The organism is Campylobacter massiliensis (assembly GCF_014253065.1).
In the GTDB taxonomy this organism is placed as follows: domain Bacteria; phylum Campylobacterota; class Campylobacteria; order Campylobacterales; family Campylobacteraceae; genus Campylobacter_A; species Campylobacter_A massiliensis.
Genome location: NZ_JACLZK010000001.1, coordinates 1262803 through 1320473, shown reverse-complemented (window position 1 = coordinate 1320473; position 57671 = coordinate 1262803). Strand labels below are relative to the sequence as shown.

Annotated in this window: 51 protein-coding genes (1 of these 51 running past the window's edge); 30 read left to right on the top strand and 21 right to left on the bottom strand. The window is 48.1% G+C overall.

Features of this window, described 5'->3' with window-relative positions; all coding sequences use genetic code 11:
• Window positions 1-1198, bottom strand: the beginning of a protein-coding gene (locus H7R39_RS06320) for a S8 family serine peptidase (RefSeq protein WP_185898425.1). 2111 nt of this gene lie to the left of the window's left edge; 1198 of the gene's 3309 nt are visible here — the first part of the coding sequence; it begins with the start codon at window positions 1196-1198; the stop codon falls past the left edge of the window.
• A gap of 193 nt (window positions 1199-1391) precedes the next feature.
• On the opposite strand from H7R39_RS06320, the gene dcd reads away from it, so the two are divergent.
• The 9 genes from dcd to H7R39_RS06275 all read left to right on the top strand — a co-directional run bounded on the left by dcd (window position 1392) and on the right by H7R39_RS06275 (window position 9838).
• Window positions 1392-1952: a dCTP deaminase gene (gene dcd / locus H7R39_RS06315; RefSeq protein ID WP_185898424.1), complete on the top strand. Its 561-nt coding sequence runs from the start codon at window positions 1392-1394 to the stop codon at window positions 1950-1952.
• A gap of 223 nt (window positions 1953-2175) precedes the next feature.
• Window positions 2176-3174 carry a UDP-N-acetylglucosamine 4,6-dehydratase (inverting) gene (gene pseB, locus H7R39_RS06310; protein WP_185898423.1) on the top strand — a complete coding sequence of 333 codons (999 nt, stop codon included), beginning with the start codon at window positions 2176-2178 and terminating at the stop codon, window positions 3172-3174.
• 182 nt (window positions 3175-3356) lie between these two features.
• Entirely contained in the window at window positions 3357-4487 is a 1131-nt protein-coding gene (gene pseC, locus H7R39_RS06305) for a UDP-4-amino-4,6-dideoxy-N-acetyl-beta-L-altrosamine transaminase (protein ID WP_185898422.1), read from the top strand.
• Window positions 4488-4500: 13 nt separating this feature from the next.
• Window positions 4501-5196, top strand: coding sequence for a pseudaminic acid cytidylyltransferase (gene pseF, locus H7R39_RS06300; protein ID WP_185898421.1), 696 nt, complete (start codon window positions 4501-4503; stop codon window positions 5194-5196).
• 6 nt (window positions 5197-5202) lie between these two features.
• Window positions 5203-5427 (top strand): hypothetical protein, encoded by a 225-nt coding sequence (locus tag H7R39_RS06295; protein WP_122870887.1) that lies wholly within the window; start codon window positions 5203-5205, stop codon window positions 5425-5427.
• Window positions 5417-6277, top strand: a complete 861-nt coding sequence (gene pseG, locus H7R39_RS06290) for a UDP-2,4-diacetamido-2,4,6-trideoxy-beta-L-altropyranose hydrolase (RefSeq protein ID WP_185898420.1) — start codon at window positions 5417-5419, stop codon at window positions 6275-6277. Before H7R39_RS06295 ends, pseG begins: the two co-directional genes overlap by 11 nt.
• Complete coding sequence (pseH, locus tag H7R39_RS06285) at window positions 6262-6738, top strand: UDP-4-amino-4,6-dideoxy-N-acetyl-beta-L-altrosamine N-acetyltransferase (protein ID WP_185898419.1); 477 nt, start codon at window positions 6262-6264, stop codon at window positions 6736-6738. Before pseG ends, pseH begins: the two co-directional genes overlap by 16 nt.
• Before the next feature lie 8 nt (window positions 6739-6746).
• The gene (gene pseI / locus H7R39_RS06280) at window positions 6747-7814 is read left to right on the top strand and encodes a pseudaminic acid synthase (protein ID WP_185898418.1); all 1068 of its coding nucleotides are present in this window, start codon (window positions 6747-6749) and stop codon (window positions 7812-7814) included.
• A complete protein-coding gene (locus H7R39_RS06275; RefSeq protein WP_185898417.1) occupies window positions 7787-9838 on the top strand; it encodes a motility associated factor glycosyltransferase family protein in 2052 nt (683 codons plus the stop codon). Before pseI ends, H7R39_RS06275 begins: the two co-directional genes overlap by 28 nt.
• Window positions 9839-10286: 448 nt before the next feature.
• On the opposite strand, the gene H7R39_RS06270 is transcribed toward H7R39_RS06275, so the two are convergent.
• Window positions 10287-11783, bottom strand: a complete 1497-nt coding sequence (locus H7R39_RS06270; protein ID WP_185898416.1) for a flagellin B — start codon at window positions 11781-11783, stop codon at window positions 10287-10289.
• Window positions 11784-11942: 159 nt separating this feature from the next.
• On the opposite strand from H7R39_RS06270, the gene topA reads away from it, so the two are divergent.
• The 7 genes from topA to H7R39_RS06235 all read left to right on the top strand — a co-directional run bounded on the left by topA (window position 11943) and on the right by H7R39_RS06235 (window position 20559).
• Window positions 11943-14051 (top strand): type I DNA topoisomerase, encoded by a 2109-nt coding sequence (gene topA, locus H7R39_RS06265; protein WP_185898415.1) that lies wholly within the window; start codon window positions 11943-11945, stop codon window positions 14049-14051.
• Window positions 14052-14358: 307 nt separating this feature from the next.
• Complete coding sequence (locus H7R39_RS06260; protein ID WP_185898414.1) at window positions 14359-15198, top strand: biotin synthase; 840 nt, start codon at window positions 14359-14361, stop codon at window positions 15196-15198.
• Window positions 15198-15545: a fluoride efflux transporter CrcB gene (gene crcB / locus H7R39_RS06255; RefSeq protein ID WP_185898413.1), complete on the top strand. Its 348-nt coding sequence runs from the start codon at window positions 15198-15200 to the stop codon at window positions 15543-15545. The genes H7R39_RS06260 and crcB overlap by 1 nt, the downstream gene beginning before the upstream one ends.
• Before the next feature lie 622 nt (window positions 15546-16167).
• Window positions 16168-17331, top strand: coding sequence for a cation:proton antiporter (locus H7R39_RS06250; protein ID WP_185898412.1), 1164 nt, complete (start codon window positions 16168-16170; stop codon window positions 17329-17331).
• Window position 17332: 1 nt separating this feature from the next.
• Complete coding sequence (locus H7R39_RS06245; RefSeq protein ID WP_185898411.1) at window positions 17333-18607, top strand: citrate synthase; 1275 nt, start codon at window positions 17333-17335, stop codon at window positions 18605-18607.
• Window positions 18608-18984: 377 nt separating this feature from the next.
• A complete protein-coding gene (locus H7R39_RS06240) occupies window positions 18985-19857 on the top strand; it encodes a 3'(2'),5'-bisphosphate nucleotidase CysQ family protein (protein ID WP_185898410.1) in 873 nt (290 codons plus the stop codon).
• A 171-nt stretch (window positions 19858-20028) separates the two neighbouring features.
• Window positions 20029-20559 carry a hypothetical protein gene (locus tag H7R39_RS06235; protein ID WP_185898409.1) on the top strand — a complete coding sequence of 177 codons (531 nt, stop codon included), beginning with the start codon at window positions 20029-20031 and terminating at the stop codon, window positions 20557-20559.
• Window positions 20560-20726: 167 nt separating this feature from the next.
• Here H7R39_RS06235 and tsaD read toward each other — a convergent pair whose 3' ends face one another.
• From tsaD to H7R39_RS06190, 9 genes are all read right to left on the bottom strand, one after another.
• Window positions 20727-21725: a tRNA (adenosine(37)-N6)-threonylcarbamoyltransferase complex transferase subunit TsaD gene (tsaD, locus tag H7R39_RS06230; RefSeq protein WP_185898499.1), complete on the bottom strand. Its 999-nt coding sequence runs from the start codon at window positions 21723-21725 to the stop codon at window positions 20727-20729.
• A gap of 368 nt (window positions 21726-22093) precedes the next feature.
• On the bottom strand, window positions 22094-22897 hold the full coding sequence (locus tag H7R39_RS06225; protein WP_228724734.1) for a toxin-antitoxin system YwqK family antitoxin: 804 nt from the start codon (window positions 22895-22897) through the stop codon (window positions 22094-22096).
• Between the two features lie 556 nt (window positions 22898-23453).
• Window positions 23454-24782, bottom strand: a complete 1329-nt coding sequence (creD, locus tag H7R39_RS06220; RefSeq protein WP_185898408.1) for a cell envelope integrity protein CreD — start codon at window positions 24780-24782, stop codon at window positions 23454-23456.
• Between the two features lie 97 nt (window positions 24783-24879).
• Window positions 24880-26328, bottom strand: coding sequence for a DKNYY domain-containing protein (locus H7R39_RS06215; protein ID WP_185898407.1), 1449 nt, complete (start codon window positions 26326-26328; stop codon window positions 24880-24882).
• Between the two features lie 183 nt (window positions 26329-26511).
• Entirely contained in the window at window positions 26512-27753 is a 1242-nt protein-coding gene (locus H7R39_RS06210; RefSeq protein WP_185898406.1) for a uracil-xanthine permease family protein, read from the bottom strand.
• A gap of 793 nt (window positions 27754-28546) precedes the next feature.
• Complete coding sequence (gene dxr, locus H7R39_RS06205) at window positions 28547-29659, bottom strand: 1-deoxy-D-xylulose-5-phosphate reductoisomerase (RefSeq protein ID WP_185898405.1); 1113 nt, start codon at window positions 29657-29659, stop codon at window positions 28547-28549.
• Entirely contained in the window at window positions 29653-30384 is a 732-nt protein-coding gene (locus H7R39_RS06200; protein WP_185898404.1) for a phosphatidate cytidylyltransferase, read from the bottom strand. The genes dxr and H7R39_RS06200 overlap by 7 nt, the downstream gene beginning before the upstream one ends.
• Window positions 30385-30721: 337 nt before the next feature.
• A complete protein-coding gene (locus H7R39_RS06195) occupies window positions 30722-31072 on the bottom strand; it encodes a hypothetical protein (protein WP_185898403.1) in 351 nt (116 codons plus the stop codon).
• A gap of 12 nt (window positions 31073-31084) precedes the next feature.
• Complete coding sequence (locus H7R39_RS06190; RefSeq protein WP_185898402.1) at window positions 31085-32404, bottom strand: NFACT RNA binding domain-containing protein; 1320 nt, start codon at window positions 32402-32404, stop codon at window positions 31085-31087.
• Window positions 32405-32490: 86 nt separating this feature from the next.
• On the opposite strand from H7R39_RS06190, the gene H7R39_RS06185 reads away from it, so the two are divergent.
• From H7R39_RS06185 to H7R39_RS06175, 3 genes are all read left to right on the top strand, one after another.
• Window positions 32491-34626, top strand: a complete 2136-nt coding sequence (locus tag H7R39_RS06185) for a TonB-dependent siderophore receptor (protein ID WP_185898401.1) — start codon at window positions 32491-32493, stop codon at window positions 34624-34626.
• 410 nt (window positions 34627-35036) lie between these two features.
• Window positions 35037-36311 carry a 3-isopropylmalate dehydratase large subunit gene (gene leuC, locus H7R39_RS06180; protein WP_185898400.1) on the top strand — a complete coding sequence of 425 codons (1275 nt, stop codon included), beginning with the start codon at window positions 35037-35039 and terminating at the stop codon, window positions 36309-36311.
• Window positions 36312-36331: 20 nt separating this feature from the next.
• Window positions 36332-36799: a hypothetical protein gene (locus H7R39_RS06175; protein ID WP_185898399.1), complete on the top strand. Its 468-nt coding sequence runs from the start codon at window positions 36332-36334 to the stop codon at window positions 36797-36799.
• 45 nt (window positions 36800-36844) lie between these two features.
• On the opposite strand, the gene H7R39_RS06170 is transcribed toward H7R39_RS06175, so the two are convergent.
• Window positions 36845-37102 (bottom strand): SemiSWEET family transporter, encoded by a 258-nt coding sequence (locus H7R39_RS06170; RefSeq protein ID WP_122862418.1) that lies wholly within the window; start codon window positions 37100-37102, stop codon window positions 36845-36847.
• 115 nt (window positions 37103-37217) lie between these two features.
• On the opposite strand from H7R39_RS06170, the gene mobA reads away from it, so the two are divergent.
• The 6 genes from mobA to H7R39_RS06140 all read left to right on the top strand — a co-directional run bounded on the left by mobA (window position 37218) and on the right by H7R39_RS06140 (window position 42423).
• Window positions 37218-37883, top strand: coding sequence for a molybdenum cofactor guanylyltransferase (mobA, locus tag H7R39_RS06165; RefSeq protein ID WP_185898398.1), 666 nt, complete (start codon window positions 37218-37220; stop codon window positions 37881-37883).
• Window positions 37880-38974 (top strand): phospholipase A, encoded by a 1095-nt coding sequence (locus H7R39_RS06160; RefSeq protein WP_185898397.1) that lies wholly within the window; start codon window positions 37880-37882, stop codon window positions 38972-38974. Before mobA ends, H7R39_RS06160 begins: the two co-directional genes overlap by 4 nt.
• Before the next feature lie 472 nt (window positions 38975-39446).
• Entirely contained in the window at window positions 39447-39995 is a 549-nt protein-coding gene (locus H7R39_RS06155; RefSeq protein WP_185898396.1) for a hypothetical protein, read from the top strand.
• 19 nt (window positions 39996-40014) lie between these two features.
• Window positions 40015-40602 (top strand): SMI1/KNR4 family protein, encoded by a 588-nt coding sequence (locus H7R39_RS06150; RefSeq protein WP_323874595.1) that lies wholly within the window; start codon window positions 40015-40017, stop codon window positions 40600-40602.
• A gap of 213 nt (window positions 40603-40815) precedes the next feature.
• Entirely contained in the window at window positions 40816-41718 is a 903-nt protein-coding gene (gene menA, locus H7R39_RS06145; RefSeq protein WP_185898395.1) for a 1,4-dihydroxy-2-naphthoate octaprenyltransferase, read from the top strand.
• 135 nt (window positions 41719-41853) lie between these two features.
• A complete protein-coding gene (locus H7R39_RS06140) occupies window positions 41854-42423 on the top strand; it encodes a YceI family protein (protein WP_185898394.1) in 570 nt (189 codons plus the stop codon).
• Window positions 42424-42785: 362 nt separating this feature from the next.
• On the opposite strand, the gene H7R39_RS06135 is transcribed toward H7R39_RS06140, so the two are convergent.
• Together H7R39_RS06135 and H7R39_RS06130 are read right to left on the bottom strand one after the other, a co-directional pair.
• Complete coding sequence (locus H7R39_RS06135) at window positions 42786-43928, bottom strand: glycerate kinase family protein (RefSeq protein WP_185898393.1); 1143 nt, start codon at window positions 43926-43928, stop codon at window positions 42786-42788.
• Between the two features lie 530 nt (window positions 43929-44458).
• Entirely contained in the window at window positions 44459-45829 is a 1371-nt protein-coding gene (locus H7R39_RS06130; RefSeq protein WP_185898392.1) for a GntP family permease, read from the bottom strand.
• A gap of 460 nt (window positions 45830-46289) precedes the next feature.
• On the opposite strand from H7R39_RS06130, the gene H7R39_RS06125 reads away from it, so the two are divergent.
• Window positions 46290-47060 (top strand): hypothetical protein, encoded by a 771-nt coding sequence (locus tag H7R39_RS06125; RefSeq protein WP_185898391.1) that lies wholly within the window; start codon window positions 46290-46292, stop codon window positions 47058-47060.
• Window positions 47061-47493: 433 nt separating this feature from the next.
• Here H7R39_RS06125 and H7R39_RS06120 read toward each other — a convergent pair whose 3' ends face one another.
• The 5 genes from H7R39_RS06120 to H7R39_RS06100 form a co-directional block, all read right to left on the bottom strand.
• On the bottom strand, window positions 47494-48237 hold the full coding sequence (locus H7R39_RS06120; RefSeq protein WP_185898390.1) for an AMIN domain-containing protein: 744 nt from the start codon (window positions 48235-48237) through the stop codon (window positions 47494-47496).
• 31 nt (window positions 48238-48268) lie between these two features.
• Window positions 48269-48535 carry an FtsB family cell division protein gene (locus H7R39_RS06115; RefSeq protein ID WP_185898389.1) on the bottom strand — a complete coding sequence of 89 codons (267 nt, stop codon included), beginning with the start codon at window positions 48533-48535 and terminating at the stop codon, window positions 48269-48271.
• Window positions 48532-49782 carry a phosphopyruvate hydratase gene (gene eno / locus H7R39_RS06110; RefSeq protein WP_185898388.1) on the bottom strand — a complete coding sequence of 417 codons (1251 nt, stop codon included), beginning with the start codon at window positions 49780-49782 and terminating at the stop codon, window positions 48532-48534. Before eno ends, H7R39_RS06115 begins: the two co-directional genes overlap by 4 nt.
• A 4-nt stretch (window positions 49783-49786) precedes the next feature.
• Complete coding sequence (recA, locus tag H7R39_RS06105; RefSeq protein WP_185898387.1) at window positions 49787-50893, bottom strand: recombinase RecA; 1107 nt, start codon at window positions 50891-50893, stop codon at window positions 49787-49789.
• A 111-nt stretch (window positions 50894-51004) separates the two neighbouring features.
• On the bottom strand, window positions 51005-52099 hold the full coding sequence (locus H7R39_RS06100) for a DNA adenine methylase (RefSeq protein ID WP_185898386.1): 1095 nt from the start codon (window positions 52097-52099) through the stop codon (window positions 51005-51007).
• Between the two features lie 114 nt (window positions 52100-52213).
• Between H7R39_RS06100 and H7R39_RS06095 the strand changes: the two genes are divergently transcribed.
• The 4 genes from H7R39_RS06095 to H7R39_RS06080 are packed head-to-tail and all read left to right on the top strand — an operon-like array spanning window position 52214 to window position 55249.
• Entirely contained in the window at window positions 52214-53080 is an 867-nt protein-coding gene (locus H7R39_RS06095; protein ID WP_185898496.1) for a menaquinone biosynthesis family protein, read from the top strand.
• Complete coding sequence (gene fliQ / locus H7R39_RS06090; protein ID WP_002953589.1) at window positions 53080-53346, top strand: flagellar biosynthesis protein FliQ; 267 nt, start codon at window positions 53080-53082, stop codon at window positions 53344-53346. Before H7R39_RS06095 ends, fliQ begins: the two co-directional genes overlap by 1 nt.
• A complete protein-coding gene (locus tag H7R39_RS06085) occupies window positions 53343-54128 on the top strand; it encodes a UDP-N-acetylmuramate dehydrogenase (RefSeq protein WP_185898385.1) in 786 nt (261 codons plus the stop codon). The genes fliQ and H7R39_RS06085 overlap by 4 nt, the downstream gene beginning before the upstream one ends.
• Before the next feature lie 56 nt (window positions 54129-54184).
• Window positions 54185-55249 carry a tetratricopeptide repeat protein gene (locus H7R39_RS06080; RefSeq protein ID WP_185898384.1) on the top strand — a complete coding sequence of 355 codons (1065 nt, stop codon included), beginning with the start codon at window positions 54185-54187 and terminating at the stop codon, window positions 55247-55249.
• A 141-nt stretch (window positions 55250-55390) separates the two neighbouring features.
• Here the strand turns inward: H7R39_RS06080 and H7R39_RS06075 are convergent, their stop codons facing one another.
• Entirely contained in the window at window positions 55391-55843 is a 453-nt protein-coding gene (locus H7R39_RS06075) for a hypothetical protein (RefSeq protein ID WP_185898383.1), read from the bottom strand.
• Window positions 55844-56007: 164 nt separating this feature from the next.
• Window positions 56008-57540, bottom strand: coding sequence for a phosphatase PAP2/dual specificity phosphatase family protein (locus tag H7R39_RS06070; RefSeq protein ID WP_185898382.1), 1533 nt, complete (start codon window positions 57538-57540; stop codon window positions 56008-56010).
• Between the last annotated feature and the right edge of the window lie 131 nt (window positions 57541-57671).

Sequence of the window (57671 nt, the reverse complement as noted above, 5' to 3'; positions counted from 1 at the left end):
TCTCTTCGGCCGGAGCTGCGATCGTCCACCACTTCGAGTGTCCGGCAAGGTTAAATTCCTGAATATCCGAGGACGCCTTATGTCCTCTTATGTATTCATTAGAATCATTAGGATAGCCATCCGCGCCGGTTTGACCCGTGACGTTGATCCAGTACTCCTCGGCGTCCGGTCTAAAATAAGGCAGAGCCGCACGCGTGAAAGACTCGGCCATTAGGCTCCTATTTCCAGCCGTAAATACCTGGATAACGCCTCTTTTTACCGCTACTTCGTAAGCCGCATCCAAGAAGCTTTTTTCGCCGCTAGTTACGAACTGATAATAAGCCTTTTTGGCCTCGTTCATATCTTTTAAATTTATATGGTCTTTTGCTGCGGTAGTTTGATTGGCTACCGTCACGTCGTAAAATTCCACGTCGTATTCAGGCACAGCCCTCCAGCCATAAGTAGGCTTATATCCCAGCGCGCCCGCAAAGGACGAATTTACGCGCCTATTCGACCCCCAGCTATTGTTTATCACCTTTGCGCCCGCGTCGGCCAAGGCAGTGTAGCCTTTTAAAAAATAGTTGTAGTCTTGGTTTGGTCCATACGTCATGTTGTCGTTGCCGCCGGTATTTGCGGAGTATAGTTGTGCGCCAAACGCCACGCCGTGCATGCCGCTACCGTCTCTGCTAGCCGCCATCGTACCGCCCACGTGGGTGCCGTGGGCATCGTTTACGCCCCTTACCCAACTACCGTCGTCGTTAAAAGCTTCGCCTTTTTTAAACACGCCGTTGTCGTTTTTATTAAAATTTCGCTTACCGTCTTTTACTGGCTGATTTTTATCTATCGGGCCGTTTCCTAGCGCGGCATCAGGGTATCTCATGCCGTTTTTAGCATAGTTACCGATAGTTTTTACTGTATGAATCCTACCGTCTTGAAACTCGGGATGGCTCAAAAGTACGCCAGAGTCCATGACGCCGATCTTCGTTCCGCTACCGTTAAAGCCTAACGCGTAAGCCGTGGAGGCGTTCATAGAGACTAGTCCCCAGTCTTTTTTATACTCCGCACTCTCCCAGCTAGAAGTGTTTCCGGATACGCCGGCCTCGGTGTAAGCATAAGCTCCGCTTGCGGCTAGTAGCAAGCAGGTGAGCGCCGAAAGAGGCAAATTTGAGCCCTTGTTACTGCGTAAATTTTCAAATTTACGCGACGTGTTTGAATGCATTATTTTCCTTTCGTTTAAGAGAATTTAAAATATGTTATTATACTAAGCTTTAATTTAAAAATTAATTATAAAAAATAAGAAAATTTACTAGCAAAATATTCAAATTTGATAAAATTTAGCGTAGAACTTCGCTCAAATTTTACGTAAATTTAAATTATGTTATAATCGCGTAAATTTAAAATAAAGGTAAAAAATGGGGCTAAAATCTGACGCCTGGATACGCAAAATGTCGCACGAAAAGGCGATGATAGTGCCGTTTGCCGAGGAGCAAGTCGGACGCGGCGTGGTGAGCTACGGAGTGTCTAGCTACGGGTATGATATACGAGTCGGAAATGAGTTTAAAATCTTTACGAACATCGGCGGCACCGTCGTGGACCCGAAAAATTTCGACGAGAAAAACGTGGTAGATTTTAAAGGCGACGTGTGCATCGTACCGCCAAATTCATTCGCTCTAGCGCGCACTATCGAGTACTTTAACATGCCCGATAACGTGCTAGCTATCTGCCTAGGCAAAAGCACCTACGCAAGATGTGGCATCATCGTAAACGTCACGCCTTTTGAGCCGGGATTTAAGGGGCACATCACGATCGAGATATCAAATACGACGCCGCTACCGGCTAAAATTTACGCGAACGAAGGCATCGCGCAGGTGCTATTTATCGAGGGGGACGAGCCGTGCGAAGTGACATATGCGGACAAAAAAGGGAAGTATCAGGCGCAGGAGGGTATTACTCTGCCTAGGATTTTGAAGTAAAAGCAAAAATACCGCACCTAAACAAATTTAATGAGCTAAATTTTGAATCAAATTTAAGGCACAGTTTTTGCTCCGACTGCATAAAATTTAAATAAACGGCGAATCGTTTTAGCTAGGCGAGACAAATTTAAAAATTTGCGAAGGAGCGTATGCAAAATACGCGGCCAAGCGAATTTAAATTTAAGACGTACGGCAAAAAACGAGCCGCGAAAGGCAAAAATAAATGTTTAACGGAAAATCCATTCTCATCACCGGCGGCACCGGGTCATTCGGCAAAAAATACACCGAAATTTTACTCTCCAAATTTAAACCCAAAAGGCTAGTCATCTACTCTCGCGACGAGCTAAAACAATACGAGATGGCGCAGGTTTTTAAAGACCCGGCGATGCGATTTTTCATCGGCGACGTGCGCGACGAAAAGCGCCTGATGACCGCGATGAACGGCATCGACTACGTCATCCACGCAGCAGCTATGAAGCACGTGCCAATCGCAGAATACAACCCGATGGAGTGCATAAAAACCAACATCAATGGCGCGCAAAACGTCATCGACGCGGCGCTAGAGTGCGGCGTGAGCAAGGTCATCGCACTCTCAACCGATAAGGCGTGCAACCCCGTAAATTTATACGGCGCGACCAAGCTTGCCAGCGATAAACTTTTTGTCGCGGCAAACAACATAGCGGGTAGCAAAAAAACACGCTTTAGCGTCGTTCGCTACGGCAACGTCGTGGGATCGCGCGGCTCGGTCGTACCGCTGTTTAAGAAGCTGATCGCAGAAGGCGTAAAAGAGCTACCTATCACGCACGCGGATATGACGCGGTTTTGGATCACGCTTGAACAAGGCGTAAATTTCGTACTTAAAAACTTTGAGCGCATGAAAGGCGGCGAAATTTTCATCCCAAAAATCCCGTCGATGACGATGATAGAGCTTGCTCGCTCCATGGCGCCACGTCTTGGCGTAAAAATAATCGGCATCCGCCCTGGCGAAAAGATGCACGAGGTCATGGTCGGCAAGGACGACGCGCACCTAACGTACGAGTTTGAGGACCACTACGTGATCAGTCCGTCGATCAAATTTACAAGCAAAGACGATGATTTTAGCATAAACGCGCTGGGCGAAAAAGGGCATCTCGTGGAGGAAAATTTCGAGTACAGCTCGGATAAAAATAAAATTTGGCTAGGTAAAGACGGGCTTTTAGAGATGATCGAGGCTAGTAAATAAATTTGACTGAAATGTGAGTTAAGCGTATAAAATTTATAAAAAACGAGGCGAAGTATTTTTTCGTTAGATGAGGCAAATTTAAAATTTGCGAGGGAGCGTATATAAAATACGTGACCGAGAAAATTTTAAATTTAACGACGTATAGCGGAAAAAGACAAGCCGAAAGCGCAAAAAGGATAAAAATGATACCCTACAGCAGACAACAAATCACCGACTCCGACATCGCTGCCGTCGTGAGCGCCCTAAAAGACGATATCCTAACCGGCGGCGACAAGGTCGGCGAATTTGAACAGGCGATCGCAAAATACGTCAACGTAAAGCACGTCGTAGCGATGAACTCGGCGACGAGCGCACTTCACGTCGCATATCTGGCGCTAGGCGTGAGAGAGGGCGACGAGGTCGTAACGACGCCCATCACGTTTGCGGCGACGGCAAATGCGGCGCTAATGGCGGGAGCGGAGGTTAAATTCGCGCCAGTCAAATTTGATGGAAATATCGACGAAAACGCGCTAGCAAGCCTCATCACGCCTAAAACGAAAGTCATAACCGCGGTTGATTTCGGCGGCAATCCCGTAAATTTAGACGCCATCCTAAAACTAGCCAAAGAGCGCGGCATAAAGGTGCTTGACGACGCTTCGCACGCGCTGGGCAGCAGGCTAAGCGGCGTAAAAGTCGGCGCAAAAGCGGACGTTAGCATTTTTAGCTTTCACCCAGTTAAGCCGCTAACGACCTTTGAGGGCGGCGCGCTAGCAACCAACGACGACGAGATCGCGAGACTGACACGTCTTTACCGCTCGCACGGCATAACTAAAAAACGCCTATGGGATAGCGACCAGAGCGTGCTTGGCTACAACTACCGCCTGCCAGACGTCGCCTGCGCGCTAGGGCTAAATCAGCTAAAAAGGCTAGACGAAACCATTGCGGCGCGCGAGAAAATCGCCAAATTTTACGACGAAAAATTTGATAAAAACCCGTATTTTAGCACCGTGAAGTTACCTGGCGACGTCGTTAGCTCGCGCCACCTCTACCCTGTCTTGCTCTTTCGCCAGTTTTGGTGCGCCAAAGAGGACATTTTCGCCGCCCTTCACGCGCGCGGCATCGGCGTGCAGGTACACTATAAGCCGACTTATAAATTTAGCTTTTACCGCGAGCGCTACGGCGATATCTCGGTGCCTAGCGCCGATGATTTTTACGCGGCCGAGCTTAGTATCCCGTGCCATCAGTGCATGAGCCCAGAGGACGCAAATTTCGTCGCAGACGCGCTTTTTGAGGTTTTAAAGGGTTTTGACGCGCCGCAAGGCTGCAGGGTTTAGGGCGGTAAATTTGATGAGATATAACCAAAACTGCGCCCTTTGCGTCATCCCGGCTCGCGGCGGCAGCAAGCGCATACCGCGCAAAAACGTTAAAGATTTTTTAGGCAAGCCGCTGATAGCTTACAGCATCGAGGCGGCGCTAAATTCGGGCGTTTTTGAGCGCGTTATAGTGAGCACCGACGATGCCCTGATAGCAGACGTCGCAGTAAAATTCGGCGCGCAGGTCCCGTTTATGAGAGATGCCTCGCTAAGCGACGACTACGCCACCAGTAGCGATGCCGTAGCGGACGCGGCGAGAAGGCTAGGCGGCGAATACTCGCACGTTTGCTGCCTATACGCGACCGCGCCGCTTATCACGGGAGAAATTTTACGCGAGGCATACGGCAAATTTAAGAAAGCGGAGTGCGAGTTTTTATTTTCCACGACCGAGTTTAGCTTCCCCATCCAGCGTGCGATTAGGCTTAGCAAGGACGGCGCCGCAAGTATGTTTTACCCGCAGTTTGCGCTAACTCGCTCGCAAGATCTAGAGCGAGCTTATCACGACGCAGGCGCGTTTTATTTCGGTAGGCGCGAGGCGTGGCTGGAGAAAAAACCGATCTTTGCGCCGCACTCAAGGGCGTTTTTGCTTCCGCGAAATTTAGTCTGCGATATCGATACGCCTGAGGATTTTGAGTTTGCGCAGAAGCTTTACCGGATAAATTACGACTGAGGACAAATGCAAAAAGATTACCTAAAAGCCAAAATATCGGTAGCAAGAACGCTCATGCAAATCTTTGCGGTTGCGGGGATCTTGCACATTTTCTATCTAGCGGCCAGCTACCGCGGGCTAAATGAGATTCAGATCCTGTTTTTCGCCTCCGCCGGCGCAGTTTACCTCATCGCCGCCGTGTGCTTGACGCTTAGGATTTTAAATTTGGCGGAAAAACTTGATGAATTTTAGCGAAATTTCAAACCTAAAAACCCTCATTCGCGCAGATAGCGGCTCGAAAATCGGACACGGGCACGTTAGGCGCGATCTCATTTTGGCGCAAAATTTTAAAGACGCTAGCTTTGCTTGCATCGACATGCAGGGCAGCCTAGCAGACGAGATACCCTACCCCGTTTTTACGCTAAAAAGCGCCGATATAGGTGAACTAGTAAATTTGATAAAACAGCATAAATTTGAGCTTCTAGTGATCGATCATTACGGCATCAGCGCGGCGGACGAAAAGCTAATCAAAGAACAAACGAACATCAAAATTTTAAGCTTTGACGACAACTACAAAGAGCATTTTTGCGACTACTTGCTAAACGTAAATATCTACGCCCAGCCCCAAAAATACGTAAATCTAGTGCCCGCAAACTGCGAGCTGGTTTTTTCGCCGCTAGTTAGGAGCGAGTTTTACGACGAAGCAAAAATCAAACGCGAGAAAAAATTCGACTATTTCATCGCGCTAGGCGGCACGGACGCGCTAAATTTGACCGCCAAAATCGCCTCAAATTTGCTCGCCAAAAACAAAAAAGTAGCCACTATCACGACGAGCGCGAACGTAAATTTGGCAAATTTGCAAAATTTGGCGGATAGCGAGCCGAATTTTAGCCTTTTTATAAACTCAAACGAGGTTGCGCGACTGATGAACGAAAGCGAAATTTTAGTGATTTCGGCTAGCTCGCTCGTAAACGAAGCGCTGGTTTTGGGCGCGAAATTTAAAGCCGTGCGCGTCGCGGATAATCAAAACGAGATGGCGCAGTGGCTAGCGGCAAACGGGCGCGAGATCTACGAGGTGGACGAAATATGCTTGAACTTATAAATTTCACCGATCTAACGGACGAGCAAATTTTGATGATTTTACGTTGGCGAAACGACGAGCGAGTCGCAAAATACATGAAAAACAAAAGCGTGAGCGAGCAAGAGCACAGAAACTTTATCTCAAATTTAAAAAACGACGAAACAAAAAGATATTTTTTAGTAAAAGAGGATAGCGACTATATCGGCGTGATCGATTTCGTGGATATCGCGGCGGACTCGTGCGAATTTGGCATTTACGCAAATCCCCAGCTAAAAGGCAAAGGCAAAATCCTAATGCAAACAATCGTAGAATACGCCGCCAAAACGCTTAAAGTCGGCGAGCTAAAATCGTGCGCCTACAACGAAAACGAAAAAGCGATCGCGCTATACCGTAAATTCGGCTTTGAAATTTACGGGCGCGACGAGCAAATGAGCTATATGTCGCTATCTTTACGCAAACTTGATATAATGGCTAAAAGTTAGGAAAATTTATGAAAATAGCAAATTTCGACACGGACAAAAAGGTTTTTATCATCGCCGAACTCTCGGCAAATCACTCGGGCAGCCTGCAAACGGCGCTTGACACGATAAAAGCAGCCAAACGCGCGGGAGCCGACGCCATAAAGCTACAAACATACACGCCAGATAGCCTCACGCTAGATTCGCGCGGCGAGGATTTCATGATAAAAGGCGGGCTGTGGGACGGAGCGAATTTATATGAGCTCTACAAGCAAGCTCTGACGCCGCGCGAGTGGCACGAGCGGCTTTTTGCCGCGGCGCGGGACGAAGGGCTCATCTGCTTTTCAAGCCCGTTTTGCAGAGACGACGCGGACTTTTTAGAGAAATTTAACCCGCCCGCTTACAAGATAGCAAGTTTTGAGGTGACGGACTATGATTTTGTGCGGTACGTCGCGCTCAAAGGCAAACCGATCATAATCTCCACGGGCATCGCGACCGAGCAAGAAATCGCCGACGTCGTGCAAATTTGCAAAGATGCGGGAAACGAGCGGATCGCGCTTTTAAAATGTACGTCTAGTTACCCCGCTCCGCTTGACGGGATGAATCTACGCACGATAGCAGATATGAAGCGTAAATTTGGCGTAGAGGTCGGCTTTTCAGACCATACGCTAGGCATCGTGGCGCCCGTAGTCGCCATGAGCCTGGGCGCTCGTATCGTAGAAAAGCACTTTATCTTAGATAAAAGCGTTCGCAGCGTCGATGAGGCCTTTAGCTTGGACGAGCGGGAGTTTAGCCAAATGGTAAAAGCCGTGCGAGACGCCGAAGCGCTGCTTGGTAAAGTAAACTACGAGCTAGACGAAAAAGCCGTGCAAAATCGCCGCTTTTCCCGCTCGCTTTACGCTTGCACGGATATCAAAAAGGGCGAAATTTTTAGTGAAAAAAACGTAAAAAGCGTACGCCCGGGGTACGGCTTACACCCTAAATTTTTACCCGAATTACTAGGCAAAAAAGCAAAAAGAGAGATAAAATTTAGCGAGAGAATAGAAAAAAAGATCTATAAAAAGGAGAGAAAATGGCAAAAGAAGCGGATAAAAAGTTAAATTTAAACCATCAAAGCACAAAAAAAACTAAACAAGATGTAAAAAAACAAGAGATGACAAACACGGAGGGACCGCAAAATCCAGTCTTTAAACGCAACCTTAATGCCCTCTTTCAGCAGGATGAAATTTTAGCCGCACGCCTTTGGGGAATGGAAGAAATGAAGGATTATGACATCTTTATCGGCAAAGACCCCATCGATATAAATATCATAAATAACAAAACCCTAAAATACGTCTATGAAAATCCAGTTAAAGACGTACAAGAAACACTGGACTCCGTCGAAAAAGAGTATAAACGCTATCCAATTATGTATTTTTACGGACTAGGCAACGGGGTACTATATAAAGCGCTCTTAAAAAACGAAACCCATCAAAAAATCGTCGTCGTCGAACCTGAAATAGAAATCATTTACGCAACGCTAAATTTAGTCGATTTATCGCAAGAACTCGCGAGCGAGCGATTAACGCTATTTTTCTCTGAATTTGCCACATATACGCAGTTTTATTATCTGATCTGCAATCACAAATTTGCGTCATACGCCAAAATTTATGACCTCCATATACACTCGCATTTTTACGACGATTTTAGCGAAGATTGCATGAAAATAAATCAAGAATTTACCAAGGCTATATCTCAAATGGTTGCAGGTCACGGCAATAGTATCGACGATAATCTAATAGGCGTTAGACAGCATATAGAAAATTTGCCGACGATGATCACAAACTACTCCTATGTAGATCTTGTAAAAAAACGCTACAAATCAATGGATACGGCAGTAATCGTCTCAACAGGCCCTAGTCTAGATAAGCAACTTGATACGCTCAAAAAATTTGCTCCTTACGTTACCGTTATCAGTCTTGATGCCTCTTACCCAATATTACTAAAGCATAAAATTAAACCAGACTATGTGACTTCTATCGAACGCGTAGAGGCGACGTCTAGCTTTTTTAAACATAAAAACAAAAAATTTGACGAAGATATTTATTTTATAGTCGCTTCATTAACCCACAAACAGACTATAAAAAATATCCTACCGCGCCGTCTAGTTCTCACCATGAGGCCTCAACAAAACGAAACGGCGTTTAAGCTAAGAAAATACGGCTACTTAGGGCTTGGGCATTCTACAGCAAACCAAGCCTATCAGCTGGCTTACGTATTAGGGCATAAAAACATTATTTTGATCGGACAAGACTTAGCCTTTGCCCCAGACGGCAAGTCTCACGCAACAGGACACGCATTTGCTCAAGCAGACGAATACCTCTATATCAAAGCCTATGGCGGAGAGGGCGAAGTGCGAACAACATATATTTGGGATAAATTTAGAAATCAATTTGAAGCCGACATCGAACAATCAAATAAAAAGGACATAACGACATACAACTGCACCGAGGGCGGCGCAAGAATAGAAGGCAGCATAGAAAAGCCATTTTTAGAAACGCTAAAGAAGCTTTGTGAAAACAAAAAACCAAAAAAACTACCACATATCAAACCCGTAAAAGATGATGATGTTAATAAGAATCTAGTAAAAGCATATAAATTTATAGTAAAAAAGCTCAGTATCGAGAGCGAGGCTAAGCGAATAATAGAAACAGTATTCTTAGATATCGTGCCTAAAATAGACGAGATTATAAAGCTAAGAGACGAAAATAAAATAACCAAGGAACTTTTCCCACAATTAGTTGAAATTTCTAACAAGATAGATAAAGCAAAAGAAACTATCTCCAGAGCCAAATTTAAACCTTTCATTGAAAATATCGTGTCCATATCTATTTATCACCAAGAACTAGAACTTGCTAAAATTTCTGTAGCTCCAAGCGATACGGTAATGCAAAAAGTAAATAAATTGATCGAGTGGATAGAAATGCATAAATACTGGCTATTTTCAGCTGCAGGCGGACTAAATGCCGAAATAGAAGTTACAAAAAAAGCATCTAAAAATTTGGTTAGGGAATTAAAAAAACGAAATCTCATAACTAAAAATGAGATAGGGGAAGCTAAAGAAGATTTTAAATTGTCTTTTTAGGCTCTAAAAAGGCAAACCTTTGTAACTAAATTTTTTAGTAGCGACTTTTCTTGGTAAACTACATTTAAGATTTTCTAGACACGGCAACCTGCGTGTCGCACTTGTTTGTTTTATTGTATTTCCAGAGAGGCAAGAAAATCTTATAGCCAAATTTGACCATCTCTTTGTTTAATTACTTGCCTTAAAACGCTTAAAATATTGAGCTAGTTAATTTGTTTTTAAATAAAAATTTTTTGAAATAATAAAACGAATATAGTAAAAGTAGAATAAGTCCTAGATTAATAAACAATCTAGGACTTTTGTTTGCGTATTATAAGCACACTCAACAAAAAACAACTATATGAGATAGATTTATCTCATATAGAAAACTTTCGACTACTGTAGTAATCTCAAGATATATGGTTTAGTAAAGCCTAAAACGACCTTACTTTACTAGAAATGTTTCATACTACTGAAGTAGTCTTAGAACGTTTTGCTGAACAGAGTTAGCTTGGCTCATAGCATAACTTCCTGACTGAGCAAGGATGTTAAACTTAGAGAAGTTTGCCGACTCGGCAGCAAAATCAACGTCTCTGATTTGAGATTCGGCTGATTTTACGTTTACTTGAGTAACCGTGATGTTGTTTACGGTTGCAACAAGCTGATTTTGAACAGAACCTAGGTCTGAGCGGATCTGATCAAGAGTTTTTTGAGCTGACTCAGCGATATCCATAACAGCCATCGCGCCACGTAGAGTCATAACGCCTGCTGATTGGTTAGAGCTTATATTTTTACTCATTCTTTGGAAGCCCATAGCGGTAGCCAAGTTTTTATCTATTTGACCTCTTACATCTCTCAATGATACAGATTGTTGCGCACCGCCTTTATCACTAAATGCCTTAGAAAGTAGTGCACCGCTCATCTTAATATCGCGTCCGTCTAGACGAACCAAATTTAATCTACCAACGAAGCCAGCAGTTAAAGAAGAACCGTTCGCCTTAACACCTTTTCCGCCAAGACCAGCACTAATATCTTTACCTTTGATCTCAATAGCACGACCTTGTCTGCTTGTTAAAACCATTTTACCTTCGGTATTTACTGACGCTTCAACTCCAGTTTGATCTTTCACGGCATTGATAGCGTTTACCAAAGCACCGTTTGAATCATTTGCTTTTACTTCAAGGTCGCCTATCTTAACGCCGTTGATAGTAAGAGATTTAACTAGACCGCCGCTTATTGCTTTAGATGCTACCCAAGTAACATCAAACGTAGCCCTAACGCCGGTCTTATCTGAAACCTTGTTGATATTTTCTGCCAAAGCTCCTAGTCCGTTACCAAGACCAGATGAAACAGTCGCTTGCGCTACTTTAACATCGTTTACTCCGTCAACATTTAAGAACTTAAGATCAACTTTAGCAAATCCAGTTAAAAGTTTTGAGCTCTCAAATCTTGTTAGACCGATCTTATCTGACGTTGTAGCGCCGATAGAAGCCTTAACTGTTTGGTTTGAATAAGCGCCGATTTGGAACTCTTTATTAGAGAACGTTCCGTTTAGTAACTGCTGACCGTTGAAAGACGTCGTATTGCCGATGTTGTCTAGCTCTTCCATTAGACGAACGATGTCTGCTTGAAGCGCTTGACGAGACTGAGTAGTTTGACCATCTTGAGCTGATTGAGTAGCTTTTACCTTGATAGTATCAAGAATTTTTAGCTGCTCATCCATAGCTTTGTCGGCTACTTGGATGATACCGATAGCGTCGTTACCGTTAGCGATAGCTTGACCAAGGGCAGAAGCTTGAGAGCGAAGGCTATCAGCGATAGATAGACCGGAAGCGTCGTCCGCTGCTGTTTGAATTCTCAAACCTGAGCTAAGTTTACCCAAAGAAAGAGAAAGGTTGCGGTTATTACCGACTGCGTTTGCGTGTGTGTTGAGTGCGTTTACGTTAGTGTTAATACGAAAACTCATTGTAAATCCTTTTAAAGTTTAGTTACGACTTCTTGTCGCACGAAAACTATATCGGACGAAATCAAAAAAACTTTAGGGGTAAATGAAAAAATTTTCAAATTTCTTTTTAGGCCAAAATTTTTGCTACAATTACCGCAAAAAAATAAAAAGGCTATATTAATGAAAAGCTTAATCATCGTGGAATCTCCCGCGAAAGCCAAAACGATAAAAAATTTCCTCGGAAGCGACTACGACGTCATCGCATCAAAAGGCCATATCAGGGATCTGCCAAAGACGGCATTTGGCATCAAGATCGAGGGCGAAAAATTTACTCCCGAGTACAAAATAAGCGCCGATCACTCCGCAATAGTAAAAGAGATCAAAGAACTAGCCAAAAGCGCCGATCAAATCTACCTCGCGACCGATGAGGACCGCGAAGGAGAGGCCATCGCCTACCACATCGCCGCAGCTATCGGCAAAAAGCCCGAGAGCCTGCCTCGCATCGTGTTTCACGAGATAACCAAAAGCGCCATTGAAGCCGCTTTAAAAAACCCGCGCACAATAAATATGGATAGCGTAAACGCTCAGCAAGCACGCCGCCTGCTGGACCGAATCGTGGGCTACAAGCTTTCGCCGCTATTAAATTTAAAAATCCAAAAAGGGCTAAGCGCAGGACGCGTACAAAGCGCCGCGCTAAAAATCATCGTAGATAGAGAGCGCGAGATACGCGACTTTAAACCGATCGAATACCACAGTATCGACGCTGTTTTCAAAAAAGACCTTGACGCCGAGCTAGTTAAATTTGAAGCGCAAAAGATAGAAAAGCTAACGATAACAAACGGCGATAGAGCCAAATTTATCGTGGAAAATCTAAAAAGCGATAAATTTAGCGTCCGCGAGATCGAAGCCAAAGAGCGCAAAACCGAGCCCGCGCCGCCTTTTATGACCTCGACGCTACAACAAAGCGCGAGCAACCGCCTAGGCTTTAGCCCGAAAAAAACGATGATGATCGCGCAAAATTTATACGAAGGCGTGCAGACGCATCAGGGCTTCATGGGCGCGATAACGTACATGAGAACGGACAGCCTAAATCTCGCCAAAGAAGCCGTCGCAGCCGCGCGAGAGATGATCGAAAAAGAGTACGGTGAACGCTACCTGCCTGCCAAGGCTAAAATTTACGCAACCAAGAGCAAAGGTGCGCAAGAAGCCCACGAGGCGATCCGCCCGACGAACCTCAGCTTCACGCCCGCTATCGCCGCGCAATATCTCGAAAAAGACGCGCTACGCCTCTACACGCTCATCTACAACCGCTTTTTGGCCTGCCAGATGAGCGCTAGCATTAGCCAAACGCAAAACGTATTCGTCGCGGGCGAAAAGGGCGAGTTTAAGATAAGCGGCCGTAAGGTGCTATTTGACGGCTTTTACCGCGTTTACGGCGATATGGATAAGGATAAAATTTTACCCGATCTAAAAATCGGCGACGAGACGAGTCTGCAAAGCATCAAAAGCTCGCAGCACTTCACTGAGCCGCCGTCTCGCTACTCGGAGGCCGGACTCGTTAAAAAGCTAGAAAGCCTAGGCATCGGGCGCCCTAGCACCTACGCGCCGACCATCTCGCTGCTGACCTCTCGCGACTACGTCAAAGTCGAGAAAAAACAGCTCGTGCCAAACGAGATCGCCTTTACGATGATGGGCGTTTTGGAGGAGCATTTTAGCGACATCGTAGATAGCGAATTTACCTCAAATATGGAAGAAAAGCTCGATCACGTCGCAGAAGACAAAGCCGACTGGCAAAAGCTTTTGAGCGATTTTTATCATCCGTTTATGGATAAAATTTCGGCCGGCAAAACGGGCATAAAAAGCCAAAAGGTCGCCACTCCGATCGGAGAAAAATGCCCCGAGTGCGGCGGCGAACTACTGCTGCGAAAGGGACGCTACGGCGAGTTTATCGCGTGCGGAAACTTCCCGAAATGCAAATACTCGCGCAATATCGCAAAAGCTGAGCAAGGCGCGCAGGAAGGCGAAACTGCGGCAAAACCGAAAAAAGAGCTCAAAAAGATCGACGTACCGTGTCCAAAATGCGGCGGCGATATCGTCGAGCGCATCAGCCGCAGGGGTAAATTTTACGGCTGCGCAAACTATCCAAAATGCGACTTCGTCTCAAACTACGAGCCAGTCGCCAAAAAATGCGACGAATGCGGCGGCGATATGATCAAAAAAGAGCTCAAAAAGGGGACGTTTCACGAGTGCGTGAAGTGTAAGAAAAAGGTACAAATCGCGGAGCAATAGCGGCGGCTTGTCTTTTTGGTTTATACTTCGTTGCTTTAAAATTCGGCTCGGTCATTACCCGCACGGTAACTCCCGTCGCCAAATTTTAAAGCGCCTCGTCTAAACGCAAAAAATACGCCGCCTTATCGATTGCAACTCAGAAATTTTAAATTTAACATAAAAACGACAAGGCGAAGTATCGCGAGATGATTTTTCGAGTTTTGAAGCAAAATTGAGCGTGCGCTAGGCATATAGCCTGCGGAGCGAAAATTTTGCAAAATCTCGGAAAAGCGCTCGCGAGACAAGCCGCTAAAAAAGGAATAATCTAATGAAAACTATTATGTTGTGTGCTATTTGTTCGGTCAGTTCGGGCAACTGCTCCGAAGACTGCGGCTACTGCATGCAAAGCGCGGGCATAAATGCCGGCATCGAAAAATACAAAATGAAAAGCGTCGAGCAAGTAGTCACCGAGGCCAAGATCGCGGCGGCGAACCACGCGCTGGGCTTTTGCCTAGTCACCAGCGGCGCAAGACTCACGGACAAAAAGACCGAGGAGATCGCCCGCCTCGCGCGCGCCGTAAATAAAGAAGTCCCAAACCTCATGCTGATCGCTTGCAACGGCATGGCAACGCTACCGCAGCTAAAAGAGCTAAAAAGCGCGGGCGTGTTTAGCTACAACCACAACCTCGAGACATCGCGCGAGTTTTTCCCGCAAATTTGCTCGACGCATAGCTGGGACGAGCGCTGGCAGACCAACATCGACGCCAAAGAAGCAGGTCTAATGCTCTGCACCGGCGGCATTTACGGGCTTGGCGAGAGCGAGGCTGACCGCGCGAGCCTGCAAGCTAGCCTAAAAGAGCTTGATCCGTTTTCTAGCCCGATAAATTTCTTTATCCCAAATGACGCGCTACGCGTCAAACGGCCGCCTATGACAGCGGACGAGGCGCTAAAAATCATCGACGACACCGTTGCCGCGCTGCCTAACGCTCGCGTGATGATCGCAGGCGGTCGCGAGAAAATTTTAGGCGAACGCCAATACGAAATTTTTGATCACGGTGTCTCTGCCGTCGTTATCGGCGACTACCTCACGACCAAGGGCGAGGTCGCCAGCCGCGATATCGCCGAGTTTAAGGCGCGCGGATTTAGCTTTGCGACGCTTTGCCACTAATGCAAAATTTGCTCTTAATCGGGTGCGGCGGATTTTTGGGGGCGGTTTGTAGAGCCGTTTTGAGCGGCGCGGTCGCTAAATTTTGCCCCGATTCTCCGCTTGCTACTCTTTGCGTCAATGCTCTTGGTAGCTTTTTGATCGGCGTACTACTCTCGTTAAATTTGAGCGAAAATTTAAGGCTCTTTCTAGTCGTCGGCGCGCTCGGCGGTTTTACGACGTTTTCGACGTTTAGCTATGAGACGGTGCGCCTTTTGAGCTCGGGACAAAATTTAGCCGCATTTTTAAACGTGTTTTTTAGCGTTTTTGTTTGCCTCGGGTTTTGTTATCTAGGCACCACTATTCGCTGAAATTCTAAATTTTACGCACCTAGACTCGCACCTTTAAGGTGCTAAATTTGGTTTTGTTAAATTTGATGTTGTGCATTAAATTTAATCTTTCTTGTTAAGGGGGAAGGGGCTTGAATTACGAGGTCGCTCCCTTCCCCCTTAACAATCCCCTATCCCCTACGACGTGAGAAGTTGCTGCGCTATGCGCAGATTTAGATTTGACGCTATCGCGTCGCGTGTTTTAAATTTGCATTTTTAGGATGCGGGTCTCAGTGGGTAAAATTTGTAAATTTGACTTCAAATTTGAACGTAAAACAATAAGGCGAAGTATCGTGAGATGATTTTAAATGTTTTGAAGTAAATTTCGTCCCAAGACTAGACATATAGTCTGTCGCAGGGCGAAATTTACGAAATCATTTAAAAGCGCTCGCGAGACGAGCCGTTTAAAGAAAAATCAAGGCAAAGTATTTTTGCTCTAGACAAGGCGCTTTTCAAATTTGGCGACGGGAGTTACCTCGTCGGTAATGACCGAGCCAAATTTAAAAGTAACGAAGTATAGGGCAAAAAGACAAGCCGCAGAGGGTCAAATTTATCAAAGAATAAAAAACCTTAGGCTATAATCCCCCATTTACAAAGGACTTTCTTGCAGGCAAACGGACTAGGTATCCTCATCGCGCTAGCTTTTATCATCTTTACGTCGCCGTATTTTTCTAAAATTTTACGCATCCCTATCGCGCCCGTGGAGATTATTTTGGGTTCGATGGCGGGGTATTTCGGCTTTATCGGGCACAACGAGATGTTTAAAATCGTGAGCGAAGTAGGCTTTTTCTATCTCATGTTTTTAGCGGGCACGGAGGTCGATCTCAAGCTATTTTTCACGATAGATAAAAAGATCCTAAAAACGGGCGTCATCTATCTGGCGATACTCTACCTGCTCTCGGCGCTACTGACGTTTTCGTTTGATCTAAACCGCCTTTTTATCCTCATCGTGCCGCTGATGGCCGTGGGCATGATATTTACGCTGTTTAAGGAGTACGGCAAAAACGAGGAGTGGCTAAATATCGGCATGCTCATCGGCTCGATCGGCGAAGTCGTGAGTATCACGCTGTTAACCTTCGTCGGCGCGTATATGAAATTTGGCGCGGGTAGCGAGCTAGCATTTTCGGTCATATATCTGAGCGGATTTTTAGCCGCGGCGGTGATCGGGTACAAGACGCTAAACGTGCTGTTTTGGTGGTATCCGCAGCTGCGCGTCATCCTGATGCCGCACTACGACAACTCGGAAAAAGACATCCGCCTGTGTATGGCGCTGTTTTTCGGCATCATCGCGCTTATGCTTTATTTAAATTTAGAGATAGCTTTCGGCGCGTTTGTGGCGGGGACTTTTATCGCGACGTTTTTCGATCACAAAAAAGACCTTCCGCACAAGCTTGCTAGCTTTGGATTCGGCTTTTTGGTGCCGACCTTTTTCGTCCACATCGGCTCGACGTTTAAGCTTAACGCTTTTATGATAGACGGGGTCGTGCGCGATGCGATGCTGATAACGGGCGTCATGATAGGCTTTAGACTAGCGGCTAGCACGGTGTTTTTAAACATCCTCGGGCTAAAAAACACCGTCCTTTTCGCGCTCTCGCACTCGATGCCACTAACGCTTCTCATCGCCGTTGCTACCATAGCCTACAAATCAGGCGGCATAAATGAAAATTTTTACTTCTCTTTCATACTAGCAAGCCTAACTCAAGCTATAATAGTCACCATATGTATTAAAATTTTAATGAGCGTAAAATCAAATTTACAAAGGAGCTAAGATGAGCGATACGGTTACGTTAACCGACAACAGAAACGGCAAAAGCTACGACTTTCCGATACTTCATGGCACCATGGGGCCCGACGTCATCGACATCTCGACCTTTTTTAGCGATACGGGGATGTTTACGTTTGACCGCGGCTACACCTCGACGGCGATGTGCAAAAGCACGATAACCTACATCGACGGACTAAAAGGTGAGCTGATGTACCGCGGCTACGACATCGCCTATCTTGCCGAGCACAAGACTTTCATCGACGTGGCGTATCTACTGCTAAACAGGGAGCTACCCAACGATCAGCAGTACGATGCCTTTAAACTCGAGCTTAAAAAACGCAGTTTCATCCACGAGGGCATGATGAAGCTCTTTGACGCATTTCCGGATAAGGCGCACCCGATGGCGATCCTGCAGGCGGCAGTCTCGGCGCTTTCTGCGTTTTACTCCGACCACCTAAACATGGACAAGCCCGAGGAGTACCACGAGATGGCGATGCGAATAATCGCCAAAATCCCGACCATCGCGGCGTTTTCTTATAGATTTTCGCGCGGATTGCCGATCATTTATCCAAATTTAGACCGCGGCTTTACGGAAAATTTCCTATACATGATGAGGAGCTACCCGTACGAGCACGTAAATTTGCGCCCGATCGAGGTCAAGGCGCTTGATACGGTCTTTATGCTGCACGCCGATCACGAGCAAAACGCCTCCACGACGACCGTACGCACGGTGGGCTCGACGCACGCGCACCCGTATGCGTGTATCGCTGCGGGTATAGGAGCGCTATGGGGCTGGGCTCACGGCGGCGCGAACGAAGGCGTCATCCGCCAGCTAGAGCAGATCGGCTCGGTAGAAAATGTCGATAAATACATCGCCCGCGCCAAAGACAAAAACGATCCGTTTAGGCTAATGGGCTTTGGTCACCGCGTGTATAAAAACTTCGATCCGCGCGCAAAGGTGCTAAAATCTATGTGCGACCAGCTGTTTGACGAGATCGGCATAAACACCGAGCTTCTAAAAATCGCCAAAAAGATCGAAGAGATCGCGCTAAACGACGAGTATTTCATCTCGCGCAACCTCTACCCGAACGTCGATTTTTACTCGGGGCTGATTTTAAAGGCGCTTAGTATACCAAACGATATGTTTGCGGTTATTTTCGTCATCGGTAGGATCCCCGGCTGGATTAGCCAATGGATAGAGCTAAAAGAGCAGGAGAGTATCAAGATCGTACGTCCAAGGCAGCTGTACGTCGGAGAGACGAACAGAACGCCGAAATAATTTTAAATTTGGCGGCTTGTCTTTTTCCGCCATACGTCGTTAGTGGCTCAGTCGGCTTCAATCACGTATTATATATACGCTCCCTTGCCTCGTTCGCCACTGCCTCGTCTGACGAAAAAATACGGTGCCTTAACTCTTTAAGCTAAGGTAAAATTTGTATTTTCAAGGTGCAGGTCTGGGCGAGCGGAATTTGAAGCCTGAATTTACAAATTTGACTCGAATTTGAATATAAAATAATAAGGCGAAGTATTTTGAGATGATTTTTGGGGTTGTGCAGCGAAAATTTTGCGTAGGCTAGACATGTAGTCTGCCGAGCAAAATTTTAGCAAACTCCACAAAAAGCACTCAAAAGACAAGCCTTTTTAAAAGAAACAAAAATGCAAAATTTAAACGAACTATTACTCTTAGCCAAACTTGCGGCTACAAAAGCAGGCGACGAGATAATGAAATTTTACGCCCACAAGGGCTTTGACGACGAGATTTTAGCAGCTCGTTCAACCTTGCACGAAAGCGCGCGCAATAAAAACGGCCGGGATTTTGAGGTAAATTTAAAAACCGATCATTCGCCCGTGACCTCGGCCGATCTTGCGGCAAACGCCGCGATATTTGAAACGCTAAAAAGCTCACAAATCCCGATCTGCTCGGAGGAAAAGATTTTGGGCGAGTCCGCGCGGACGTTTTGGCTCATCGATCCGCTAGACGGCACGAAGGATTTTATCGGCGGTAGCGGCGAGTTTTGCGTCTGCATCGCGCTCATAGAGGACGGTCGCCCTGCCCTCGGCGTTATCTACGTGCCCGTTACCGGCGAAATTTATAGCGCGGCAAAGGGCGGACGAACGCAAAAAGAGCCTTATAAAAACGGCTCATTTATCCCGCAAACTCTAGCCGTAAACGAGAGAGCGCCGCAAACGATAATCAGCGGCAAACGCGGCAAAAACGTAACGGCGGGCAAGCTCGCGACTGCTCTAAATTTTGACATCGCGCGGCTAAGCTCGGCGATCAAATACTGCCGCATCGCCGAAAATCTTGCGGGCGCATACATGCGCTACTCGCCAAGCTCTATCTGGGACAACGCCGCTGGCGAGATGATCGCTGCGGGCACGGGAGCAAAGATGATCGATCTAGCGACGCTCAAAGCGCCGATCTACGACGCCGCCTCGCTAAAAAATAACGAATTTATCGTCATCGCAAAGGATTTTTTAGCCCGAGAGGATGAAATCTTACGAGCGATAAAAGAGCTAAATTTATAAACCAAAAGGCGACTCACCGCATTTCAAATTTAAACGGCTCAAGTAAGTACATTGTATAGCAACGCCGAATTTAAGACCAGCTAGACGAGAGTCGATAAATTTCATTTAAAATTTAGCTAAAATCGTAGTCAAATTTCAAGCCCTAAGTCGCCAAACGTTTAAAGGAAAAAATTGTTAAAAATCATAAAATCAGTTCTTAGCGTCATTTTCCAGGCTAGAATTTTATTTATCTTTTTTTACTTTTGCGCCTTCGTTACTTTTGCGCCCATGGCGTCTATCTTGGGCGCAGAGACGAGCCAAATGACGCTTTCTGTGCTATTTAACCCGCTCACGATACTATCTTGCGCATTGCTTGCCGTTTATATCGGCTTTAGGGTCGCAGCATATAAAAATCACGGCATAGATTGCAGGATGGACGCCGTATTTTTCTTCGCTTTGAGCTGGATATTTTTTATGCTATTTTGCTTGGCGACGCTTCTTGCGACCATTTTATTTTTGGAGGATTTTAGAAGCTTGCCGTCGCGAGAATTTTGCTCGTTACTTTTGGTGATGGCGATTTTTGCGGCATGGCGCACGCTTAAGAGCTCGGAATACAAATTAAGCATATTTTACGAGCGAAAAATCGGCACAAATATAAGCATAGACAAAATCTTAATTTATTCAGTCTTAGCGTTTGCGGCGATTGTCGCGGTATTTTTTTAGCGAAACGATTTTAGATTCTATAAATTTGGTGCTTTTAGCTCATCATGCCAAATTTAGATTTGCCGTGCTTTATACTCGCTCGCTCGCAACAGCGCCACAAAAAGCTAAATTTGGGGTAATAATCGCCGAATTTGAGCCAAAAAGCAAATTTCAGCCAAAAGCCGAATCTAAATCCTCTTTAGCTCGCTTCTAGGACTAGCCTGCAGATCAAGCCCCGCAAACTCGCCGCGCAGGTATTTTTCGCGTCCGGCGCGCGCGATCATCGCGGCGTTATCGGAGCAAAACTCCAGCGGCGCGCAGATGAGCTCACAGCCGTATTTATCGCACAGAGCTTGCAAACGGGAGCGCAGATTTAGGTTCGCGCTCGCTCCGCCCACGACGCCAAAACGCTCAAATTTACGCTGGGCAAAGATCTTTTCCAGCTTGTTTAAAATATGCTTGCAAGCCGTATTTTCAAAGGCAAAACAGATGTCGGCAACGTCCTGTGCGCCGAGATTTCCGCTTTCGGCGAGCTTTTGGGTTTCGACTCGGACCTGATTTTTGAGCCCCGAGAAGCTATACGCCGTGCGCGCATCGCCAAGTAGCGGCACAGTAAATTTAAACCTCTCGCGCCCCCCCTGTGCCGCCTTTTCGACCGCTACGCCGCCCGGATACCCCAGCCCCAGCATCTTTGCGACCTTGTCAAAGCTCTCGCCAAAGCTATCATCCATCGTAGCCGCCAGCACGCTCACGGCCCCGTCCGCGCCGATATCTAGCACCATCGTGTGCCCGCCGCTAACTAGCAGAACGCCCGCGGGCAGCCGCGCCTCCTGCGACAAAAATAGCGAATACACGTGCCCGGCGAGGTGATTTACGGCGATTAGCGGCACGCGCAGCGACGAGGCGAGCGCCTTTGCCATCGCGACTCCGCCCACCAGGCTCACGGAGAGCCCCGGCTCATTTGTGACGGCGACGGCTTTTACGCTGGGTAGTTCTGCTTTGATCTGCTCTAAAATTTTAGGCAGCGCGGCGGTGTGAAGCCTGGCGGCCAGCTCCGGTACCACTCCGCCAAATGCGCAGTGCTCGGCATCCTGCGAGATTTTTTTGTGAAATTTTAGCTCCAGCGTTTCTATGTCGAGCAGCGCCACCGAGCTGTCGTCGCAGCTGCTTTCTATACCCAAAATCAGCCCGCCCGCACTGCCATGTTGTAAATTTTCGCTCATTTTATTGATTTTCCTTTTTTAGCGCATTTTACCGCTTTTTGCTTTTGCGGTTATAAATTCGGCCCGCTTCCTAGCAAAGGCGGCAAAATACGCGCGCAAATCGCTTGCCGTAAATTTGCGACTAACCCAAATTTGACATTTTCAAGATGCGGGTCTAGGCGACTCAAATTTATAAATTTAATGTCAAATTTGAGCATAAAATGATAAGGCGAAGTATTTTTGCGTTTAGACGAGGCGGATTTAAATTTTACGACGGGAGCTACCTAGTCGGTAGTGACCGAGTAAAATTTAAATCCAACGACGTATAAACCAAAAAGACGGGGCCGTAAAACTCAAAATTTCTCGTCTCTTATTATTTTCCCTCTCTCATCATACTCCCGCTCGATCTTATTTTCGTAGTCGTTGAGCGACTTTAGTCTGCCGTTTGGATAAAAAGTCTTTATCCAGATAAATACCGTGTCCTTTTGGTAGCTCGTGTTGTCGATCGCGCCGTTTTCGTCGTAGTTTTCGTAGTAATCCTCCTTGGGGCCCGAGCGCACCGTGATAAAGTGCTTTTGGCGCGGTTTGCCGCTACTAGAGTAGGAGAAGTTGTTGTTGTCCGAAAAGATACCCAGCATCACGTCGAATTTATTGCTTGATTTGTATAGTCCGGCGACGTTGCCTTCGTCAAAAGCCTCCTTGACTTCGATGTTTATATCGTCCCACAAGCACAGCTGTAGCGTGCCGCTATGCATACCGTCCGCATGATAAAAATCTATCTCGATCCAGCGCTCTTGGCCGCTTTTGATAAATTTTACGATCTGCTTTTGCGGATGATGCAAGGGCGGCTTGATGTAGCCGTATAGCCTGCCGTAAAACAGCGTCTCGCCGTCCGGAGTATAGATGCGCTCATAGACGTTGTTTAGCTCGAGGCGGCTTTCCGGATCGTACTCGCCCGTCCTTTCTACGTCGTAGCTAAACCTCATCTCAAGCTCGCCCGTTTGCTTGCCTTTTAGCTTTGGGCGCGAGGTAAATTTTAGCTCGCTCGGGGGTAAAATTTGAGCGTTTTGCTTCGCCGAGCTTGGCTTTTCGCCGCCGAACGCCTGCGACGAAGCGGCAAAACTAAGCGCTAAAAATAGCGCGAGAAAATTTTTCATTTTTATCCTTTAAATTTGTGCGTTTTTAAAACGAGCGTGATTATAGCGTTAAATTCGGATAAATTTTAAATTTTACCTGCCGAGACCTGCATCTTTAAGGTGCTAAATTTGGTTTTTAAATTTGATACAATGCTTGAAAGTATCTTTTTTTCTTGTTAAGAGGGAAGGGGCTTGAATTACGCTCTGCCAGCAGTTGCGAAGCGTAGCTGAAGCAAAAGAGCTTCCTTTTGTATCCACCTTTCTCTTTTTCTTGGGAGGCGGAAGGGGTTTCTACTTACGAAGCGTCGCCCCTTCCGCCTCCAAACCCCCACCATCCCCACTGCACGTTAGAGGTGGCGACATTGCTTTGCTGACGCAAAGCGTCGCAGATTTTGTAAATTTTGATGGAATTAAATTTATAAATTTGCAAATTTGAATAGAAAAAGTCAAGGCGAAGTATCGTGAGAGGATTTTAAATGTTTTGAAGTAAATTTCGTCCCAAGACTAGACATGTAGTCTGTCGCAGGGCGAAATTTACGAAATCATTTAAAAGCACTCGCGAGACGAGCCAAAAAAGCTAAATTTTCAGCCCGTTTTCGTACCAGTCTATCTTCCTGGTCAGATACATCACCAACGCTATCACCGCAAATATCATCACGCTGCCCATCAAAAGCGCGTAGTCCTCGGACTGCAAGATACCGTAGAGTAAGCAGTAGCTAACCCCGTGTACGAGCGCGATAAATACGCCCCATTTGCGAGCCCGAAAGATCGCCGAGCCGTAGAAAAGTATCGTCGCGCACACGGCTGCGGCCGCAACGAGATAGCTAGCTAAAAAGCTAATATGCTCCGAAAACGAGAGCACGAGCAGGTAAAACAGCACGTCGGCTGCTCCGATGAGTAGGTACTGGATCGGATGGATGCGGGCGCGGCTGTAAATTTCGCACAAAAAGATTGCCAAAAACGGCACCGCTAAAAACAAGATCGCGTACGTCACGCAGCGCGCGATGAGCGAGTAGTTGTTTACGGGGCTGATGAAGCTAGCCTCGACGCTCTCTAGCCCCATCTCGCGCCTGCCGTCCATGATCCACGCCTGCGGGACGCCGGTGCTAAGGCCCGAGATCTCCCACTGCGCGTTAAAGCCACTGCTAGTAACTTCGCGTGATTTAGGCAGCCAGCCGCCGCTAAAAGACGGCGAGCTCCACGAGGATTTTACGTCAAATTTATTATCCTGCCCGACGGGAACGAAACTCACGCTCTGTCCGCCCTGCATAGATAGCGTGCCCGCTAGCTCAAAGCCGCCACTTGCTAAATTTGCGGGTAGCCTGTAGTGAACGCTTTGCCCAAAGGGCGAGTATTTAGGCGGGGCAAAAGACTGCGCGAGATCCTGTCCGTTTGCTTTTAGCGCGGGAAATGCGGTAAAGGTCTTTTTGCTGCCTACGCCCAAAATCAGCGTCGCCTCGCTTAGCAAAACGTCGCTTTCCGCGATATTTAGCTGCTCGAAATTTAGCGGCGCAAATTTTGCTTTTAGCGCGACTTCGCCGTTAAAAACGGGCACGCTAAAGATACCGCGCTTTAGATACTGCGGATCTAGCCGGGTCGATAGCTCATAGGACTGCGGCGCTATCATGATTTGCTCGGTGGTCTGCGATACCGTAGGTACGCCGTTTTCGTTGTAGATCGCCGCTTGTTTTTTATACGGTACCGAGATCAAAACGCCCTCGATCCTAAGCGTGCCGCCGACGGGCTGCATGATGGACTCCTCGGCGGTGCGCTTGACGTAGGCACGGTCAGAGATCATCGAGCTGATGAAGCCTAGCGGGATAAGTAGCAGCAAAAGCAAGACGAAAATAATGACGGGCTTCGTCCAAAAGCCGCCTCTGACGCTATCCATGATTTTGTTTTCCATTGGATTTCCTTTTGATTTTTTTTCACTGCGATTTTAACTAGAAATCGTAATAAATCGGTAAAAAAGGCCGTAAATTTAGAGCAAATTTGAGGTAAATTTAACCGCGGCGCAAGCTGCGCTTTCTAAGGCAGCTATAAATCCAAGCTCCGAGCAATAAAACCGCCGCGAGGCAATACATATAAAAGGCCGCGCCGTTTTCATACTCCACGTCCTGCGCGGTAAAGACCTGCTGCGACATTTCGGGGTTTCGCGCCGCCTCGTCCGCGATCTGCGCCATCACCTCCTCGCCATGCACGTCTAGCGTGATCTTTCGTAGATCGATGAAATTTGTCCGCTTATCCAGATGCCTGCCGCTGCGGCCCGTGACGTAAACGCTATGCGAGTAGAAATTTAGATAGTAAAATCCCGCGTCGTCTTTAAAAAGCTTTTCCGAGATCTGCCGCACGGCGCCTTTAAACGGATTGTCGCCCGCCCTTTTTAGCGCGCTTAGCCAGCTGGCGTCTGCGCCAAATTTATAATACACGTACCAAAGCGCGTCTTTGAGCCGGCCCTCGGCGCCACTACCGCGCGGACGATTTAAAATTTTATCCTTGCTTAGATAAAATATGCCGTTTTTGCTCGCAAACAGCATGTATTCCTGATGCCCGCTCTGAAAATTTAGCGGCGTATAGGGCTCGTTTGCAGCCTCAAATCTCTCGCCGTTCATCAGCACCGCGCCCGCCTTCGGATCATAAAGAAACTCTATGCCGGCGTTTGGCTCCACGAGATACATCTGCTCGCTAGGCGTGAAATTTAGCCTCTCGCCGTCCGCATAGACGCTGCGTCCGTCGCTCAGCCACCGATCGACCGGGCGAAAGTGCGCGGGCGAGCCGGGGCCGTCTTCGTGTATGATTTTTAGCCTTATCTGTTTTAGATTTTTTGCATCCGCACCCGCTAAAATTTTACCCTCATAAAAGACCCGCTCGCCGTCGGTTGCGACGTAAGGGCTCTCGGTCAGCGGCGAGATAGGCGCGCTAGTATCAAGTCTAGCGTAGGGGTAGTTGTACTCCTGCGGCCATTTTGAGAGCCCGAACGCATGGAAAAATACCTTGTAAATATAGCTTATCGCGCCGCCCGTGCGCTGCGTGACGTCCGAGCAGAAGTAGCTAACGCGCCCGTCGCTGTAGTAGCGAGAGCCGATCTTTTGCGTGCGCGCGGGATCTAGCCCCGTCATCTTGCGAGCGCCGCAAAATACGCTACTAGCGTCCATGCCGACGTTTGCGTAGGAGTATCTGCCGGTATCAAGCGCGCGAAAGCTCGCCGCGTCCGCGCCGCCCTCCAGCTCGTAAGGGGCGAGGTTCCAAGAGCGTAGATAAATTTTGCCGCCGATGTCGTAGTAATCACTGCCACCGATCTTTTGCGCGTCCGCGGGCAGCTCGCGCGAGCTATCATACACCGATAGTTCATAGATAAAAACGAGCGAGACGAATAGCGGCACGAAAAGTACCGCAAAGAGCAGCCTTAGCGCCTTTTTATCAAATTTGCTTAAATTATTCGCCTTTTTCATAAGGCAATTATATATCTTGCTAGTTTAAAACGTTAGAAATTTAAAAGCGTTTGCGGGGAAATTTTAAAATTTAGAGTGCGGTAAATTTGACGACGAAAAGCCGCGGGTAAATTTGACAGCAAAGCCTCAGCTCAAATTTACCCGCATTTGCGCGAAACGATGCAAGCTCCGCGCAAATTTAACTTAATACCCGTCAAAATGCTTGGTCTTTGGCAGAACCAAATTTAGCGTGATGCCGATGAGCGCGCCAAGCCCCACGCCGCTAAAGCTCATCGCGCCAAAGTCCAGCACCATGCCGCCGATCGCGCAGACAAAGATGAGCGCGACGATGATCATATTGCGCGGCTCGGCCAGATCCACGCTATTTTTTATGAGCGTTTCCATACCCACGCTAGCGATGATACCGAAAAGCAGCAGCATAATGCCGCCGATGACGGGAGCGGGGATTGTAGAGAGCGCGGCGCCGAGCTTGCCCACGAAGGCTAGCAGTATCGCCGTAAGCGCGGCAAAGGTCATAATGGCGGGATTGTAAGCCTTCGTGATGCTGACCGCACCCGTGACCTCTGAGTAAGTGGTGTTTGGCGGTCCGCCGAAGCAGCCTGCTAGCGACGTCGCGAGTCCGTCACCTAGAAGAGTGCTTTTAAGCCCAGGGTTTTTGAGAAAATTTTCCTTCGTTACGTTGCTGATCGCGAGCATATCGCCGATGTGCTCGATCGCGGGCGCGATAGCGATAGGCACCATGTAGATCACGGCTTCGAGCTTAAAAACCGGCGCGGTGAAATTTGGCAGCGCAAACCAAGGCGCATTTAGAATCGGCGTAAAATCCACTATCCCAACAAACAGCGACGCGCAGTATCCGGCTGCGATGCCGCAAAGTATCGGCACGAGGCGCAGCATGCCGCGGCCAAACATCATAATGGCGATAACGGCCGAGAGCGAGATAAGCGCGATGGTAAGCGACTGCCCCTGCGTGTAAAGCGCCTCTTTGCCCTTGCCCATGACCATATTTACGGCTGCGGGCGAGAGGATGAGGCCGATCGTCATGATGACGGGGCCGACGACCACGGGCGGTAAAATTTTATGCAAAAATCCCTCGCCTTTAAGCCTAATAAGCAGGCTCAAAACCACGTAAAAAAGCCCCGCCGCGATCACCCCGCCCATCGTCGCGGCGATGCCCCACTCCTTCACACCAAAGCTAAGCGGCGCGATAAAGGCAAAGCTAGACGCGAGAAAGATCGGCGGGACGTTTTTGCGCGTGATTAGCTGAAACAGCAGCGTGCCGATACCCGCGGTAAACAGCGCCACGGACGTATCAAGTCCCGTTAATATCGGCACGAGCACGAGCGCGCCAAACGCGACGAATAAAAACTGTACGCCGACCAGAGCGTCTTTGAACCTGAGATTGTAGCCTTCGTATTTTTCCATATTTTCCTCTTTTTATTTTGCGACTCTTGAAATTTACGGCATTTGTCTTGTTTTGCAGCCAAATTTAAACACAAAGCGATTTTAAAATTCGCAAAATTATAACATATTGGCAAGGATTACGGCGACGAAAATGCGCCGTTTTAAGCAAATTTTTCGAGCTAATTTTAAATTTACTCGCCGAGACCCGCACCTTTAAGGTGCCAAATTTAGCTTGGTTAAATTTAGCGTTATAAGTTAGAGTTTTTGTGCAATTTAATCTTTCTTGTTAAGGGGAAAGGGGCTTGAATTACGCTCTGCCAGCAGCTCTCAAAGAGAGTGCGTCCTAACAGTAGCAAACAAAGTGCGGCTAAGCACAAGGCGAAGCGTAGCTGAAGCAAAAGAGCTCCCCTTTGTATCCGCCTTTCTCTTTTTCTTGGGTGGTGGAAGGGGTTTCTACTTACGAAGCGTCGCCCCTTCCGCCCCCAAACCCCCACCAACCCCACTGCACGTTAGAGGTGGCGACATGGCTTTGCTCGCGCAAAGCGTCGCGGGGTTCTGAGTTCAAAGTTGATATTTTCAGGGTGCGGATCTCGGTGGGTAAAATTTTAAAAATTTAACCAAATTTGACTTCAAATTTGAGCGTAAAAAATCAAGGCGAAGGATTTTATAGAAACATTTTACTTCGCAAAAACGCTACGCTTGTTTTGAGATGGATTTGAATGTTGCGAAGAAAATTTTCGACCGAAGATAGAATATATAGTTCATCGAGGGAGAAAATTTCTAGCTCATTCAAAGACGCCCAAAAGACGAGTCGCTATTTAAGCGACTTTTCCGCCCACGCTCTCACTTCTAAATCCACTTCAAAAATCTTACTCTCGCTCTCTATCTTCTCGTTTTCAAACCTCTTTGCCGCGGCTAAAACCGTTCGCGAGATATCTAAAAATCCGCATTCGCGGCGCAAAAACTTATACACGGCGACTTCGTTTGCGGCGTTTATCGCAACGCCAAGATCCGGGCTTTGCAAAGCTTGGTCTTTTAGCGAAAAGATAGGATATTTTTTCAAATTTATCTCGCCGAATTTTATATTTTTCAATGTTTTTAGGTCTAAATTCGGCACGATTTGCCCGTTTTTCGCATCGGCGGCGCTCAAATTTAGCGCTCCGTCCTCGCCCAAAATCGCATGCGCGATGGCTAAAATCATATCGGTTTTGGATAGATGCGCCGTAGTCGAGCCGTCGGCAAACTCCACCAGCGCGTGCACCGTGGACGTGCGCTCGATGAGCGCCTCGATATCCCGCACGCCGTAGAGCCAAAAGGCCTCCAGCACCTCAAAAAGCTTGTTCGCCATCGTCGCGCTGTCGATCGTGATCTTTGCGCCCATGCTCCAGTTCGGGTGCTTTAGCGCGTCTGCGGCACGGGCGTCTTTTAGGGATTTTAGCGGGGTTTTGTAAAAGGCGCCGCCCGAGGCCGTGATGACGAGCCTAGCGACCGGGGTTTTGTTCGCGAGCAAAAATTTAAGCCCGAAATGCTCGCTATCTATCGGATTTATCGCACTCGTGTTTAAAAATTTGCCGCCCGCGACGAGGCTTTCTTTATTGGCAAGCGCTAGTTTTTTGCCCAGCTTTTGTGCGGCTAAGCTAGGAGCAAGACCCGCAAAACCCACTAGAGAGTTTACGACGCGCTGGCTCTCGCACTCTTTTAGCATATCGCAGATGCCCTGAGCGCCGGCAAAAACGCGTTTATGTTTTACGAATTTAGCAAATTTAGGCTCGGCGATACAGACGAATTTGGGTTTAAATTCGGCGATTTGCTCGTTTAAAAGCTCGTAGTTTGACGCGCAGCTCAGCGCCTCGACGCTAAGGCCGAATTTACGGGCTAGATTTAAAGTATTCGTCCCGATCGAGCCCGTCGAGCCCAGCACTACCACGATAGCGTCCAGAGTATCGCCGCGACGCCGAAAAGATAGCCGTCGACGCGGTCAAGCATACCGCCGTGACCCGGTAGCAGCGTGCCGCTATCCTTGACGCCCGCGCGGCGCTTTAAGTAGCTCTCGAAAAGATCGCCCCAAACGCCAAAAACCGCAACCAAAAACGCCGTGATGAGGCTATGCCAAAAGCTATCGGTCAGCACCCAGCCAAAGCCCGCGCCAAAGACCGTAGCCACGGCGATACCGCCTGCGACGCCCTCCCATGTTTTGTTCGGCGAAGTCTCGCTAAAGGCGTGTTTGCCGCAAAATTTACCGACGAAAAACGCCCCGCTATCGCACGCCACGACCGTTAAAATCAGCCACGCCAAGTAGCCTACGCCGTACTGCGAATAAAGCATCCAGATGAGAAAAATCGGCGTCATCGGATACAAAAACGGCAGCGCGGGCGTTAGATTTTCGCTCTTAAAATGCGCGAGAAAACTAACCACGAGCAAGACCGCTAAAATAGCGATAAATACGGGGTTTGAAAAAGGCGTGAGCAGGTAAAAAATAACCGCCACGAGAGCAAGAGAGCTTCCTTGTAGGCCGTAGAGCCTCACGGCTTCGCCAAAGGCCGTGTAAAGCACGAAGCCTAAAATGGCGAAATTTAACAGATAACTATCGACGAAAAAGATGACAAAAACCGCCGCAAATAGAGCGACGCCGGTGATTATACGCGTTTTCATGATTTTTCCTTTTTTGAGTAACGATTGTATAAAATTTTCGCTTAAAAGCGCCGAAATTTGAGGCGAATTTACGCTTGCGGGCTTTTGGCGGACGGTTAAATTTGACGGTTTTGCGTTAAATTTTAGTTCTGATTAAAAAGGGGCGATAAATTTGGCGGATTTGGGTTAAATTTTGCCGAGCGAGGCAGCAAATTCGGCGCGCATTTGACGAGCTGCGCTTGATTTTGCTTTTGCCAAAAACAGCTGCTTAAATTTAGCGGACAAAGGCTCAAATTTGATCTAAATAGAGCCAAATTTGACCGCTTAGCCTCTAGCGGTCAAATTTAAGCCCGCAAACTTAAATTTTAAGATCAAGATGATGAAATACGGGCGATGCCTGCGGAAAGTCGTTAGCCGCGACGCGCTCCTCGGAGTTTTTGTCGTCATCAGAGTTTTCGCCCTTTTGCTCCGAGGCGAGCTCGCCCTGCTCCTGCCTGCCCTTTTGCTTTTCGTGCTCGTTTTCGGGATCGATTTTGTAGGTTTCCTCAGTCGGGCGCACTTCGGAGACCTCTTGTTTTTCGTCGCTTGCTAGCGATGCGGCGGCGAGATTTTGCAGGTCAAATCTATTTTGGACGTCGGCGACCTTGTTTGAGACCATATTTACGTTTTGATTGATAAAAATCGTATTGCCAAGGGGTGTTACAGCCATTTTCGCCTCCTTTTAGTCGTGCTTTGTTACTAATATCGTCTTAAAATTAATATAATTTACATTTGCGCCACTCGTAATTTTGACGTTGTTACGTTTGGTAAAGTCAACCTCGTACGTCCCGCCGCCTTTGACGCTAAAATTTACGCAAATTTTAGCCGCAAATCTCAAAATTTCCTCGCTGGGAGCGCTTTTTGCGGTTTTGATGATGACGTGCGCGGACGGTAGGTCTTTTAGATGCATCCAGACGTCGTCTTTTTTCGAGTTTTTTAGCAGCCAGACGTTGCCTTTTTCGTTGCGTCCGATGCTGATTTTATAGCCTTCGACGTAAAAATCCTCGACGTTTTGATTTTGCTCTTTTTGCTTTACGGCGCGGGCCTTTTTAGGCGCTAGGACCTCTAGCTCTTCGGCGCTTTTTGCTTCATTTACGAGCGTTTGTAAATTTGATAAAAACTCCAGCTTTTCGGTCAAATTTTGCCGCTCTATCGTTAGACCCGCCGCCTTTTGTTTTAGCCTTTTTGCTTTGGCAAACATCGCGTTTGCGGCGATTTTTGGGCTATCGTCCAGCACGAGCCTCACCTCGCCTCGCTCGAAATCATTTAGCGTTACCTCGCGCTCGTAGTCTCTTAACGCGTGCAAATTTGATAAGATCAGCCCCGCGTTTTTGCTTAAAATTTCGCTTTGCGCATTTAGGTCGCTTTCGTTTTCAAGCCCCGCTAAAATCTCACTTAAATTTTGCATTTTTCGCTCTATCGCGGCCGATTTTACAGCGCGCAGATTTTCTAGCTTTGCGTTATTTACGCGCTTAAATTCCTCGCTAAAATACCGCTCAAAATCCGTTATCGGCGGCGTCTGGCGCTCTTTTATCACTGCCGGCGGCAGCTCTAGCAGCTCGCGCCCCGGTTTTATCACGCGAAAATTATTATCTATATGGCGCAAAGCCTCGACGATGACGCCCTTTTCGTCCGTAATGATAGCGTTGGTAAATCGCCCCGTAAACTCCAAAAACAGGCTCGAGGCTAAACTCTTATACGAGCCTTGGAATTCGCACTCCAGCTTTAAAATTCTATTTCCCTCGGGCACGCTTAAATTTAAAATTTTAGCCCCCCAAAACCTCTTTTTAAGCGCGACGTCAAAGGGCGCTTTGTACTCTTTTACATTTAGAAAATCAGGATTTGCGTAGATCGCGGAGTCAGATTTGCTAAGGTCGAAAAATAGTCCGAGCTCGCCGTCAAATTCTATAAATATCGCCATATCGCCCGCGCGTCTGATTGCGGTTATTTTTTTAAATTTGCCTAGAAAAGATTGTATTTGTTTTAAATTTGCGTATTTCATAGCCGAAATTATAGCCTAAAATGCGACCGAAATTTAAGCGCAAGAATAATATAATGATAATACATTTTAAAACGGAGAAAAAATAAATGAACAAATTTAGCCTAAGTTTAGCGGCCTCGTCGCTGCTTTTAACTCAAATTTTCGCCGCCGACGTAGCGCTACAAGGCGTCGAGATTAGCGAGAGCGCGGACGACGGATACCGCGCCAAAACCAGCGAAGTAGGCAAAACAAATACGCCTATTTTAGAGATCCCGCAGACGGTAAACGTCGTAACCCAGCAGCAACTAAAGGATAAAAAACCCGAGACTCTAGCCGAGAGCCTTCAAAACGTGAGCGGAGTTAGCTACGGAAACACCACGGGCGGTATCTTTGACTCGATCATTAAGCGAGGCTTTGGCGGCGGACGCGACGGCTCGATCATGCGAAACGGCGTACCGTCTAGCGTCATGCATAGCTTTAACAAAACCGTAGAAAGCGTCGAGGTGCTAAAAGGCCCGGCTAGCTTGCTCTACGGCGCGCAAGAGCCCGGCGGCATCATAAATATGGTCACTAAAAAGCCAAAATACGACTTCTCAAACGAAATTTGGGCCGGTATCGGCAACCGCAACTACTGGAACGCGGGCTTTGACAGCACGGGACCGATCGCTGATAGCGGCTTTGCGTATAGATTTATATTTGATATGATGCAAAAAGACTACTGGAGAGAGTTTGGCGAATATAAAAACGTCCTCTTTGCGCCTTCGCTCTCGTATAAAGGCGATGATTACCGCATAAATTTAGCCTATACGCACACGCGATCGACCGATCCGATCGACCGCGGTATGTATCTCATTCCAAGCACGGGCAAGCTACTTCCGATAGATAAGAAAAGGCGCCTTGACGAGCCGTTTAATAAACTAAAAACCAGACTCGACACCGTAGATGTAAATTTTGAAAAAAATATCGGCGAGGACTGGCTACTGCGCGGCGCTTACGCGTATTCGCGCTCAAAGCACGAATACGGCCACATCAGGCTAATGAACGTAAATTTAAACACGGGCGTTGCGGCTAGACGAAACGAGGCGTATGACGGATTTATCCACCGCACGCACGCGGGGTCGTTAAATTTAAACGGTTACGTGCAAACGGGCGAGATAGAGCATAACTTGCTATTTGGTATCGACGCAAAGGAGTACTACCGCTATAGACCCGGCGCGCTAAACAGCTATAGCTCCGGCACGACGCACAGAAACTTCCCGATAAATATCTACAGTCCAGTCTACGGCACGGTCGCCTATCCGTCCGACCGAGCCTCCGGTATCCAGTATCAAAAGCTAAGAACGATCGGATTTTACGCGCAAGATAGTATAAATTTGACCGAAAATTTGATCTACTCTTTGGGCGTTAGATACGAATACTACAACCAAGTCGCTCGCGGCACGACCAGCGGACCAAACACCACCGATCAGCAAGACGGCAAATTTACGTGGCAGACGGGGCTTTTATACCTGCTAACGCCGGAGTGGTCCGTTTACACCAACTACGCGCAAAGCTTTAGCCCGCAAATGGCGATCAGCGGCGACGACATCGGCGACATAAAGCCCGAAGAAGGCAAAAGCATAGAGCTAGGAACTAAATTTCAAAACGATAGCATAACGGCTAGCGCGGCGGTCTTTAACATCGATAAGAAAAACATCATGCGCACCGTAAATAGCGTAAGTACGCCCGTGGGCGAGGCGCGCTCGAGAGGATTTGAGTTTGACTTTAACGGCCGCGTGACGCAAGGGCTAAGCGTGGGCGCTAGCTACGCATACACTAAAACCGAGGTGCGTAAGGATAGCGGCGCGTTTGCCGTGCTAGTGGGCAAACCGCTAGAAGCCACGCCTAAGCACCAAGCCAGCCTCTTTGCTAACTACGACTTTAGTCATCTAGGCGCAAAAGGCCTAAGGATCGGCGGCGGAGCGAGGTACTTTGGCTCATGGTACACCTACTACATGAGGACGAATTTACCGGCCGTGCCTGCGGGAACGGGCTTTAAGATGGACGATGCGGTCGTTTACGACGCATTTATCAGCTACGATACCAAGATCGCGGGCTACGAGACGAATTTCTCGTTTAACGTCAAAAACTTGACCGATAAGCTCTACTATACGTCCTCATCGACCGGCACGCAGGCCAATATCATACCGATACAGCCGGGGTATGCGAGGCAGTTTATGCTGACTGTTAGCGTTAAATTTTAAAATTTAAGCGGCTTGTCTTTTCTCGCTATATGGCGTTGAAATTTAAATTTTAAGCTCGGCAGACTATCTTTGCTTCGCTTTGCTCGCAACTGCAAGCAGAGGTCTAGCCTACGCTTAAAATTTAAATTCCGCCTTGTCTAGCAAAAAAAAATACTTCGCCTTATCGTTTTGCGCTCGAATTTGAAGTCAAATTTAATCAAATTTGCAAATTTCCGCTTCAAATTTGACTCGCCAAAATCCGCATCCCAAAAACGCCGAATTCGGTTTTAAATCCGCGGCGCACTGCGCTATTTAGCCGAACCGAGTTCGCATTTGCAACGCTCAAATTTTAATCTCAATCTCTTTTTATCCATTTTTCGCTAGAATCGCTAAATTTTAAAACGCGCGGCATCCGCAAAAAAGGAAAATTTATGCAAAACTCAAAGCAAACCATCACCGAAAAGATTTTCAGCGAGCACGTAGGGCGCGAGGTTTTCGCGGGCGAGATCATCGAAAGCGACATCGACATGGTCATCGGCAACGACATCACGACTCCTATCTCCATCAAGCAGTTTGAGCGAAGCGGCGCGACAAGGCTAGCTAATCCGGACGGCTTTAGCGTCGTGATGGACCACTACATCCCGGCAAAAGACATCCTAAGCGCCAACCAAGCCAAAATCAGCCGCGATTTTGCGTATAAGCACGATTTGAAAAACTATTTCGATGAAAAGGACATGGGCATCGAGCACGCGCTTTTGCCCGAAAAAGGACTCGTAGTGCCTGGCGACGTCATCATCGGCGCCGATAGCCACACCTGTACCCACGGCGCGCTGGGAGCCTTTGCCACGGGCATGGGTAGCACCGACCTAGCCTACGCGATGATAACGGGCAAAAACTGGTTTAAGGTGCCGCCCACTATCAAAGTGATCTTTCGCGGCAAGCTAGACCGCCACGTCTACGGCAAGGACCTCATCCTAGAGATCATCCGCCGCATCGGCGTAGACGGCGCGCTGTATAAGGCGCTGGAGTTTACGGGCGAGACGATAGAGAACCTCGATATGGACGGGCGTTTTAGCATGTGTAACATGGCGATCGAGGCCGGCGGAAAAAGCGGTATCATCGCGGTCGATGAAACCACGAAAGAGTTTTTGAAAGGCAAAACCTTACGCGCCGAGCCGAAGCTGCACTACTCCGACGAGGGCGCAAACTACGAGCAAATTTTAGAGATCGACGTTAGCAAGCTCGATCCCGTGATCGCATATCCGTTTCTACCTAGCAACGGCAAGAGCGTGCGCGAGGCCGTCAGAGACGATATCGCTATCGATCAGGCCTTTATCGGTAGCTGCACGAACGGCAGGCTAAGCGATCTACGCATCGCGGCTGAAATCCTAAAAGGCCGCAAGGTAGCTCGCAAAACCCGCCTCATCATCACGCCTGCGACGCAAAAGATCGCCCTGCAAGCGCAAAAAGAGGGGCTGATGGACATATTTGCCGAGGCTGGCGCGGTCGTCTCAAATCCAACCTGCGGCGCGTGCCTGGGCGGATATATGGGGATTTTGGGCGTGGGCGAGCGCTGCGTGAGCACGACGAACAGAAACTTCGTCGGCCGTATGGGCGATCGCACGAGCGAGGTGTATCTGGCGAATTCTGCCGTAGCCGCAGCTAGTGCCGTCGCAGGCAAAATTGCCGACCCGCGCGATTTATAAACATTTATATGGAGTATCCTGTGGACAATTTATGGGCAGATGCAATAAAGATTATCCTTGGTGCACTTTTGACAATCGGTGCACAATGTGTGCATGTCTGGATCACTAATAAAAAAGACAAAAATAAACTCAGGCGACAAAAGCTAGAGGAAGCGTTTATTATAATTGGTGATATTTTAGGAGGATTACATTACAAGGCATCTTTATTGATAAACCCAAATTTAAGCATAGAAAGTCCGAAAATAGATACTAGCAAATTACACCTACTAATTAGTTTCTATGCGCCAGAGCTACAAGAAGACTACAAAGATTTTATGATCACATATCAGGAATTTATTCCACTTACCACAACAAGACTTAGAACCTCAGACAATGATGATAAAAACATGAAAGAGATAATAGAGGAACTAACAAAAATAATCTCTTTATTGGGTTTAAAAGGCAATAAAATTAAAGAAAAATTAACCGCAATAGCAAAAGAGTTATAAACATTCTGCTTTTAGTGCCCAATTAGTAAGACTCGCTATTGCCCCTTAAAACGCCGTTATCGTTGCCAAAAGGCCAAAAATTATCCCCGGCAAATTCGCAGCAGCTAGCGGATAGTCTCTCTTGGCTTTTAGCAGACCGTAGCTAGTCCAGATCGTGCAGTTTATCGCTGCGGCTAGAGGCTGGATAAAAGGCGTCTTGTTGCCGTCAAGGTTGCCCATTATCTGCGGGATATAAGAAATATACATGATAACCGACAGGCACGTGCCTATCCAGCCTAAAATTTGTAAATTTTTCTCGCTCATTTTCTCTCCTTTAAAGTCCGTATTATACTATTTTTTGGGGTGCGGCGGGCGCATTTTGGTAAATCAAAGCCGTTTTTAGCTAAAGTTAGCCTTATAATTTTGCTTAAGGAAAAAAATGAAAACATGCGTCATCTTGGCCGGCGGCAAAAGCTCGCGAATGGGCCGCGACAAAACGCTGCTGCCTTTTGGCGGATTTGCGACGCTCACGCACTACGGAGCGCATAAATTCGGGCGGATTTTCGAGCGCGTATTCGTTAGCTCTAAATTTGAAAAATTTAACCCACCCCTGCCGCTCATCAAAGACGCCGGCGCAGACGAGATCTCTCAGTCAAATTTGAACGCGGTAAGCGATAAAAACGACACCACGCCAAACTCAGCTCAAATTTGCGTGCAAGATACGGCAAATTTGAGTCCGGACGCCTTTTCTCCGATGCTAGCTCTTTACAGTATCCTTAAAAATTTCCCAAACGAAAGCGTCTTTATCGTCCCGGCCGATATGCCTTTTGTTAGCGAAGAGTGCGTGCGCGAGCTATATAAATTTGCCGGCGAATACGATATGGTCATCGCCGCGGACGAGTCGCATACGCACTCGCTTTGCGGATTTTTTAGCGGGGATTTAGCGGACGACGCGGGCGAGCTTTTTGCCGCGGGCGAGCACAAGATCGGGCTTTTACGTAGCCGCTGCCGCTGCAAGATCGTAAAATTCGCGCGCGAAGACGAGTTTTTTAACATCAACTATCAAGCAGATTACGAACAAGCCTTAAAAGAAGGAAAAATATGAAAAAAATTATCGTTTTATCGGCGATTTTGTTAAATTTAGCCCTAGCCGCTCATGCGGAAACGGCGAAGCAAAATTTAGCCCCGCAGCCAGAAAATCCAGCCGAAAATTCGGCCGAACCGACAGCCAAAGACGAAGCCAAACGCCTCTACGAAGCCGCCGCAAAGCTCGAATACGAAGGCGACAAAACAAGAGCCCTTCAGCTTTATAAGCTGGCGGCCAAAAAGGCGATATTTACGGACGAGGACGGCGAAACGGCTGCCATGGAGCGCTCCGTGATTGCGCCCTCAGATAGCGTAGCGGACGCGCCCGTAGAGGAGCAAAAGATCGCCTCCAAAGAGCGCCCGAAAGCGAAATTTGAGAGCGGCGAGGCATACGACGTGGATGAAATTTTGGGCTTAAAAATGCACCATTTAAACTACCTCTTGCCCGCAACCTACGCATTTAACGACGTCGAGGGTAGGCGTAGATTTGAGACCGCTTTTCAGATCAGCCTGCAAAAGCCGCTATTTTACGACGTGTTTGACATGAACGAAACGATCTCTGCAGGCTACTCGCAAAGCTCGTGGTGGCAGACGGCCAAGAGCTCTACGCCGTTTCGTGAAACCAACTACCGCCCCGAGATTTTCGTGACCGTTCCGATGAGATTTGAGGCGCTACCGAGCCTTGATTACCTACGCGCGGGACTTTTGCACGAGAGTAACGGCCAAGGCGGCGAGAAGTCGCGCTCATGGAACCGCGTATATCTCGAGGCTAAACTTTACGCAGGTAGCCTAGTCGTGATCCCGCGAGCGTGGGCGCGCATACCAGAGAGCAAAGGCAGCGACGACAATCCCGACATCGAAAAATACCTCAGCAACATGGATATAAATTTCGCCCTGCCTTACCGCGGTCACGTCTTTACGGCGATGGTGCGAAACAACCTGCATTTTGATAAAACCAACCGCGGCGCGGGCGAGCTTGGCTGGCTGTTTCCGTTTGGCAAGAGCGGCGTTTACGGCTACGTGAAGTACTTCACGGGATACGGCGAGAGCCTCATCGACTACAACCGCCACACCGACAAAGTCGGTATCGGCTTTGCGATTTTGAAGTAAAAGGCTAGCGCGCTCAAGCGGCGCAGGCAAGGTAAAAATCGCGGCAAAACGGCCAAAAGCGATAAGTCAAATTTGACCGAACCGACAAGCGGGCAAATTTGACGAGCGGGCGCTTGTTTGCAAAATATACGCATAATAAAGCAAGGATCAAATTTGCGAATTTTAGGCGCGGCGCGATCCTTTAAATTTACGCAAGGTTACAGTCAAAAATCGCCGCCGCAACGCAAGCGCAAAACCTAAGGAGATAGATGAAAAATTTATTAAAGCTTTTTATCGTTTTGACCTGCGCGACCTCACTGCAAGCAGGCGGCAAATACGTAACAGACTCTACATCACCCGGCTAGACGCGAGCGGCGCGCAGCTAAATCGCTACGTCATCGACGAGGCGGACGAGAAGTACAAGCGCAAGATCCCCGATGATCCCTCTACGAAGCTAAAAATCTCGCTCGTCGTCCGCAAAAACGAGCGCTGGGTGCTACTTGAAGTGTACTCAAAAGAGCACCGAAACGCGCCTGCGTTCACGGCCGAAAGGTGCCTGTGGAGCGGGCTAGAAAAAGAGCTGCTGGAGGATTTTGACGCGGGCGAGGTGCTAAAACTGTACCGAAAAACAAAACGCTTCGACGCAAATTTAGGCTTTTTTACCGAAAATAACATAGCCGAATACCGTAAAGACGGCAAACCGTCGTATAAGGAATTCATTAGCGTTCGAACGGGCAAAAAAGAAACGACTTTTGAAAAATACGACGACAGCGGACGCCTAAATAGCCGCATATACCAGCTAGGCGGCGACCCGCTGCTTTTTGAGTTTTTCTACCCGAGCGGCAAGCTAAAAAGCGTGATAGACCAGCGCTTATCGCTCGGTAAGCCGCTAAACGAAGCGGTTAAAATACAAAAGGAATTTAACGAAAAAGGCGAGCTCGTAAAAGAGGTCGTAACCGACGCAAAAGCGGGCGCGGCGACTACGAAATTTTACGGCGAAAACGGCGAAATCATAAAAACAGAAACAAAAAATCTCAGATAAACTAGATGCGGAAAAAGACGTGTTTTTAGAGTTAGACCAAATCGCTCGCAAGCTAGACGAGATCTACCTACCTCTGGAGCAAGAGGGCATAACGGGCATGAGACTGTCGCCGCAATGCGACTCTAGCGCGTCTATGCAGGCGATAGAAAAAGCGCAAGAAACTCTCGGCGTCAAATTTCCGCTTGCGTTTTTGCGTCTGGTTTGCAAATTTGACTTGGGCGAATTTGAAGTTTGCAACGTACGCTTTGGTGCCAAAGGAGACTACGCGGGCGAGCTTGTGCGGCTAAACGGCACCGACGAATACGGCGGCAAATGGTGGCCAGGCGAGACGCGTCCTGCAAATTTGATAGTTTTTGCCGTGGGCGATCCGTGGATTTTTTTGCTTGATTGCGCGGACGGTTCGATTTATGCGTGGCTGCTTGGAGACGAAGAGCTTTGCGGCAGGCGCGTTGCGAGCGATTTTGAGAGATTTTTTAGAGCGCTTGCTAGTATCGATATCGCGCGACTAAGTAAAAAGACCGTGCCTTGCGCAGAAAAAATCGCTAAATTCGTCCAGGCTGACGATGATAAGGCGCTTGAGTTTTGGCGAGAAACGGCGAAAATTTGATAAATTTAAGCGCAAGCGGCTTTAGCGGCAAATTTAACTAACTTTAAAAACTCTAAATACAGCGATAACCGCTGCAAATTTTAACTCCTAATTTACAAATTTCACTCGCAATCCGGGTCAAATTTATATTATTTTTTGCATTCGGGTGCTAAATTTGAGCTCAAATTTGCCACAAATTCGGCGTATAAACTTAAAAATAAAAAGGCAAAAAAAATGATAACCGCAAAAGCTCTTTACGCATCCGCGCGCCTTAGATCTCTGCCGCTTAGCGTCTCGGGCGTATTGCTCGGTAGCGGCGCGGCATACGGCGCGGGCGCGTTTAGAGCCGATATTTTTGCGCTGGCGCTGCTTACGACGCTGCTGTTTCAGGTTCTAAGCGACTATGCCAACGACTACGGCGACGCAGTAAAGGGCACCGACGACGAGGGCAGACTGGGGCCGCGTCGCGCGATACAAACGGGGCAGATGAGCGCGGCCGAGATGAAGCGCGTCATCGTCGCTACGGCGCTACTTTCGGCATTTTCGAGCCTCGCGCTGAGCGTTTTGGCGTTTGGCGAGCGGTTTTATCTCGTGCTGCTATTTTTGGCACTGGGCGGCGCGTCGATATACGCGGCGATCCGTTACACCGTGGGCGCCGGCGCATACGGCTACAAGGGGCTTGGCGACGTTTTCGTGTTTTTATTTTTTGGGTTACTTAGCGTGCTGGGTTCGTACTTTTTATACGCGCGTTCGCTCGATGCGGCGCTGCTACTGCCGGCGTGCGCATGCGGGATGCTAAGCACCGCCGTGCTAAATCTAAACAACATGCGCGACATCCAAAACGACGCGCTCAAGGGCAAGCGCACGGTCCCCGTTCGTATCGGACTGCGCGCGGCTAAACGCTACCACTACGCGCTAATCGCGGGCGGAGCGGGTCTGATGCTCTGCTACTCGCTTTTGCGGGGCGAGCCGGGCGTAAAACTACTCTACGTAATTAGCTTTGCGCCACTTATTTGGCACCTATTTTTCGTTTCGCGGGTGCGTGAATGCCGCGACTTCGACGGACAGCTAAAGGTCGTCGCGCTCTGCACGTTTGCGATGTCGGTGCTGTTTTTCGTCGGGGAAATTTTGGGCTAAATTTAGCCTGATTGTTTATCGCACGATCTTAAAGCGGCAAGCCAAGTAACTCAAATTTTTCTCAAAATGTTGCGAAAAAGTTATATATTTACTTTTTTAAAATACACTTTCAAACCTAAATCACAAGGAGAAAAAATGAAAAAACTAATCAAATTTTCGCTAGCGGTAGCGCTGGCAGCAAGCTTCGCAAACGCCGCAGTCTACGAGATCGACCCGGTGCACAGCAACGTCGGCTTTAAGATCAAGCACCTAAGCATATCAAAAGTCAGCGGAAATTTCGGCAAATTTGACGCCGTGATCGACTACGACAAGGACGCCAAAGAGCTCAAAACACTCGAGGCCACCATCGAGACCGCCTCGGTAAATACGCAAAACAACAAACGCGACGAACACCTACGAAGCGCGGATTTTTTCAACGCGGCCAAATTTGACAAAATCACCTACAAAATGGTCAAATTTGAGAAAGAAAGCGACACGGAAGGCAAGGTCGTGGGCACGCTCACGATGCACGGCGTAACTAAGCCCGTGGTGCTAAAATTCGAGCTTGGCGGCTTTACTGCGGATAAAAACGGCAAGGAAAAAATCGGCTTTAGCCTAGAGGGCGAGACGAAACGCAAGCTCTTTGAGATCGGGCTGGATACCTCAGAGATCACGCTATCTGACAAAGTCGAGCTAGAGATCAAAGTCGAAGCCAAAGAAAAATAATCCCCAAAATAAGCCTAAAGCCTGTTTTCGGGCTTTAGCTTGTTAAATTTTGGGTTTTTAGCCTAGATTTTTTAAATTTAGGCTCGCGCTACGACTCGGCGCAAAATCCGCACGGCAAAAACTCAAACTAAAATTTGTTTTTACCGTCGCGAATTTTATTGATTTACTAGATAAATTTACGGACTCGCAGCGACAAAGCATGATCTCAAATTTGAAAAATTAGAGAAACTACCGCGTCGAAAGGCAAAAATGCGGTAAAATGCAAAACGTTCGCTCAGACTCGCTAATCATGCCGAGCAAACAAAGCTCAAGCCGGCAAATAGATAAATTTGCCGAAAAAACCGCCGTATCAAAACGTAAATTTACCCCTTACGCCCTAGCAAATATAGCCTCAATGCCTGCTCTGCGGTCATTTTGAGATTGCGCGTCGCGGTTTGCTTATCCATCGCCTCCTCTAGGCTCACTGGCTCATTTAATACGCTAAAAAACGCATCGATGCCGTTTTCGTTACAGCCGCCCGCGCAAGGCGACACGCTGCCCGCTAGCGCAATGACGGGTTTGCCGTATTTTTTGGCGATCTTCGCCACTCCGGTCGGTGTCTTGCCCATCGAGCTTTGAAAGTCCAGTCGCCCTTCGCCGGTGATGATTAGATCAGCGTTTTTCACGTCCTCTTCGAGGCGGATTTCCTCCATGATGATGTCGATGCCGGGCTTTAGTTTGGCGTTTAGGTAGCTCACAAACCCGTACCCTAGCCCGCCTGCCGCGCCCGCGCCCTTGAAGTTCCAAAATTCGCTCGAAAAGTGCTCGCTCGTCGCGCTCGCAAAGCTTATAAGGCCAGCGTCTAGATCCTTTACCATCTGCTCGTCCGCGCCTTTTTGCGGGCCGTAAACGTAGGCCGCGCCGTTTTTGCCAAAGAGCGGATTATCCACGTCGCAAGCCACGAGGAATTCGCACTCTTGCAGCTCGGACACTACGTTTTTGTTTGAGATTTTGGTGATTTTTATGAGGTTTTCGCCTTTACCCTCGAGCAGCTCGCCGTTTTCGTCAAAAAACTCGTATCCCAGCGCGCTTAGCATGCCCGTACCCGCATCGTTCGTCGCGCTGCCGCCGATACCGACGATAAATTTACGCGCGCCCTTGCTAATAGCATGCAAAATCATCTGCCCAAAGCCGTAAGTGCTCGTTTTCATTGGGTTTCGACGCTCTTTTTCCACCAGCATGAGCCCGCTAGAAGACGCCATCTCGAGGATGCCCAACTCGCCTGCTAGCGCGTATCTGGCGGGGATTTTTTCGCCGAGAGGATTTTGCACGATGACGTCGATAAACTCGCCATCTAGCGCATCCGCTAGCGCCACCACGCTACCCTCGCCGCCGTCCGCGATGGGTTTAACCACCACTTCATCGGTCTCGCCGGCTAGGGCTTTGAGACCCTCTTTTACGGCGTTGCCGGCCTCGAGAGAGCTCAGAGAGCCTTTAAAAGAGTCGATTGCTATTAATATTTTCATCTGTTTTCCTTTTTTGTTAGCGGCTTGTCTTTTTCCTTTATACTTCGTTAGAAATTTCGCCGAAGCTCGGTTACATACTACTTGTATGCGTCCTCGCTCGGCTTATTTCTGCCTCGTCTAAAGAAAAAATACTTCGCCTTAAATTTTACGGTCTGATTTTATCAAATTTAGTTTTAAATCGCGAGCCGAATTTAGCTTCATTGCTAATTTAAAAACGCGCGGCGCGATAGCGCCACATAAACCTGGGCCGCAGTGCGGCAACCTCTCACGTCGTAGGGGGAGGGAATTAAATGGAGCAGGGGAACTCTTTTGCTTCGGCTTTGCATCACAACTGCAAGTAGACCGTAATTCAAGCCCCTACCCCCTTAACAAGCAAGATTAAATTTAATGTGCAACGCTAAATTTAACCAAACCAAATTTAACATTTTCAAGATGCGGGTCTGGGCGGACAAATTTGAAAATTTACCGTTCATACCGTAAAGAGTGCAGTCTCGTCACGCCAAAACCGCACTCAAATTTAGCCGTCAAATTTACAGTAAAATCAGCGACGCTACCCAAACTGTCGCCATACCCACGATACCCATTATAAAGGTAAGCATCGTCTGGGTCTTGTAGCCCTGCTCCGGCGACATCTTGCTAAAGTTCGTAACGACCCAGAAGTAGCTATCGTTAGCGTGCGAAACCGTCATCGCGCCCGCAGCAATCGCCATCACCGTTAGCACCGCGCCCATCTCGCTAGTTAGCCCCAGCGCGCTCATCATCGAGCCGCTATCGGTGAAAAGCCCCATGATAGAGGCCGTCGTCGTAAGCGCCACGGTCGAGCTGCCCTGAGCGGTCTTGATGATAGCCGAGATGACAAATGGGAAAAATATGCCCACGGTGCCGATGAGATGGGCGTTTGCCTTCATAAACTCGACAAAGCCCGCTTTAGCGATGACGTTACCCAGCACGCCGCCCGCAGCCGTGATGAAAAGGATCGGTCCGACGATCTTTAGCGTTTCGTTAGTCATGAGGTTAAATTCGCCAAGCTTGCCCGTTTTAGCCAGCAAGATAACGGCAAATAGCACTCCAACGCCGAGCGCGATGATTGGGTTGCCTAAAAATAAAACGAAATTTGCAAACGAGCCTTTTAGCTTTAGTATCGAGACGACCGAACCCAGCGCCATCAGCAAAATCGGCATAAAAATCGGCGCCAAGCTCAAAAACGCGCAAGGCAGCTTACCGTGCTCTTTGATGATCTCGTCGTAGCTCTTGCCCACGTCTACGAGATCCTCTTTTAGGCTCACTTTTGTGCCGATAGTTTTAGCAAAAAGATAACCCGCGATGAGAACCGGTATCGAAACGACCGCGCCCACGGCGATGACTAGTAGCAGGTTGTGGCCTACGCCAACTAGTCCGGCAGCCGCTATCGGGCCTGGAGTCGGCGGTATAAACACGTGCGAGGTGTATAGGCCGCACGAGAGCGCGACCGCCATAGCTACGGGGTTGGCGCCGATTTTTTCCTTTATCGCGCGGCGGATCGGATCGAGTACGACGAAGCCACTATCGCAAAAGACCGGGATACCAACGATCCAGCCCATGATGAGCATGGCTAGCTCGGGGCGCTTGTCGCCTACGCAGCGCACGACCATGTCGGCCAGCTTTAGCGCCGCACCCGTCTTTTCTAGCGCCATACCGATGAGCGCGCCTAGGATGATGACGATGCCTATGCTTTTAAATATCCCGCTAAATCCCTCTCCGATGATCGCGGGAACCTTGACCAGGTCGATGCCCGCGACGACGGCTAGAGCTAGCGAAACGAGCATGATCGCTATAAAGGGGTGAACCCCGAACTTAGAAATCAGCACGATCATAACGACGACCGCGATGACGAAGCAGACGATGAGAGCAATACCGCTCATAACAGCTCCTTTCGGATAAAATTTTTACCTAGCGCAATATTACCGAAATTTGTTTTTAAAATATCTAAATTAGATTTGAAATTTTAGTTTCATTTTATAAAACGAGTGAATTTGACGGCCGATTATTTTGCGGTAAATGCGCGGGCAACTTTGGCGCGGTTAAATTTTGTTTTGAATTTAGGTTCGAATTTGGAGCAAATTTATCACAAAAAATGACTTGCGAGGTTAAATTTACGATATTATAATTCATAAAAACAAGCGTCAAATTTGACTACTAGCACTTGCCGAAGCTCAAATTTAACTCCACCTTAAGCCTTACGGCACTATCATTTTATCAATGATTTACAAAAGACGCGAGCGGTCAAATTTAAAGCAGTTGCGGGCTTTATTGACCTATATATTTTAGGCACGAGGCAAAACGTATCGTCTCTGTTTTGGCGACAACTAAAAAGGATACGCTATGGGTATAATAATCTTACTTTTTTACGTTATTCCTTACTTGGCAGTTAGTACCGTAGTTATGGTTATTACCGTAAAATACGCTAAGAAAATTTGGATCAGAGGCATAGTAGCGGCCGCGCTATTTTTGATTCCGACCTACGACATCATCATCACAAACATTCTTGGGGCATATTACTGCGCTACCGCTCCAAAGGCTTTTATAAAGGAGACGGTCGAGTATCCGGAAAGTATTTATTTTGAAAGACAAGAAATTTACGGCTACGGAGAAACAACGCATGAATTTATGATAGGTCAATATTTAAACGGCGTCAGTTTAAAAACTTTAGCATTAAATTTGCCCGATGGAAACGTTGCCATATATCATTACGAGAAAAATCAAGACGAATACGACAAGATAGTGCAAGAAGTCAAGCAAGAGCTAGGAGAAAAGTCGTCGCACTATAAAGATATCAAAGCCAGAATCGTCAAGATGATAGAGTCAAATAAAATCATAACTACGAAAGATAAAATGCCTAAAATAAACTATACCGCAATATTTGACGAGATTAAGCTAGATAAATTTAGCTCAAATTTTCTCATCGCTACCGAATTTAAGCTGATAAACAATAAAACATCCGAGATAATCGCATACAAAAGGGAGTATCATAACTATTACTACAATATGTTTCCGAACCTATCGACGGGAGGCAAAATAAATTGGAAATCGTTTTGCGATTGCGAAAAGTTGGATAAAGAAATAGGCGTTATATTTTTGGATGAATATTTATAAATATCGCCTATCCAAACAAAGCAATTAAATTTAACATCCGACTCTCGACTCAAAATTTATTTGGCAAAGCCGAGCCGACAAATTTAGTCGATAAATTTAGCAAACAGTCCGTACTTATCAGCTAAAAGATAAAGTCCTAAAAATAGCGCGGCGTATAAAACTGTTTTAAATATTTTTAGCAAGGTGTGCAAATTTGATCCTTTTTGCTTCGTTAAATTTGCGAAATATTAGCCAAATGGCGGTTAAATTTGAGTGAATTTGGAGGGCGATAAATTTGAAAAATGCGGGGAAATTTAAATAAAGGCAAATTCGGCTAAATTTAAAAGCCGAATTTAAAAAACAAAACGCGACAAAGGCTCAAATTTACCCCTCGTCGCGAGAAATTTATCGCTGTAAATTTACACGCCGAAAGCTCGGCGCGCAAAAATCAAATTTATCTAGAAAGCTTTAACAGATACCCGTCCTGCGTCTTTTCGATCTCGTGTTTATAGCTGCCGTCGAGATCAAAAACTACGCGGTAGAATTTGCCGTGCGAGCCAAAAAGAGCCGTTTTAAACGCACCGCAGTCAAGCTCGTCTTTTCTGGTATTTACGTCCGTTTGCGAGGCGAAGTCGATCACGACCTTGGTGCCTTTGTCGATCGAGTAGTCCTTTAGCTTCTCGTCGGTTGTGAGGATTTTTATCTGCATCGGATAGATCTCGAATTTCGTCTGCTTATAGACGATTTGCTTTTGCGGTTGCGGCTTTTCAAGAGGCTTGATGACGATGTCTTTTAGCGGCTCCTGCGTGGTCATGTTGCGCTCGGTAGGCTTTGGCGCGACGTCTATCGCAGCGGCTTTTGGTTCCTCTTTAGTGACCGAGACGTCGGGCTTTTCTACGACGACGGGCACTGCGATCTTGCTTAGCAAAAACTCATCCTGCCATGAGATGCTTTTGTTTATGTCGACGGTTTTTTCCTTGATGCTGCCGTCTAAGCTTTTGTATTTTAGCGTGACGGAGATGAAGTTTCTAGCGTCGGCGGGAAATTTGAAACTCTGCTTTTCAAAAGGTGGCAAATTTTCCACGACGTTGCTACTAACCATGCTCGCGTTTACGTCGCCCGAGGGCGCAAAAGGATTTTCTCTGCCAAAAGCCAGCCCGCAGGCCAGCGCCAAAAGCCAAATTTTACCGATTTTCATAACTCCCCCGTTTTTTAAATTTTCCGACTAATCAGCCGCCGCCCGGCTCAAGCTCTTTTAGCTCGAAATACGCCTTTTGCAGCTGGGCGTTTTGTTTTTTTAGCGTTTCGACGTCGCGTTCTAGCTGCGTTTTTTGCTCTTGCAGGCTTAGCATCACGTCTAGCGAGCGCTTGCCGAAGATTATGTTGCCCACGTAGATACCAAAACATATCACGCAAAACGCTATAAGCGTAAATCTGAGAAAAAGCCTGAAATCAAACGGCTTTTTCTCGACGTATTCGTCTAGGACTTCGCTCAAATTTGATTTCCCAAAAACTCGTCCGTCTCGCGCTCGATCTCGAGCAGGCGGTTGTATTTGGCGTTGCGTTCGCTTCTTGAGGTCGCGCCCGTTTTGATTTGGCCCGTATTCATCGCGACGGCGAAGTCCGCGATAAAGCTATCCTCGCTCTCGCCGCTTCTGTGGCTCATCACGCAGCGGTAGCCTTTGCGTTGCGCTAGGCGGATCGTCTGCATGGTTTGGCTAACTGTGCCGATTTGATTTGGCTTTATTAAAATCGCGTTAGCTACGCCCTTGGCGATACCTTCGCGCAAAATTTTCTCGTTCGTTACGAAAAGATCGTCGCCCACGAGCTGCACCTTAGAGCCAAGCTTGCTCGTTAGCTTCGCCCAGCCCGCCCAGTCGTCCTCGCTTAGGCCGTCCTCGATCGAAAATATCGGATACTTCTCGCAAAGCTGCGCATATCGCTCTATCAGCTCTTCGCTGCTAAATTCCTTGCCCTCTAGCTTATATTTGCCGTTTTCGTACAGCTCGCTGGCCGCGACGTCAAGGGCTAGCTTGATCTGCTCGCCTGCCTTGTAGCCTGCTTTTTCGATGGCCTGCATGATTAGTTTGATCGGCTCTTCGTTATCGTTTAAATTCGGCGCGAATCCGCCCTCGTCGCCGACCGCCGTGCTATGGCCTGCCGCGTTTAGAAGGCCTTTTAGCGTGTGGTAAATCTCAGTCGCCGCTCGCAGCGCGTCGCTAAATTTATCAAATCCAAACGGCATAATCATAAATTCTTGAAAATCCACGCTGTTGTTCGCGTGCGCGCCGCCGTTGATGATATTAAACATCGGCACGGGTAGCACTCTAGCGTTTGCGCCGCCCAGATAGCGGTACAAAGGCACGTCAAGGCTCTTTGCCGCCGCGCGCGCTACCGCCATAGATACGCCAAGCACCGCGTTTGCGCCCAAATTCGAGTAGTTATCGGTGCCGTCAAGCTCGCGCATCTCGTCATCAAGCGCCTTTTGATCGAAGGCATCCAGCCCGATCACGGCTTCGGCGATCTGCGAATTTACGTTTTCTACCGCCTTTAGCACGCCCTTGCCGCAGTATCTTTCGTCCTTATCGCGAAGTTCCAGCGCCTCGCGTTTACCCGTGCTTGCGCCGCTTGGGACTATCGCGCTTGCTACGGTGCCGTCGCTTAGAGCTACCGTAGCTTTTACTGTCGGGTTGCCGCGGCTATCGAGTACTTCTATCGCCGTTACGTCTTCTATAAATACCATTATTTTATTCCTCCGTATTTTCTTCTATGCTTTCGCTTTCGTCGTCGCTATCTTTGCCGCCCGCACCGCTTATTAGCTTATCTAGGCCGATCGAGCTTTTTATCGTCGCTACGATCTCGTCGGAGATCTCCGAGTGCTCTTTGAGATAGGCTTTTGCGTTTTCGCGGCCTTGGCCGATTTTAGCGGCTTTGTAGCTAAACCACGCGCCGCTTTTGTCGATGATATCGAGCTTCACGCCGTAGTCGATGATCTCGCCGTCGCGACTGATACCCTCGCCGAACATTATGTCGAATTCCGCCGTTTTAAACGGAGGCGCGACCTTGTTTTTCACGACTTTTACCTTCGTGCGGTTGCCGATAGGCTCTTCGTTTTGTTTTAGAGTGGCGATTTTTCGCACGTCTAGGCGCACGGATGCGTAAAATTTAAGCGCGTTACCGCCCGTAGTGGTCTCAGGCGTGCCGTAACCCATCGCGCCGATTTTCATACGAATTTGGTTGATAAAGATCACGGTCGTGTTCATCTTGTGCACGACGCCAGCGAGTTTGCGCAGCGCTTGGCTCATAAGTCGCGCTTGCAAGCCTACGTGCTGATCGCCCATGTCACCCTCGATCTCGCTTTTTGGCGTTAGAGCCGCGACGCTATCGACTACGATAAGCTCGACCGCGCCGCTTCTAGCGAGATTTTCTACGATCTCAAGCGCCTGTTCGCCGAAGTCGGGCTGACTGACGTAAAGATTTTCGGTATCTACGCCCAAATTTGCCGCGTATTTCACGTCCAGAGCGTGCTCGGCGTCGATAAAGGCGCACGTGGCTCCCGCTTTTTGCGCTTCGGCGATGATGTGTAGCGTCAGAGTCGTTTTACCCGAGCTCTCAGGTCCGTAAACCTCGATGATACGGCCCTTTGGGATACCGCCTATACCAAGGGCTAGGTCAAGTCCTAGCGAGCCGGTCGAGATGCTGTCTATCGCCTCGACTTGCTTGTCGCCAAGGCGGATCAGCGTGCCCTTGCCAAATGCTTTATCTATCTGCTTTAAAGCCGCGTCTAAGGCCTTTTTCTTGTCCGAATCGTTTGTCGGCGGGACTATCTTTTTCTCTTCTTTTTCTTTTGCCATCGGCTTCCTTAAATTTAAAATAATCGGGCTGATTTTATCAAATTTGAGATGAATTTTTGATTATTCGCGCAAATTTGACGCCGCTCGTTTGCGGTAAAATTTAGTCTAAATTTACGCCTTTTTTAAAACGTAAAGCAGCTCGCTCACGTGCGTCGGGCGGCTGGCTAGATTTCTACTGCCGCGAAAGGTGTTGTATTTTTTCTCCAAAATTTGCACTTCGCCAAGCCCGGCTAAATTTTGGCTAAATTCCTCGCGCGCTATGAAGCCCTCGGAGTTAAACGAGATGAGCACGAATTTTGCTTTTAGCTTTGAGATTAGCTCGAAAAACGCCGGCGCGGCGGCTGATTTTTGATTAAAAACCGAGCGGTTCCAGCCTCTAGCGATACCAGAAACCCGCGAGATTTCGCTCGGACGCTCGTAGCTAGCGATCAAATTTAACATAAAGTAGTTCGAGCCGTAGGGGTGCTGGTTATAAGGCGGATCAAGATAGACTAGATCAAGCGGCGGAAGCTCGGCGGCAAGCTTGTTTGCATCCCGACTTTGCACGTCAAATTCGACGTTAAAATTTGAAAAAACGGGCTTAAGCAGGCTGATGTCTGCCGTGATGCGAGATAGCGCGTGCTTGCCGCGTCCGCCAAACTGCCCAAGGCCGTCCTTATTTTTATGAAAACCCTTGAAAATGCCGCTGGTGTTAGCGTGCACGCTAGCCGAATACAGCAGCGGAGCGACGAAAAAAACGCGCAGCTCCTGCGGCACTAGCGCCTCGATCATCTGGCGCGCGGTGTCTATGTAGGCGGCGTTTTTTTTCGTGTAAAAGACGCGGTCCCTCGCTGAGATATTTGCCTCGTCTTTTGGCGCGTAAAGCTCGCAAATAAAGCCCTCGCGTAAATTTGCGCTGATTTCTCTAGTTAGCTTTTCATGCCAAAAATCAAGCTCTTTTTTAAATTTCGCGTCCGCGTTTGCGAGGTAGCACTCGTTTGTTACGCGGCTATAAAGCTCCAGGTCGTTTGCGACGATGAAATTTGCGTGGGATTTTAAAAACCGCGACACGATGCCGCTGCCGCTAAAAAGGTCGCAGCAGCTTAGCTTTTCTTTGCCAAGTGCGTGTTTTGCGATATTTACGCCTTGTTCGATGAAGCCCAAAAGCGAGCGTTTGTTGCCAAGATAAGTTAAAATTTGCTCTTTTAAATACGCCTGATTTTCCATATTTTTCTTTATAAATTCCGCATTTTTATGGCGATTGTAGCAAAAATTTACTATAATTTCGCAATTTAGCCGCGCGCGAAATTTAAAGCAGAGCAAAAAGGATAAAATTTGAAGATTTTTAAGCGTATAAACGTCGCTCATTCGCCCGACGCCGACGATATTTTTATGTATAAGGCGATTGATTTCGGTTGGGTAAGCTCCAAAAATCTAAAATTTAGCGCAACGGCTCTTGATATCCAGACGCTAAACGACGAGGCGCTAAAGGGCACATATGAAGCCACGGCGATTAGTTTCGCGCTATATCCTCTTATCTGCGACGAATACGCGCTTTTGCGCACGGCGGTGAGCTTCGGCGAGGGCTACGGACCAAAACTCGTCAAGAAAAAGGGCGCGGTTTTAAAGCGAAATTTCAAGGTCGCGCTAAGCGGCAAGCACACGACAAACGCCCTGCTTTTTCGCATGGCCTACCCGCAGGCGCGCATAGTTTATAAAAATTTCCTAGAGATCGAGGGCGCGGTTTTAAGCGGCGAAGTGGACGCCGGCGTGCTGATACACGAGAGCATTCTTGACTTTTCGGACGAGCTTTGCGTGGAACGAGAGATCTGGGATATCTGGAGCGAACTAGCGGGCGAAAATTTGCCGCTGCCGCTGGGAGGCATGGCGGTTCGCCGTAGCCTACCGATAACGGATGCCATCGAGTGCGAGCGCGTGCTAACGGAGGGCGTACGCATCGCCACCGCGCATAAGCCCTTTTTGTCGCACATGCTCATGGAGAGAAATCTTATCCGCGTCGATAAAGAAAAGCTAAAAACCTACCTAAATCTCTACGCAAACGATAGCTCCGTCTCGATGAACAAAACGCAGCTAAAGGCCGTAAGCAGGCTCTTTGCGCTTGGTTATGAGAGGGGATTTTATCCGCTGCCTATCGATGCCAAAAACTACCTCGTACCCGCCGAGTACAACGATATAAGGTTTAGCTAATGCAATCAACGCTCATAGAACTCGGTATCGAAACCTTTAAGATCGCGCTTTATCTAAGCTTCCCGATGCTGCTAGCGGGCCTGTCGGCGGGCCTTATCATCAGTATATTTCAGGCTACGACGCAGATAAACGAGATGACGCTAAGCTTCGTACCAAAGATCATCCTCGTCGTCGTCGTGATTATATTTTTGATGCCGTGGATGGTCTCGATGATGGTTGATTTCACGACGCGTATGATAGAGTTTATCCCAAATTTCGTGCAATGACGCAGCTTGTAGATTTTTCCAAATTTAGCTCGGTGCGAGTGGGCGGCGTGCACGAGGTGGCGGTGCTAGAGAGAATAGAGGACGCGCTAAAGCCGGAATTTGCCGGGCGCGTGATGATAGGCGGCGCGAACAACCTACTCATCTCACCAAACCCGCCCCCGATGATGATGCTAGGCAGCGCGTTTGATTATATAAACTTAAGCGGCGACGTGCTCAGTATCGGAGCTGCGACGAAATCGGGCAAAATTTACAACTTCGCCAAAAAGCATAATATCGGCGGATTTGAGTTTTTGCAAAATATCCCGGGCACGCTTGGGGGCCTCATCAAAATGAACGCGGGGCTTTGCGGCGTTAGCATCAGCGACGATCTACTCGCGGTACGGCTAGGGCGCGGCTGGGTAGAGCGCGAGAGGATAAGCTTTAACTACCGCAAAAGCGGGATAGATGAGCCGATTTTCGGCGCCGAGTTTAAAATCTTGCGCGAATTTGACGTAGCGCTCGCCGCCGATTTTGCCGCTAAACGCGCAAATCAACCAAAGGGCGCTAGCTTTGGTAGCTGTTTCGTAAATCCGCCGGGCGACTACGCGGGCAGACTAATCGAAGCGGTGGGGCTTAAAGGCTACGCGATAGGCGGAGCTAAATTTAGCGAGCAACACGCAAATTTCATCGTAAATTTTAACGCCGCGAGCTTTGCGGACGTGACGGGACTCATAAATTTAGCTCGCGAGCGCGTTTTGGAGCAGTTTGGCGTCGAGCTAAAAACCGAAGTAGTCGCGATTTAGGTTAAAAACATAGCAAAGAGGCTCTAATGCTTAAGATTACTCGCAAGGAGGGTCTTATGAAAAAGTTTGCTTTAACCTTGTTTTTAGCATTTTGTTGCCTGTCGGTAGCACAGGCCGGACCGAATCACAACGACGGCCTGGCCGCAAAATCAAAAGGCCAGTGGAAGGACGCGGAGAACTACTTTAAGCTAGGCTGCTATAAAGAAAAGGTCGATTCTTCTTGCAAGGAGCTCGGACAGCTTTATGAGTTTGGCAAGGGTTCCGACGTCAAAAAAGACTCCGGCCTCGCAAAGCAGGCCTATGAAAAGTGCTGCGAGATATCGTTCGGCAAGAGAAGCGACTGCTGCAACAAAGTAAAAGACAAAACGGCCGTAAGCGCTGAAAAAGGTTGCGAAAACAACGACGCGGCAGCTTGTATAGATTACGCTTACGAAAAACAAGACGTCAAATACTACCAAAAAGCTTGCGATCTGGGCTCAAATTTAGGATGCCTATGGACGGGCTACTCGTACACCGAGGGCAAAAACGGCGCCGAGCACGATCCTAAAAAGGGCTTTGAGATATTTTCAAAACTTTGCGATAGCGGCTACAATGATGGTTGTAAATTTGTAGCGATGGGCTACAGAGACGGCAAAGGCGTGGAGAAAAATATAGACAAAGCCGTCGAAATCCTAAGCCAAATTTGCCAAGGCGAAAGGTTTGACGGATGCGCGAAGCTGGGCGAAATATACCAGGACGATACCTACGGCAAAAAAGACGAGGTAAAGGCGTACGAATACTATCTCCTAGCCTTCACAAAAAAAGAGCATGAAGCCTCCGAAAAATACGTAAAATATAAAGACAACGCCGCAAAAGCTTGCAAAGCAAATATCGCACTGGGATGCGAATACGCGGGCTCTGCGTACTACCAAGAAAAGCAGTTTGCTAAAGCCGCGGAGTATTTTGACAAAGGCTGCGAGCACGGCCTGGTGGAGTCATGTCTGTTTGCGGGCCACACATACTACATGCCGCCGACTGAAAGCGGAGTCGCAAAAGATCTTGAAAAGGCTAAAATTTACTTCAAAAAAGGCTGTGATCTAGGCTCGGCTCAGAGCTGCAGCACGCTAGAAAATATCAAATAAACCTACGGGCGCAAATTTAACCGTTTGCGCCTAAATTTATCTTTCAGGCTCCATAAACCTACGAGTCAAATTTAACTAGCGCTTTGTATATTTAAGCGTGCTCGCGAGCCAAATTTGACCGTCAAATTTGGCTCCCAAACTCTAGCCCAGATAATAACCCGCCAAAGCCGCGGCAGCAACGAGGATAGTAAGCGCGGCGGTTAGTTTATATATCTGCAAAGCTCCCGTGTAGCGACTTTTCATATCGCGGATTTTAGGCGGTTTGCTAGTTAAATTTAGCTCTAAAAGCGCCGAGTCAAATTTACCGCAATCAAGCCTCCCCTCCGCAAAATCCCTAAAAATCAGCGTATCAAAATGCAGCCTAACGTGCAGATAAAGCAGAGCCGCAAAAGCCGCCAAAAAGCCGGCTACAACGGCAAAATGCGTAAAAATTTGAAGACAGACGGCCAGCTGAAGTAAATTTAAAAAGAAAAACAGCCTATGCGTCGCTAAAAATCTAGCCGTAACCAGCGCCAAGGCTCTGTAGTCCGTCCTTTGGCGGCATTCGCGCTCCCCGTTTTGCGCCGCTTTTTTGCTTTGCTCCGCATTCGTCATTTTCTCTCCTTATTTTGGGCGTTTGGTTAAATTTTCGTTCGTTTTCGCCGAGAATTTTGCAATGCCGCTTGTTTCCAGCCGACAGATTTTTTAAATTTAATCCCTCAAACCGGACTTGATCAAATTTGGCCTGCGCCTATTTCGCGCTTAAATTTGCCGCTTCTTTACTCCGCTTTCGAATTTGCGCGGGCTTCTGCGGCTAGCCGCACTATCCGCTCGCGCAGCGAGCTAGCGACTGCGATCTTTTCGCGGCGAGATTTTAGCAAATTTAGCGCGTCGTCAAAGCCCAGTCCCGCATAAATCACCAGCCACGCAAGCAGCACCGACGCGCTCCTGCCGTAGCCCAGCGCGCAGCAGACCAGCACCTTTTTGCCATTTGTCTCGGTGGTTCGTTCGTTTGAGTCCGTGAGAATTTGCTCCGCCTTGGCGTTTTTGCTTTCGTTTGCCGCGACGCACGCTAGCAAATTTACCCGCGAGTCCATTTGCTCGTTAAATTTAAAATCTCGCCCGTGCGTGCAGCCTGCCTTGGCGCTAAAATTTAATCCTAGCTCCGCCGCCCTTTGCGGTAAAGTTTCGCCGCCGCAAAGAGTCGTTTTTATGAGCCGTTCAAGCTCGTCCGCGCTGCGTTTTAGCTCGTCCGCGCTCGGCGTTATCATATCTAGCATAGGCACGCTCGCGTAAATTTGCGCGCCGCCAGGCCGCTCAAACTCGGCCGCGCAGTCAAGCACCGCGTCAAATTTGCCCGCCTGCTTAACCGAGCCTAGATACAGCCCTGGCAAAATCTCGTCTGAAAGCCGGCGTCCGCGCAACCAAAAGAGCGCATTTAGCCGCGCGACACAAAGATAGGGAAAAAGTAAAGCTTTGGCCGCGAAAGCGTGACGGCCTTGCTCGTTTTTAGCAAAAACTCCCGCGCCCAAAAACGCGTAACCGCAAGCAACCAGCGCGAAACTAAGGCTCGCCCAAGATAGCCACAGCATCCACGCGCCCCAAATTTTAGCCCCCAAAATCGCCGCAAAAAGCGTCAAAAACGCAAGCCCTAGATATAGCGCCGCCCATTTGTAGCGAGCAGCCTCCCTAGATATAGCAAAACTAAGCGGCGCGCCGTCTAGCGGGCGAATCAGTAGCACGAGGCAGCCCGCGGCCAGCCCCGTCGGAATGTCGATAAAATGGTGCTGATACGTGGTCAGCACGCTAAGACCGATGAGCGCAAACCACGCCGCAAGTGCCGCCTTAAGCCAAACCGCGCGCGCCTTGCGAAGGTAAAATGCGCCTACCACGACGCAAAGTATGATGTGCAGCGACGGGGCTTGATTAAACGGGAGGTCAAAGGCGGCGAGGCTCGAGAACAAAAAGCCGCTAAGGCCCGAAGCTGTGGGCTTTTCCCACGACATTTGCAGAGGAAATGCGATAAAAAACAGCGTCGCGATGAGCTGCGCAGCAAGTAGCTGCGTGACATAACGCGCGAGCTCCCCGGCGTCACGGCAGAGGAAAAATCCAAGCGCATAGAGCAAATTTAGCGACCAATACGGCACGATGCTCCACGCCCAAAACGGCACCGCGCGCTCCCACGCGAAATAGATCTCGGGTACGTTTGCGCGGGCGCTCGCGAGGGCGTTCGTGGCGCCGTAGCTAGCGTAAAATATCGCGGCAACTACGACTAGCGCGGCCAGCTGCGATAAAAACAATTTCGTTTTCATTTTTGCCTTTTTTGCTAATTCTATCAAATTTTAGCGGATTTGCGCCTTCATGACTTAATCGTCCGAGATCGCTCGCTTGGCGCAAATTTGTAAATTTTACTCGCCGATACCCGCATCTTTAAGGTACTAAA

What these genes read in the sequence shown, in the direction of transcription:
- creD (WP_185898408.1), bottom strand. Translation starts at nt 24,782, where the DNA reads ATGGAAAACAAAATCATGGATAGCGTCAGAGGCGGCTTTTGGACGAAG.
- H7R39_RS06130 (WP_185898392.1), bottom strand. Translation starts at nt 45,829, where the DNA reads ATGAGCGGTATTGCTCTCATCGTCTGCTTCGTCATCGCGGTCGTCGTT.
- fliQ (WP_002953589.1), top strand. Translation starts at nt 53,080, where the DNA reads ATGCAATCAACGCTCATAGAACTCGGTATCGAAACCTTTAAGATCGCG.
- H7R39_RS06185 (WP_185898401.1), top strand. Translation starts at nt 32,491, where the DNA reads ATGAACAAATTTAGCCTAAGTTTAGCGGCCTCGTCGCTGCTTTTAACT.
- crcB (WP_185898413.1), top strand. Translation starts at nt 15,198, where the DNA reads ATGCAAAATTTGCTCTTAATCGGGTGCGGCGGATTTTTGGGGGCGGTT.
- H7R39_RS06160 (WP_185898397.1), top strand. Translation starts at nt 37,880, where the DNA reads ATGAAAAAAATTATCGTTTTATCGGCGATTTTGTTAAATTTAGCCCTA.
- H7R39_RS06085 (WP_185898385.1), top strand. Translation starts at nt 53,343, where the DNA reads ATGACGCAGCTTGTAGATTTTTCCAAATTTAGCTCGGTGCGAGTGGGC.
- H7R39_RS06140 (WP_185898394.1), top strand. Translation starts at nt 41,854, where the DNA reads ATGAAAAAACTAATCAAATTTTCGCTAGCGGTAGCGCTGGCAGCAAGC.
- H7R39_RS06135 (WP_185898393.1), bottom strand. Translation starts at nt 43,928, where the DNA reads ATGAAAATATTAATAGCAATCGACTCTTTTAAAGGCTCTCTGAGCTCT.
- H7R39_RS06275 (WP_185898417.1), top strand. Translation starts at nt 7,787, where the DNA reads ATGGCAAAAGAAGCGGATAAAAAGTTAAATTTAAACCATCAAAGCACA.
- topA (WP_185898415.1), top strand. Translation starts at nt 11,943, where the DNA reads ATGAAAAGCTTAATCATCGTGGAATCTCCCGCGAAAGCCAAAACGATA.
- H7R39_RS06245 (WP_185898411.1), top strand. Translation starts at nt 17,333, where the DNA reads ATGAGCGATACGGTTACGTTAACCGACAACAGAAACGGCAAAAGCTAC.
- eno (WP_185898388.1), bottom strand. Translation starts at nt 49,782, where the DNA reads ATGGTATTTATAGAAGACGTAACGGCGATAGAAGTACTCGATAGCCGC.
- pseH (WP_185898419.1), top strand. Translation starts at nt 6,262, where the DNA reads ATGCTTGAACTTATAAATTTCACCGATCTAACGGACGAGCAAATTTTG.
- H7R39_RS06125 (WP_185898391.1), top strand. Translation starts at nt 46,290, where the DNA reads ATGGGTATAATAATCTTACTTTTTTACGTTATTCCTTACTTGGCAGTT.
- H7R39_RS06210 (WP_185898406.1), bottom strand. Translation starts at nt 27,753, where the DNA reads ATGGAAAAATACGAAGGCTACAATCTCAGGTTCAAAGACGCTCTGGTC.
- H7R39_RS06195 (WP_185898403.1), bottom strand. Translation starts at nt 31,072, where the DNA reads ATGGCTGTAACACCCCTTGGCAATACGATTTTTATCAATCAAAACGTA.
- H7R39_RS06100 (WP_185898386.1), bottom strand. Translation starts at nt 52,099, where the DNA reads ATGGAAAATCAGGCGTATTTAAAAGAGCAAATTTTAACTTATCTTGGC.
- H7R39_RS06170 (WP_122862418.1), bottom strand. Translation starts at nt 37,102, where the DNA reads ATGAGCGAGAAAAATTTACAAATTTTAGGCTGGATAGGCACGTGCCTG.
- H7R39_RS06225 (WP_228724734.1), bottom strand. Translation starts at nt 22,897, where the DNA reads ATGAAAAATTTTCTCGCGCTATTTTTAGCGCTTAGTTTTGCCGCTTCG.
- H7R39_RS06240 (WP_185898410.1), top strand. Translation starts at nt 18,985, where the DNA reads ATGCAAAATTTAAACGAACTATTACTCTTAGCCAAACTTGCGGCTACA.
- H7R39_RS06200 (WP_185898404.1), bottom strand. Translation starts at nt 30,384, where the DNA reads ATGAAAACGCGTATAATCACCGGCGTCGCTCTATTTGCGGCGGTTTTT.
- pseB (WP_185898423.1), top strand. Translation starts at nt 2,176, where the DNA reads ATGTTTAACGGAAAATCCATTCTCATCACCGGCGGCACCGGGTCATTC.
- H7R39_RS06070 (WP_185898382.1), bottom strand. Translation starts at nt 57,540, where the DNA reads ATGAAAACGAAATTGTTTTTATCGCAGCTGGCCGCGCTAGTCGTAGTT.
- menA (WP_185898395.1), top strand. Translation starts at nt 40,816, where the DNA reads ATGATAACCGCAAAAGCTCTTTACGCATCCGCGCGCCTTAGATCTCTG.
- dcd (WP_185898424.1), top strand. Translation starts at nt 1,392, where the DNA reads ATGGGGCTAAAATCTGACGCCTGGATACGCAAAATGTCGCACGAAAAG.
- H7R39_RS06120 (WP_185898390.1), bottom strand. Translation starts at nt 48,237, where the DNA reads ATGAAAATCGGTAAAATTTGGCTTTTGGCGCTGGCCTGCGGGCTGGCT.
- recA (WP_185898387.1), bottom strand. Translation starts at nt 50,893, where the DNA reads ATGGCAAAAGAAAAAGAAGAGAAAAAGATAGTCCCGCCGACAAACGAT.
- H7R39_RS06080 (WP_185898384.1), top strand. Translation starts at nt 54,185, where the DNA reads ATGAAAAAGTTTGCTTTAACCTTGTTTTTAGCATTTTGTTGCCTGTCG.
- pseI (WP_185898418.1), top strand. Translation starts at nt 6,747, where the DNA reads ATGAAAATAGCAAATTTCGACACGGACAAAAAGGTTTTTATCATCGCC.
- pseC (WP_185898422.1), top strand. Translation starts at nt 3,357, where the DNA reads ATGATACCCTACAGCAGACAACAAATCACCGACTCCGACATCGCTGCC.
- mobA (WP_185898398.1), top strand. Translation starts at nt 37,218, where the DNA reads ATGAAAACATGCGTCATCTTGGCCGGCGGCAAAAGCTCGCGAATGGGC.
- H7R39_RS06270 (WP_185898416.1), bottom strand. Translation starts at nt 11,783, where the DNA reads ATGAGTTTTCGTATTAACACTAACGTAAACGCACTCAACACACACGCA.
- H7R39_RS06215 (WP_185898407.1), bottom strand. Translation starts at nt 26,328, where the DNA reads ATGAAAAAGGCGAATAATTTAAGCAAATTTGATAAAAAGGCGCTAAGG.
- H7R39_RS06075 (WP_185898383.1), bottom strand. Translation starts at nt 55,843, where the DNA reads ATGACGAATGCGGAGCAAAGCAAAAAAGCGGCGCAAAACGGGGAGCGC.
- H7R39_RS06190 (WP_185898402.1), bottom strand. Translation starts at nt 32,404, where the DNA reads ATGAAATACGCAAATTTAAAACAAATACAATCTTTTCTAGGCAAATTT.
- pseG (WP_185898420.1), top strand. Translation starts at nt 5,417, where the DNA reads ATGAATTTTAGCGAAATTTCAAACCTAAAAACCCTCATTCGCGCAGAT.
- leuC (WP_185898400.1), top strand. Translation starts at nt 35,037, where the DNA reads ATGCAAAACTCAAAGCAAACCATCACCGAAAAGATTTTCAGCGAGCAC.
- H7R39_RS06295 (WP_122870887.1), top strand. Translation starts at nt 5,203, where the DNA reads ATGCAAAAAGATTACCTAAAAGCCAAAATATCGGTAGCAAGAACGCTC.
- H7R39_RS06260 (WP_185898414.1), top strand. Translation starts at nt 14,359, where the DNA reads ATGAAAACTATTATGTTGTGTGCTATTTGTTCGGTCAGTTCGGGCAAC.
- pseF (WP_185898421.1), top strand. Translation starts at nt 4,501, where the DNA reads ATGAGATATAACCAAAACTGCGCCCTTTGCGTCATCCCGGCTCGCGGC.